Raw genomic sequence first — 42,239 nt, 5'->3', positions numbered from 1 at the left:
CCAGCATCAAGCCCGAGCTCGACGATCGCACTACACACGCCGCCTCAGCCTCGAACTTCAGCCATGATCCCCAAACGGCGGCTGCCGTACTAGCTGTCGCGCGTCGGCGATCGCCGCTTCGGTGAACTGCCGCGTAGCACTGGTGCGTTGAGCGACCAGCACCAGGACCTGCTTGATGCTCTCCAATGCCTGCAGCAGCGGCCCCGGCTGCCCGCCCTGCAGGACCATGGCGACGAGCTGCTGCGCCTCGCGGACCTGGGCGATGGCACCTGTGGTTGCGTCACGGGCGCTGTCAGCCGCGCTCACCACGGGTGCCAGCGCGGCAATCGTCTCCTGCGGGGTGGCCTCGCGGGGCACCGCAGCGGTTGCCTTCGCCGCCTCACCAACCGACCCGGTGAGGCTACCCCGGCCGTCCTGGATCCCGTTGATCGCCTTCCGCACCCGGACCATGCCCGCAGCTACTGCGGCGAAGCCGGCGCCCGCGGCCCGCACTGTGACCTCTTGGGCCTGACTGTCAGCGGCGGCTGCGAGTCCCCGCGCGCGCTCCACGCCGGCCATCAGTGCGCGGAACTCACCGGCGATCTTCTCGATGTGCGACACGAAGCACACTCTCCCAGTCGGAGACAGCGAAGGTCTTCGACCGCTGAAGCTACCGGGGCGCCCTCGGGGTTACCAGATGCTGCTGGGATGCGGCTGCCGGGGCCCGGGGTGGTTGTTGAACCGACCGACTCAGTGTGGTGGCTTTTCGTCGCGCCGCTGGGTCGGTGTTCTGGTCAGGGCTGAAAGTCGTCGTGGACGGTGACCCGGGACAGCTCGTAGCTGTCGGCGGTGCGCCAGTAGTGCATGCGGCGGGCGGAGGCGGTGCCGCGTTGCAGGGCGACGCGCCAGCAGGTCGCCCCGTCCGGGCGGGTGAGGTAGGGGCTGCCGTTGCTGCCGGTGCGCAGTTGGTGCAGGTCCCGGCCGGCGAGGTGCGGTGCCTGGCCGGTGAGGACCTCGACGACGACGGACACCACCTTGGCGCGGCTGACGCCGTGCAGGGTGTTCAGGGAGGTGAGAAAGCCGGGCGCGAGGCGGTAGTCGGCCAGCGGCTTGTCGGCCTTCTCGGCGGCGGGAATACGTCGTGCCCACTCGGTGTAGACCTCGTGGCGGAACTGGTCCTCGTCTTGGAGGAACGCCGGACCGTCACTGCCAGGGTGGTCGCCGACCTGGTCGCTGCGACTCTGGTGGCCGCGCAGCTGCTTGACCGCGTGTTGGCGGGCCAGGTCGGCGGTGCGGTAGCGGGTTTGCAGATTCTCGATGCGCTGGTGTGCCCGGGCGAGTTCGTCCTGCAGGCTTGCGGCGTGCACCCGCAGTGCCTCCAAGTCCCGCTCGGCGTTCTCCCGCGCCGCCCGCTCGGCGTGCAACGCCGCGCGGTCGGTTGCGGCACGTGTCAGCGCGGCGGGACCCGGCACGGCGGCCGCGGGTGTGCCCGCCGGACCAGCCGGCGGGGGCACCGGTGAGTGACCGCGCGCCAGGTCCAGGGGTATGGCCTGCCGCGGCACCCCGGCCACCGGGGGAAGCGGGGCCGCAGCGCGCGTCTGGGCGCGGGCGACGGGCATCTCGTTCGCAGGTGGCGGCAGCCAGGGCGGCCCGTCCGGCAGCAGGCTGGGCGCGGGCACGGGCGCCTCGCCGTCGACGGTGTCGACCCGCAGCCTCAGCTCGGCGGCGTCGAGGGCGGTGATACGGGCCGCCACGGTCTCGCCGGTGGTGAACAGCTCGCCCATCGAGTCCTGCGGATTGGCGGTGACCGCGTCCCGGTGCACCTCGACGGTGACGCCCGGCAGTAGCCGCAGCGTCACCGTGTCGGCGGTGACCGCGACGACGTCGGCCCAGACCACGTCCCCGACCCGGTAGGCGTCGACCACGGCGGCGCGCGCCACAACGGGGGAGGCAAAGCGCAGCCCCGCGCGCAAGTCGAGACGCCGCGACGCCGGGTCGTAGAGCCCGGTGACGTGCTGCCCCTTGGTGAGGACGCGGTGCAATGGCACACCGGCAACGGTCAGCTCCTCCCACACCGAGGCCATCATCGCGTCGTCCAGCCGGACCAGTGCCCGGGAACCGACGATCCCCTCCACCGTGCCGCTGCGCTGCTGGGCCTGCTGGCTGGTGGCCAGCGGCCCCAGGCCGGCCGCCGCCGCGGCGGTGAGGGCGTCGCCGACGAGTTGGCCGGTGACCCGTTCCCGGTCATCACGGGAGTAGGCGAACCGCAACCGGGCACGACCGGGGTCTGTGATCCAGTCGCCGCTGACCGGATACACCCGCCCGGCACCCCCGTACACCTGGGTCGAGGGCGGCATCGCGTGGGAGAACGCCCAGGACAGGCCGCTGGTGGGCAGCACCACGACCTCCGCCAGACCGCTGACCGCCTCGGCGACGGCGTCGGGATCGCCGAACGGCTCCGTCTGCCCGGATGGGATCGTGACCACCACCACCGGCCAGCCCCGCCGCGCATTTACCAGCCAACCCGCCAGTTGCGCTGCTTCGGCTTCCGACCTGATCCGACGCACTCGCGACGGTGGTGTCCTGACGGCGGTGGTCATGGCCGCGCTCCGCGCGCGGTCACCGCGGCTCGAGAAGCAGCCTTCGCACCCGCAGGTCCGCGACGTGCGCCTCCGGCGGCGATTGGGGGTCGTGATCCGCGCGGAATGGCTGCCCGCCGGCGCTGAGACGCAGTGGCGTCTGCACCAAGGGCGCCCAGATCCGACGGCCGCGGACCTGCACCTCGTCGACTAGGGCGGCGCCAACCGCGCCGGCGACGCCGGCTTTCGCGGTGGCCCCCGCCTCGGTGGGCTGCCCGACGCGGGAGAGCACGTAGCGTGGGCGCGCGACGCGCACCACTGCGGCAGGCGCCGCCGGCCCGGAATAGTCGCTCACGCCATACAGTCTGTGACCCCTACGCCACCGACACCAGTCATTGCGGCTTACGGCATCCCCGGCCACCTCTCGCGACCGCAGTGCAGCCGTGCGGGCGCGGAAGTTTGTGGAGCGATCTTTTCCGATCTGGACACGCCAGAGCCTCCGTGATCGAGTGAGCACTTCGAGCAGAATGGAGACGCCGGTGGAGCGACTCAAGGGTTGGGCTGCCTACAACGCCAGTAGCGAGCCAGGCCGACAATGGCAGCTCGGAAACCCCGGATCCATGGCGCGGCACGACCAAGTACAGGACGCCGAGAGCAAGCACTCTTCGGATGAATACAACGTCCTGTTCCTTCCCGGCGGGGCTCCAGCCGACCAAATCGGCAACCTGGTCGCATGGTGCCCAAGGCTTGATTCGGTTGTCGTTCTCAAACGCGGAACGACACTCCGGACTGCCCAGGCAGCCATGCTGACACCGGAGCCACGCCTTGGGACGTTGCAGGCGATCTTTAGTTCCCTCGAATCCACCGACTCGCCCCCGCTGCCCTAGTGCCGCGTCAGGCAAGGTTTGCCTCGTTCCTGTCAGACTGCTCAGGTGATCGTCAGACTTGCGGGAGAGCAAGACTTCCATGGCTTCCTTGATCTGGCGGCCCAGGTCGAGTGCTGCTTCGGTCCGATGGTCGAGGATCTCGCCTTTCATGACGCTGTGCGCAAGCACGTTCGTCGGTCCACGGCGCTCGTCGCTGTTTCCTCGGAGCCGGATCTCCTGGGTGGGCTGTTATTCGCGGCGAAGGCCCCGTCCTACCACGTCCACTGGCTTGTCGTGTCGGAGCGGTCACGGGGGAAGGGCGTCGGTCGTGCGCTGATGGCGGACGCAATGCGCAGGTTCGTGCGGGGCCCAGGCACCGTTGAGGTGGTCACCTTCGGGGCCGATCACCCTGGTGCTTCCGTCAGCGGTGCACGCATCTTCTACGAACGCCTTGGTTTCGCCCCTGCCGAGGCTGTTGATCCGGGTCCGGAAGGTGGTTCCCGGCAGGTCTTCCGCCTGGCCGCCACCTGATTCATGCGACGCTGGCCCGGTGACGACGTTGTGCAGGCGCTCGTCGGCGGTGTGATTGTTCCGCCAGATGATGTAACGGCGGATCATGCTGCCCTGGGCCTTGTGGCTGGGGTGGCCGGTGCCGTCGAGGGTGAAGTAGCGCAGGGCGGCGAGCGTCTGGCGCAACGACTGGCTTGCTGCGCCTGTCACCGGTCCTCACGGGCATGCACATGTTGGCGCGCGGCGCAGTCCTGCCATATCCGCCCGAGGTGGCTGATCATCCGGGCTGTCGCCGGATGCCCGGGGTGGGCACGGCGGTGAGCGGTGATGGTGTCGGCGAGCAAGTCGCGGGCGCGGGTGCAGTGACCAAGGTCGTGCAGGACGACAGCGAGGCTGGCCTGGGTGGCGAGGGTGGGGTGGGCGTCGGGGCCGGCGGTGGTCGCGAGTTGCTCGGCGAGGTGGCGGTACAGGTGGTATGCCCTCTGGTGGTGACTTGCGAGCCGGTGGGCGGTGGCGAGGATGTGCAGGCCGGCCAGGGTCGCAGCGGCGGTGGGGCCATGCAGGTGGGTGCGGGCTTGGTGGGCGTAGGTGGCCCAGCGGATCGCCGCCGTGGGGTGTCCGAGGCGGATGAGCACCTCGGCGTGCAGGTGGGCGGCGTCGGCGTGTACCGGGTCGTCGGGAGCGGTGGTGGGGTCGACGGCGGAGAGGACCGCGTGCAGCAGCTCTCGGGCGTGCGCCGGATTCGTGGCGGTGAGGGCGCGGGCGAGGTCGAGGTGCTCGGTGAGCGGCGCCGTGCTGGCGACGACGGGGCGCCAGGCGATGCGCAAGTCGGCGGGGTGGCGGCCGGCGGTGACGCGGCTGATGATCCTGCCGGCGCAGGCAGCGGCCGTCTCCGTGTTGTGGGGATGTGCGACGGCGGCGGGCACGATGTGCGGTGCGTTGCGCAGCACGGCGCGACCAATCATGTCGACGATCCGCGCGGCGGGCAGGGCTGGGCGGTGGCAGTCGGGTGGGCAGTCGTAAGCCACCTTCGCGTCAAGCGTGAGTACGGCGGTCATGGGCCGGCGGCAGATTCCGCACCACAACAGGCCTGGCGGTAGTGACAGTGCGTGGGGGTCGTCGCTGTCGGCTCGCTCGTCGGTCACGGTGGCGATCGTGCTGGTGGTCGCGGGGCGGGCGTTGGTGACCCACTGCTGCACGAGCCGGCGGTGCAGGTTGAGTTCCTGGGCGACGGCGGTGACGGCGCGGTGGCTGCCGGCCGCGCGCTGTTGCTGAACGCGGGTGACGGCGGAGTCGATCAGTTCTTGCGGGTACTTGCGGGGGAACGGCATGTCGGCGGGGTCCTCGGGCAAGGTGTAGGTCAGCTGCTCGGGTGGAGGTTCGGCGTCGCACTGTGCGCTGTTGGCCGGTGGGTGCAGACTGCCTCGTGGTCGTGACGGGGCGGCCGGGTCGCCGCATGCTGCACCTGCTGGCGCAGCGGGTCGGGGTGGGAACGGGCCAGGTGCAGGGCTTGCCGGTAGTGGTCGGTGGCGAGGTGGGGTTCGGCGCAGTCGCGGTACATTCCCGCCAGCCGGGTGAGCATCCGAATCGTCAAGTCGTCGGCGTCGCCGACGTGGCCGCGGCGGGTGCGCCAGGCGTCGGTAAGTTCGCCGTGGGCGGTGGCGCAGAACCCGGCGCGGTGCAGCGCGGCGGCGAGGTCGGCTCTGGCGGCGAGGGTGCGGACGTCGTGTGCACCGCCGACGGAGGTGAGGGCGGCGGTCAGGTCGCGGTAGCAGGCGGCAGCGGGGCGGGGACGGCCGCAGGCGAGTAGCGCTGCGGCGAGGACGCCGAGCGCGCGTACCGTCGTCGGGTGCTCGGGGCCGTGGTGGTGGCGGCTGCGGGTGTGCGCCCAGCCGGCCCAGTCGGATGCTGCGGCGGCGTGGCCTGTGCCGGTGAGGGCGTGGGCGTAGAGGACCGCGGCGTCCACGGCTGCCGCGGGGACCGCGCCGGGGCGGACCTGCGCCAGCGCGGGTCGCAGCAGCGCCGCGACCGCCCCGAGGTCTCCAGCGGCGGCGAGATCCTCGGCCCGCACGATCATTTCCTGCAGTGGCACGATTGCTGTCACCGGGCGGATGCCTGCCTCACGCGCCGCCGCTGCCCCGGGTCGGGGCGTGGACCGCGGTGGCGGCACGACAGGCGGTTGTAGGCGGCTTGGGGGCAGTCCCTGGGCACGAGGCCGCGGTCGGGTCCCTGTTCGCCGCGTCCCTGCGCCGCGGTGATGGCCTGATTGTCCCCGCCGCTGCCCACGGCACCGGCGCGAGCTGCTGGCGCGGCGTTGCGGGCGGGCGGAAGCGTGCAGCGCATGGCGTCCCTTCTCCTTGGTGGGGCTGGGAGATGGCCGGCGGCGGCGAACGGGGGATGCGCCGCCGCCGGCCACGCCGGCTTCCCGCCCTCCCCTTGCAGGCGGTCGACCGGCTCGGCAGCCTGGTGGTGCTCGGCTGCCGTCGCCCGCCGCTGACGGCTGACGAGGCCGTGCGGTGGGCGGGTTCGCGGGCCGGGCGTGCCGCCGCCCGGTCCGGTGAGGTCAGCGGGGTTTGCGGGCGATGGTGCAGGCGAACTCGTAGCCGCGTACCACCACGGTCGGGTCGGCCATCAGCTCGGCGAACCGGTCCAGGTCGCTGGCGACGAAGTCGGCCTTGAGGAGCTGTTCGCGCAGTTGCCGGGCGTTGTCGGCGTACAGGCGGCAGCCGGGGCTGCCGCCTGTCCAGGTCTGCGCGAGCCAGCGGGTGTGGACCTGCTCGAGGCCGGCGTTGAGCAGCAGGGTGGGGGTTTTCTCGCCCCAGTGCAGGTCGACGCCGCGGTCGGCGAGGACGTCGAGGATGCCGTGCACGATCCGCACGATCAGCTCGGCGTCGCCGCCGGTCGGGGCGTGCGGGACGGTGGTGCGGGCGTAGACGATCTCGCCGAGGACGATTCGGCCGCCGGGGCGCAGCGCGGTGATCATCTGCTCGAGCAGGAGATGGCGGTTGGGCAGGTGCTCCAGCACGCAGCGGGCGGTAACCACGTCGACGCTGCCGGCCTCGACGGGTAGGGGTTCGGTGCGCAGGTCGCGCTGGTAGACGTCGAGGACGCCGGTGGGTGCCAGCAGGGTGGTGTCGAGGTCGACGGCGATGACCTTGCCGGCGGGGCCGACGAGGTCGCACAGGTGCCGGGCGATGGAACCGGCTCCGGCGCCGACGTCGAGGGCGTGCTGCCCGCGCGTGATGCCGCCGCGGTTGAGGTCGTCGATGGTGATCGGGTCCAGCATCTCCTGCAGCGGGTGCAGCTGGGTGGGGGTGTTGCGGAACTGGTAGCGCTGCGCCGCGGTGGTGGTCATGTGGCGGTTCCTTACTGTGCGGTTGGGGGTTCGGGGGTGCAGGGCTTCTCGGGGTGGACGACGTGGCGGCCCTGCCGGCGGGGCATCATCAGGTTCGCCGGCTGCGTCGTCTCGAGGGCGTCGGCGGTGGTGGGTGGTTCCCACCAGCGGCGCTCGGTGTGGGTACGGGTCAGCAACAGCAGGTAGGCCGACGGCTGCCAGCCCGAGGGGGTGCGGGTGGCGCGCTCGTAGGCTAGGACCTGTCCGGTGGACTGGTGCAGGATCAGCAGGTGCCGCTGGATGGCGTCGCCGTTGGTGGTGGTGGCGACGCCGATGCCGGTGCGGCCGGCCCGGTCGACGGTGCGGGGGTAGGCGACCAGCCCGGGTGTGTACGCCAGTTCTGTCACGGCGAGTGCCCGCCCTGATGGTGCGGGGCTGTGCCAGGTGGCCAGTGCGGCTAGACCGGTGACGAGTCCGCCGTCGCCGTCGAGGTCGCTGGTGTGCAGACCGGCGTTGTGGCGGAAGAAGTCGCCGCTGGTGAACGCCTTCGACAGGTTGCGGTCGCTGAGCCATCCGGGCGGCCAGAAGTCGTGCGTGACGCCCGGCCACGGGTCCGGGTATTCGCTGGTCAGGGCTGCGCCGGAGTCGTCGTCGTCATACCAGCGCACGATGTCCCGCGTCGTCTGCCCACCCTTGTCGAGGTGCCAGGCGCGCAGGCGCACCACGTCGAACCGGCCGCTGACCGGGTCGCAGGCGTCGGCTGTGATGCGCTGGGCCAGAGCGTTCAGGACAGGTCGGGCCGCGCGTGGGTACGCCACGACGGTCGCCGACGGCGCGGCGACCGTGGCGGCCAGCTCGGCAGATGGTGCGGGTTCCGGGACCGCGCAGCTGTTGTCGGCGGCGACCAGGGCTGGCATGTGCAGCTTCGGCGGCGCCGAGATGCCGGCGAGAGTCAGCGTGGCGGCTACTGCGGCGACGCCCGCGGCGGCGGCGCCGCAGCGCCGCGGGGCTGTCGTGGGTGCGAGCAGTCGCAGCGGGTTGCTGGTGTCGACGCCGCCGGAGTAGCCGTCGACGCGTGGCGCGGCGCGGTGCCGCATCAGGCGGTGGATGGGTTGGCGGGTGTGCATGTTGTCTCTATTCGGCGCGCGGGCTGGTGAGGGTGAGGTGGTCGCGGATCAGGCGTTCGGCCTGTCCGCTTCCCGCGTCGAGGAGCTGGCCGAGCCGTCCGGCGGTCAGCACGTGCACGCTGTCGGCGAGCGCGGCGGCGGCGCGGACGTGCGGGAGGGTGACCAGCACGGTGACACCGCGTTGGGGTAGCTGCCGCAGCACGTCGGCTACCTGACCAGCCACGGTGGGGGCGAGTCCTTCGGTGGGCTCGTCGGCGAGCAGCAGCCGGGGGGCGGTGCGCAGTCCGCGGGCGATGGTGAGCATCTGTTGTTCCCCGCCGGAGAGCTGATGGCCCCGGTGGTGCAGCCGCCCGGCGAGCGCGGGGAACAGATTCAGCACCTCGTCAATGCCGAAGGCGGGTCCGCGGTGGTGGCGGGCGGGTCGGGTGACGGTGAGGTGCTCGGCGACGGTCAGCGACGGCCATAGCCGCCTCCCCTGCGGGGCGAGGGCGACACCGGTGCGGGCGGCGTGGGTGGGCCGCCAGCCGGTGACGTCGCGGCCGTCGCAGAGCACCGTCCCGGCGGTGGGGCGTAGGTGCCCGGCGAGGGTGTGCAGCAGGGTGGTCTTTCCCGCGCCGTTGGGTCCGACGACCGCGTGCACGGCGACGGCGGTGAGGTCCAGGTCGATGCCGTGCAGGACCGGGGTGTCGCGGTGGTAGCCGGCGGTAAGGTCACCGGTGCGCAGCATCGTCGCCTCCCGCTCCGAGGTAGAGGGCGGCGACGGCGGGGTCGGCGCGCACGGTGTCGGCGGGGCCGTCGGTGTGGCGGCTGCCGTGGTGCAGCACGGTGATCCAGGTGGCCAGTGCGGCGACGACGTCCATGTGGTGCTCGACGAGCACCACGGCCATCCAGCTCGGCAGCCCACCCAGGATGTCGAGCAGGCGCGCGGTGTCGGTGTCGGTGAGGCCGGCGGCGGGTTCGTCGAGGAGCAGCACGCGGGGTTGTCCGGCGAGGGCGACGGCGAGGTCGAGCATGCGGCGGTGCCCGTGGGACAGGACCGCGGCTGGATGGTCGGCGTGGTCGATCAGGCCGACGAGGTCGAGAACTTGCAGGGGTGTGCGGTCGGGGTGGTGGCGGTGGTGCCAGCCGCCCATGCGCACGCAGTCCAGGACGGTGAGGTCGGGATAGACGGCGGGGTGTTGGAAGGTACGGCCGATGCCAGCCCGGGCCCGCCAGGCGCCGCTGCGCCGGGTGATGACCTGCCCGTTGTAGGTGATCGTTCCGGTCTGCGCGCGGGTGGTGCCGGCGAGGAGGTCGAGCAGGGTGGACTTCCCGGCGCCGTTGGGGCCGATGACCGCGTGCCGGTCGCCGGGGGCGACGGTGAAGGTGTCCAGGTCCAGGACGATCAGCCTCTGGTAGGCGTGGCGCAGGCCGGTGGCGACCAGGCCGTTGCCGCGGGCGCGGTCGACCTCGGTGGCACTGCGCTGGGAGGGGGCCGGCTCGACGTCGATGCGGTGGACGGTTCTCACGGGGTGCTCCTGACGGCGGGTCGGGCCGCGCCGCTGCCCGCGGGCAGGTCCTGGTGGCGCCGACGGCGCAGACGGGTGGGCAGGATCCGCTGACGGTGCAGACGGTGGGGCAGGGCGGTCAGGCCGCCGGGCAGCAGGTACACCGCGGCGACGAACAGGGCGCCCAGGAGCAGGGGCGCGTGGCCGGGCAGGTCGGCGGCGGCGACATCGCGGACGGTGAGGACCGCGACCGCCCCGGCGGCGGCGCCGGGCAGTGAGGTCGCGCCGCCGATGACCACCGCGAGCAGGGCGAGGGCTGCGGTCGTGAACCCGACGTCGGCGGGGGTGATCCAGCGGTGGGTGTGGATCAGCAGCGCCCCGCCGATCCCGGCGAGCGCTCCGGCGCCGGTGTGCACGGCCCACAGGTAGGCGTACACGCGATGGCCGCTGGCGGCGGCGCGTGCCTCGTTGCCGCGCACGGCCGCCAGCAGCATCCGTCGGTCCCCGCCGAGCAGGATCACTGCCGCGGCAGTGGCGGCGATTGCCACCGCCGCGGCGTAGAGCAGCACCGCCCGGTCGACCAGCAGCGGCGGCAGGCCGGGTAGCAGCCGAGGTGCGGGGATGCCGGCGAGCCCGTCGGTGCCGCCGCTCACGCTGCGCCACTGCGCGGCGGTGGTGGCGGTCAGCTCCGCGGCGGCGAGGCTGAGCATCAGCACCACGGTGCCCCGATGGCGGACCAGCACCACCCCAAGCAGCCCGGCCAGGGCCGCACCGGCGGCGGCGGCGGCGATCAGGTGCAGCAGCGCGAGGTCGACGCCGGCCAGGGTGAGGCGGGCGGTGGTGTAGGCGCCAGCGGCGTAGGGGGCTACTTGGGCGAGGGTGGGCAGGCCGGCGTGCCCGGTCACCACGGCGACACTCGCTGCCAGCACGGCGAGGGGCAGCATCCTGGCTGCGGTGGCGTGCAGGTATGGATCTGCCGACGCCGCGACGGCGCAGAGGACCGCGACGGCGACGCTGGCCGGCGCCCACGACCGCCACCGCGCCGCCTGCGCGCTGACCCACAGCGCCGTGGACCCCGGCGTGGCGGTGCTCACGGGCGTGCCTGCGCGGGCAGGCCGGTGCGACGCGCGAGGAGCACCAAGGCCATGGCCCCTATCAGCAGGTAGGGGGCCACCGTCGGGAAGCTGGTCACGCCGAGGGTCTGCACGACGCCGACGGCGAGGGCAGCGGCGACCGCGCCGGGCACCGAGCCGAGCCGGCCGCAGACCACGACGATCAGCGACAGCAGCAGCACGGTGTCGGCGGTGCCCGGCCCAACGCCGAGGATCGGCGTGGACAGCGCTCCAGCGAGCCCGGCCAGCGCCCCGGCGGTGACGAGGACCGCCGCGTCGACCAGCCGGGGGTTGACACCGATGCCGGCGACCATGGCCCGGTCGTCGACGGTGGCGCGGATGAGCCGGCCGGCGCGGGTGCGGTGCAACAGCACGTACCCCGCGGCGCAGACGACGACGGCGATGCCCAGGACCGCTACCCGGTCGACCGGGTAGCGGTGCCCGCCGACGGTGATGGTGGCCTGCAGGACGGCGGGCAGCCGGGGTCGCAGGGTGTCGGGGCCGTAGACGGTGGTGAGCAGGTCACCGCCGGCCAGGGCGAGGCCGAAGGTGAGCAGCGCCTGGTCGAGATGCCCCCGTCCGCGCAGGGCGGCGGTCGCCGCGGCGAGCACCCCGCCGCCGGCCGCACCGGCAACGGTCGCGGCGAGGACCGCGAGGACGAGGCTCGTCCAGGTGCCGGAGCTGGTGGCGGCGGCGACGTAGCCGCCGGCCGCGATCAGGGTGCCGTGCGCCAGGTTGAGCACGCCGCCCGCGCCGAAGGCGACGGTCAGTCCGGCGGCGGCGATGGCCAGGAGCAGCCCGTAGGCGATCCCGTCGACGGCGGGTATCAGGTAGGCGTCCACGCACGGCACCCCTCTCGATGTGGCTGTTGCGCTCAGCTGGCGGGCAGGGTGGTGAGGTCCTGCACGAGCACGTTGGACAGCACCGGCCCGTCGGCCTTGACCTCGCGCAGGTACCAGCGCTGCACCGGCCGGTGCTCGGTGGGCTCGAACTGCCAGTCCCCGCGCGGGCTCACGATTCGCCCCATCTCGCCGATAGCTTTGTTGAGCTCCTCACCGGTCACCTCGCCGTCGACCGCGGCCAGTGCCCGGTCGAGAACCGCGGCGGCGTCGTAGGAGGCCATCGCGAACGTCGTCGGCTGCCCGGTGTGTCCGGCGGCCGACCATGCGGCGACGAACTGCTGGTTCGCGGGGTTCGGCAGGGTCGGCGAGTAGTTCAGGACGTTGCGGATCCCGGTGGCTGCCGTGCCCTGCGCGGTCAACACCGACCCCTCGGTGAGGAAACCGGCCGCGTAGAGGGGGACGTCCTTGAGGTCGGACTGGGCGTACTGCTTGACGAACGCGACCGCGGCGGCGCCGGCGTAGAAGGTGTAGACAGCCTTGGGCTCCTCCTGCGCGGCCTTGTTCAGGTACGGCAGGAAGTTCTCCGTCGTGGGGAACGGGGTGAACACGGTCTTGCCGTCGGGGTTGGCGAGTTTCCCGCCGAGCTTGGTGAACGTGTCGGTGAAGCCGCGCAGTTCGTCGTAGCCGCCCTGGTAGTCCGGGCCGATCGCGTACACCTCGCCGTCGCCGACCTGCGCCTTGATGTGCGAGGCGATGGCGATGCCCGGCTCGTCGGAGTTGTAGGAGGTGTGCCACGTGTAGGTCAGGTCGCGGGCCTTCCCGCCGACCGGGGCGAACGCCGGCCGGGCGTTCGCCCCGACCAGGGGGATTTTCTTGGCGGTGGTGAGGGTCTGCACCTTGTCGACCGTCGCTCCGCCGACCAGGCCGGTCAGCGCGACGACTCGGTCGCGTTCGAGGAGTTTCTGCGCGGCGGGGACGGCGGTGGCTGGGCCGTCGCCCTCGTCGCCGACGATGAGGTCGACCTTCCGGCCGCCGAGCGTGCCGTCGTGGGTGTCGAGGTACAGCTTGAAGCCGCGTTGCATGTCCTCGCCGACGGTGGTGTAGGTGCCCGACAGCGATACCAACAACCCGACCTTCACCGTGCCCGCGTCGCCGGGGCTGTCGGTGCAGGCCGCGGCGGCGAGCAGGACTGCTGCTGCCGCGAGCGCGGCGATCCGGTGTCGCTTCGATCTGGTCGTCATGATGTGCTCCTTGCCAGAGGGGTTCGGGGGATGGCGGGTTCGCGGGCGCCGGTCAGGGGCTTGTGGCTGCGGCCCGCGTGGGATGGGACCGAGCGGTGCGGGCGAGGACGTGCTCGACGAGGGCGATGAGCAGGTCGCGCACGCTGTCGCGGTCGCGGGCGTCGATGGCCATCACGGGCACGTCCGCAGTGACGGCGAGGGCTTCGCGGACCGCGTCGACCGGGTAGGTGGGGCCGCCGGGGAACTGGTTGACGGCGATGACGTACGGCAGGTCGGCGTTGTCGACGTAGTCGAGGTGGCGGAAAGAGTCCTGCAGTCGTCGGGTGTCGACCAGGACCACCGCGCCGACCGCGCCGCGGACGATCGCGTCCCACATGAACCAGAACCGGTGCTGCCCCGGGGTGCCGTAGACGTAGACGGTGACCCCGTTGATCTCCAGCCGGCCGAAGTCCATCGCCACCGTGGTGGTGGTCTTCGCCGGCGTGTGCGTCGTGTCGTCGGCGGTGTTCCCGGCGGTCATCACCGCCTCGGTCGTCAGCGGCGCGATGTCGGACACCGCGCCGACGAGGGTCGTTTTCCCGACGCCGAACGGACCGGTCAATACGATCTTCAACCGCGGCGGCCCGGCGGGTGCCCGCACCGCCACCGCGGTGGGCGCGGTCACCGGGGGCCGTACCCGGCGGCGGCGAGGTTCCCGGCGAAGGCCGGGGTGAGCTGGTCGCGGACCTGGTCGGCGAAGCGGTGCAACTCGCGGGTGACGAAGGCGATGTCCGCGCCGGGTTTGGTCAGCGCCAGCAGCGACGCGCCGCTGCTGACGGTGACCAGCATGAGGAACCCGTTCTCCAGGGTGGTGAGGTTTCCCTCGACCGCGCCGCCGGCGAGGTCACGGGCCGCGCCGTTGATGAGGCTGTTCATGCCGGCGGCGATCGCGGCGAGCCGTTCGGCGGCGTCCCGGTTGAGGGTGCCGGTGTGGGCCAGCAGCAGCCCGTCGGCGGACACCGCCACGGCCTGGCTGATCCCGGGTATCCGGGCGAGGTTGGTGCTCAGCAGCTGGCTCAGGTGATTGCTCATGCGTGACCTTCCGAAGGGGTGTGGCGGCCGAGGCCGCGTTGGTAGGCGGCTGCCGCCTCGGCCAGCCGCTCGGAGGGACGTCGAGGTGGCTCAGGAGCGGGCAGCGGCGGCGGGGTGAACGTCGCCATCGGCTGACGCACGGGCAGCCCGTTGAGCGTTATCGCGGCACCCTCATCGGCAGGGGGATGCGGCGGTGTGGGGGCTTGCAGGTGGACTGTGGCGCCGTCCTCGAACCACGGCGACGGCGGGCGCCGCCGCGCTGCCTCGTCGAACACGGGGGTGGCCTCTCGCTCCACTGCCAGCGGCCGGCGTGTGATCGTCGGCAGCGGCTGGGTTGGGCTGTCGCCGGCGCGCAGGGACTCGGGCCTGCGCGGTGCGGGAACGACCGCGGGTCGGCTCGTCGGGGCGGGGGTGGGCAGGGTGAGGGTGGAGGCGGGGGTGCCGCCGGGCGGGCGACGCCCGGCGATCGGGCCAGCGGGCAGAGCGACCGGTGGTGGGATCGTGACCAGCAGCCGCTCAGCGGGGATCTCGACCTCGGCGACGGTGCCGTGTGGCTGCGCCGGGAGTAGCCGCACCGCCAGGCCGTGGGATGCGGCGAGGACCGCGACGGTGGCCAGGCCCTGCCGGCGGATGTGGTCCACCTCGATCTGCGGGGCGGGCGCGGCTAGTTCCCGGTTGAGCCGCTCCAGCAGGTCCGGTGTGATGCCGGTGCCGGTATCGGTCACCTGGATGATCACCCGGTTGCCCAGCAGGTGCCCGGTGATCAGCGTTTCGCTCGGGCTGTAGCGGGTCGCGTTGTCCAGCAGCGACGCCAGCAGGTGCACCAGGTCGTCGATCATCGCCGGCGGCACCAGGATCCGGTCGTCGATGAGGCCCAAATTGACCCGCCGGTACTCCTGAACCCGGCCCAGCGCCGCCTGAGCGACCGTCACCAACGGCGTCGGTTCGGGGTGCACGGTGCCCACCGAGCGGCCCGAGAGCACCAACAAGTTCTGGACGAACTGCAGCAACTGCGCCGCGAGGTTGTCCAACACGAAGTACGTGTCCAGCGTCGCCTCGTCGGCCTCGTCTCGCTCGGCCGTGTCGAGGGCTTCCAGCAGGCGGTGGGTCATGCCCTGGCAGCGCCGGCCCACCGCCTCGACCGCGGCGGACGCCACCCGCCGCTGCCGGGCCAGATCACCGGCGATGCGGTAGGTGGTCAGCGCGAGGGTGTCGAACGCGGCAGTGACCTCGTCAACCTCGTCCCGGCTGCTGCGCGCAGGCGCCAACGCGGCCGGAGCCGGCGGCATCGACGACGGATTCGCAGGATCAGCGTCCGAGACCCGCCGCACCAGCTCCGGCAGATCGTGCTCGGCCATGCCGGTCACCGCGTCGCGCACCCGCCGCAACCGTCGCGCCAACGCCCTGCCCTGCCGCCACGCCAGCACCGACGCAGCTATGACCAGGGCGACCGCGACAGCCGACAGCACGCCCGTGGTCATCCACTGCTGCCTGCGCTGCCGTCCCACCTCGGCGTCGATATCGGCATCGACGCGAATCTGCACCGAGTGCAGCCGATCGCGCCGCTCACCGCTGGCCGCCGCCCACCGCGACGCGTTCACCCGCAACCGCTGACCGACCTGAGTACGGGCCACCTCGTCGTCGAGACGCTGCGCCTCGAGGACCTGCGGTCCGGACAACGCCTGGTCCAACCACGACTGCCACCGCGCCGACGACCGCTGCGACACCGCCAGCAGCGCCTCGTCATACCCGGCACGGTTCGCGGCCAACTCCCGCTGCACCGCCTGCGACACCACGGCGCCGTTGCCGGCAGCCACAGCAGCCTGCTGGATACCCGCGTACTGCCCCGCCTGCGACAACGCCGCCGCCACCCGCAGCTGATCAGCCACCACACCATCCGCGCCGCCGACCTGACCCACGGTCCCCCGCAGCGCCAGCCCCTGCGCGATCACCGCCCGATACCGCACCAGCACCGCCGTCAACGACGTCGCCCTCGCCTTGACCTGCTCCCGAACCGCCGGCAGCAACCGCAGCTGCTCATCGAACGGCTCCACCAGCCGCCCTACCACCGCGTCCGAGGCATCGAGCTCGCCACGGCGCTGGCGGTAGGCGTCCACCGCCCGATCGGAGGCCGCCACCTGCTCGAGATAACCGTTGAGGCCACCCGCCGGATCGGCGACCAGCCCAGCAGCGATTTGCCGCTCCCGGTCGAGTTCGTGAAGGACCGCACCCGCCGCTGCGGACACGGCTACCAGCGACTGCAGGTGATCGGCACTGCGCGCCTGACGGCTGGTCGATGCCACACCCCACGAGGCGAACACCAAAGTCGCCACCAGCGGGATCAGCAACAGAAGCGCAAGCCTCCGGGCAACAGGCACAACATTCCTTTCTGGTAAGAGAGGCCGAACGGGCAAAACAAGGGACACCGCTCGGTGTGAACTCTCACGGTGAGCCGATCTCTCTCCGCCCGGACCGAGCGGCGATCGCACCGATCAGGCTATTCGGCTTCCGCGGATTAGCCGTCGATCCCAGCCGTTCTTGACCTGGTTCGATCAGCTCGATCCGCGTGCCAGCGGTTGACCTTGCTTGGCAGCACAAGCGCTCACGGTCTACCAACGGCAGCAGTTCCTCCAACACGCCTCCGGTGTTCAGCACCGCGTCGCAACGCGTGGCAAATCCCGTAGGTGGCCATCGGAAAGATTTTTCCACTTTGGCTACCAGGTCGGCGCTGACGTACACAAGTCTTCCCAAACGCGCTTGTGAAAGCTTGCGCGTCTGACGCCATTCCCTCAAAAGTGCGCCAAACAGATGCCTTGGTGATGCATCGGGGGTGAGAGCGCGAGGGCGCTGAGGCATCGTCACCGCCCGAATACGTCGCGACACAGGAAGTGCCAAGGCTTGGCCAGCGGACGCGTCACTTGCTCCCCTCCCGATCCTTAAAGCGACCCCTTCATGCGCCGGTCGCAGGCCTCAGGATCCCCTGAGATGACGCACCGTGTAAGTACGGGCACCCATCTGCTTCGATAGGCGGGGTTGGTGCCTAGTCGCGCTAGTCGCCGTCACGAGTCGGGATTCCATTGGAAGCAGGCTGGGGCTAGCCTGCGGAGACGGACCCACCTCTCGAGCCAACGAGGACCGACGTGAACGCTGACCAGGCATCTGCGGATGCCGTAGCCCCCGCAGTGTGGGAACACCGCGAGATGCGCTTGGCGCTGGCGGCACGCGACTTGAAGACGATCTACGAGCGGCTCCAGCGGGTCGGGGTTTCCCAACGAAGGATTGCTCGCCTGACTGGCCAGACGGCGTCTGAGGTGTACGAGGTACTCAAGGGCCGGCGGGTCATGGCGCACGACGTCTTGGTCCGCATCGCCGACGGTCTCGGCATTCCTCGCGGCTACATGGGGGTGGCCTACGACGAGTCGACTGAGACCGCGCTCGATCTGGCCGCAGCGACATGCTCAGCCCAAGGTGATGAACGGGAGGAGGTGAGGCGCCTCCTCTCTCATGCCGCCAACGTGACAATGGGAACTGCCGCCGATGAGGTCGCCCGCTGGTGGCAGCCAATCGATCGGCAGGTCGCGCCGGCGCCGGCTCGCGTTGGATTGTGGGATGTAGAGCAGATCGAGGCGCTCACAGCCACCATGCGCACGTTGGACTATCGCCACGGCGGTGGAGCCTGTAGAGACGCCGTGGCAGCCCAGGTCCGATGGGCCCAGCAGCTTCTTGCGGCTACCTGCGATGGCCAAACCCTCACACGATTGCATCTAGCCTTAGCAGACCTTCATAACCTCGCTGGGTGGACCTCGTTTGACGTCGGAATGTACTCGGCAGCACGGAAACATTTCGCCCGCGCTCTTGAACAGGCCAAGCACGCCGAAGATTTCTCGTTGGCAGCCAACGTCCTATACCGAATGGGGCGCCTTCATCTGCATCGCGGTATGCACCGTGAAGCCTTGCGCTTCTTCCAGCTCGGCCAGATCGCCGCCCAAGACTCAGGATCCGAACTAACGGTCGCCATGCTTTGTGTTAACGAAGCGTGGGCATACGCATTGCTCGACGATCCGCAGCAGATGCGCCGGTCGATCGGTCGCGCCCAGGACGAATTTGCTCGGGCAGATCGGCAACATGCGCCAACCTGGGTTCAGTTCTTTGGCGAGGCGGATCTAAACGCATCCATAGGTGTCACCTTGTCTGCCCTCTTGTCGTCTAGGGACGCAGATCTTAATGCCAGCGTCGGCTACCTGCAACAGGCGGTGGCGATGCGAGGGCCAGGAATGGCCCGAAGCAAGGTCTTCGAGCTGACCGCTCTTGCCGTTGCGTATCTACGGGTCGGGGAGCGTGACAGCGGCCTGAATGCCGGCCGTCAGGCTGTAGCCGAGGCAGCAACGGTCAGGTCGGTCCGTACAATAGACAGGATGGAGCCCCTTCGACGCCTCGCGCGAAGTCACGATGGGGACTTAAGCGATCTTGCGGGTGAAATCGCTGCCCTCGGGGCCGCATCGTGACCCAACCGCTGAGGCCGGGCGGCGCTTCCTCCGCCCTCGGCCGTGACATGGTCAGCACTATCGTCCGCGCGATCTGTGACCAGGTTGGCCTCGAGCCTGCCGGGGCGAGACTGATCAAGTTCACCAATAATGCGGTTCTTGACCTGCCCCACGAATCGGTTGTCGTCCGGATCTCCGGTTCACAAACGGTTCGCGATCGGGTGTCGAAGGTCATCACTGTTGCTGAGTGGCTGGCCGAACATCGCATGCCCGCCGTGCGACTGTTTCCAAGGATCAGCCAGCCTGTCGAAGCGTATGGGCATCTGGCGACCCTCTGGCTGCGCGTTCCGACTACGGGACGCGCACCGACCGGAGCGGACCTAGGTCGGATCTTGCGCCGCTACCACAGCCTTCCGCCGCCGTCGAAGACGCCGCTCCCACGCTGGCGACCGTTAGCTCCGATCCGGCAGCGCATCGCGGAGACCGACGGCCTGCCACAGCACGACGTGACGTTCCTCGAGACGAAGTGCGAGCAACTAGAAGAGGCGGTCGCCAGCCTTGAATATGCCCTCCCAGCAGGGCCAATCCATGGCGACAGCTTCCTTGGCAACCTCATCCCGGGTCCCGCAGGAGCAGTTATCTGCGACTTCGACTCCGCAGCCTACGGACCGCGCGAATGGGACTTAACGCCTGTAGCGGTCGGAGAGCTGCGCTTCGGCTACTCCGGCCATCCCCATAAGGCCCTAGTCTCGACATACGGCTTCGACATCACCGACTGGCCAGGCTTTCCCGTCTTTCGCGAGCTCCGTGAACTCCAGCTAGTGACAAGCGTCCTTCCAGTGCTACGAGGGAATCCCTCTCTCAGCGATCAGTGGCGGCATCGGATGAGGACCTTCCGCAACGGCGACCTCAACGCTGCTTGGACCCCATACCGGTGAGGAAGCGCTAAGCCTGGCCCGCGTCCTTTCCAGGCGAACCCGCTGCTAGCGCCACCGATCACCCACGCGCCGCGCTGCTCCGAACGGCTGCTGCTCGTCGTGCCGGCCGAGCCTCGCCGTCCACCGCCCAACCACCACCCAGCCATGAGGTCGCGAGCGGCTCGACAGTGGCAGAGGGGCGCGACGGCAGGTCCCGCAGACAACGACCATGGCGATGAAGGGTGCGATGTGGCGGAGGCTGAGAGCCGACCTCGCTGACGGCGAACAAGGCAAGTTGTATGCATCAGGCCGCAGCATCGAGGTAGCAACCTGCGACCGCATCCATCACGATGACTACATCGGCGACTAGGCGAGCCGGGCGACCACGCCCACCAGCGCCGATCGACCCCACACCGCGTGCCTTTTCACCTCGATCCGTCCACTCACACACAGCAACTCCCTTGACAACCGACCGACTCCCATAGAACGTGATTCATGCGCGCATGAATAAGTGATCTTGTTCGGTGACGCTGTAGGAGGGCAGTTCGATGCCACACTCTCAGGCTGCGACCGCGCCTGACGCTCAAGAGCGAGATCGCCGGACCTCCGGACCGGTCAAGCTCGGCCTCATTGGCTGCGGGCAGTGGGGTGCCAACGTCGCGGCGGCAGCTGAACGAAGTGTCGAAGCCCGGCTGTCGGCTGTAGCGGACATCAATCCCGAGGCTGCGACGAGGCTTGCCGCCCGCCTGACGTCCACACCCAAGGTCCTATCGCCAGCGAACCTGCTGACTGACCGGCAGTTCGACGCAGTGCTGATCGCGACAGACGCCGCAAGTCACTTCGAGCTTGCTATGGCGGCGATCTGCCAGGGCAAGCACGTATTCGTCGAGAAGCCGCTGGCCATGTCGACCACGGACTCAGTCGCGTTGGCCAAAGCCGCGGCGGCAGCCGGCCTCACTCTCATGGTGGGCCACACGTTCCTGTACTCCGAGCACGTCATCGACGTTGAGCGTGCTCTCCGGGAGGGGCAGGTCGGCGAATTGCGTTACGTCAGCCTACAGCGCCTGGCGTACGGAAAGTTCCGCGAGGACGCCAACGTCATCTGGAACCTCGGACCGCATGACGTGTCGATCCTGATCGGCTGGGCTGGACGTCCGCCGACGGCAGTGCGCTGCGTGGAGTACATGTTCACCCGGCCCACCATCTCCGACCTGGCGTTCCTCACACTCGACTTCGGCGACTTCCTCGGCCATGTGCACCTCAGCTGCATCGACCCCGAAAAGGTCAGGCGGGCTACGGTCGCGGGCACGGCGGGAGGCATCGTCTACGACGACGTTGGCGGCGAGGTCCAACTGCACGTCAACGGCAGCAAGGTTCTGCCGCGAACGCTGTCGGCAGCCGATCCTCGCCCTCCGCTCGACACCGAGCTGAGCCACTTCGCGGACTGCGTCCGCACTGGCGCGCGCCCACGGACTGACGGCATCCACGGCGCGAACGTGGTGGCTGTGCTGGAAGCGGCCACTGCTTCGGCCGCACTCGGCGGTGACTGGATCGACCTCACGATGACCTTGGGGCAGGTGTCGTCGGCCACCGGTCCCGGCCCTCGGCCCGATCGACCCACCTACGGTCCGTTGCTCGTCCCCCCGCAGAGAACGGCCTCCGCATGACCGACTTGCTGATCTCCGACCGGCTGAACATCCGCCGAATCGACACCGATCTGGTCCAGGCGCTCCGTGAGGGTTTCGGCGGCGTCCCTGCGGTGGTCGGCGCGATGCTGATGGGCTCCCGTTCGCGGGGTATCGCCCACGCCAAGAGCAACATCGACGTCCAGATGATCATTGACCACCTTGACGCCGACGCCGCCGAGGGCATCGCGAAGGTCCGCGACGAACTGGCAGCACAGCTCGGCATTCCGATCAGCGTCAACGTGCACACCTTGGCCGACGCACAGCCTTCGCTGGGACGGTACGAGCTGTTCCAGCACAAGAACCGCGCCGAGTTGTTCATCTACCAGGCCAAGTACACCAGCGTGAACCTGTTTGGGCGGAACATCTTCGCCGAGTTTACCGACCCGCCTCCGTCCCGTACTCGTCGCGAGGCGATCCGGACCATAGCCTCCTTCTCCTACTTCCTACGTAAGTTCCTGTTCGACGCCTCGATGGCGCCCCACGGCGCGGCCGAGTTCGTGCGGACGCCGCTCATCAGCCTGGAGTACATCGCGGCGTTCTACGGCTACCTCAGCATGGGCTACCGCGATGGTCTGGATCATCTGATCGCGACCGAGCGGCTGACAGCAGAGGAGATCGCGTTCCTGGAGGAGTGCGCCACCCGCAAGGCCACTTCGCAGTACGAGGAGGTGGGCGCTGCGTTCGCGTTACGCGGGGCGACCTTCCTGGACGCCGTCCATGGCCGCATGCTGGACGACTTCCGCCGCCGGGGGGTCAGCGATGTGCGATGGAACGGCCAGGACTGCGCGGTCCGCTGGGACATTGCGCTACCGCAGGCGGCAGCGATGAGCATCTTGTGGGCTGGGCACAAGGCCCTGCTCGTGCAGCGGCACCCCGACGACTACCTCTACCCCGGCCAATGGACGATCCCGGGCGGCTACCTCCAGGCCGGCGAGGATCCTCGCGACGGAGCGGCCCGTGAGGTGTGGGAGGAGACCGGTAGCTACCTCACCGTCAGCCGCCTGTTCGATGGCCAGCCCCTCGTGAGCGGCCGACTGTCCGCGTTCTCGTTCGAGGTCGAGTTGCCCGACAGCGTCGCACCGCGCCTGACCGAGCACTCGAACTACCGGTTCGTCGATGCGAGCGAGGTGCTGTCGATGGACCTCACCCCCGAGGCCCGCCTGATCTTCGAGCGCCGCCTCCGCCAGACACAATCCCACTAAAACCGGCCAGTGCAAGAGTGAGGATGCCGCGGTATGGATGCCATTGAGTACGACCATCTCGCCGTCGAAACGACGGTCCGGGCGCTCTGGGAGGAGCATGACATCTACAAGTTCGACCGCTCGGCGGTCGGCCCGGTGTTCAGCATCGACACGCCTCCTCCGTACGTGTCGGCGTCCCACCTGCACGTCGGCCACGCCATGAGCTACTCGCAGCCCGACTTCGTGGTCCGGTACCGGAGGATGCAAGGCGACCGGATCTTCTACCCAATGGGTTTCGACGACAACGGCCTCCCCACGGAGCGCTACGTGGAGAAGACCTACGGGGTCAAAGCCGTCGACATGCCGCGGTCGGAATTCGTGGCCCTGTGCCTGGCCGAGACCCGCAAGACAGCGGCCCGGTACGAGGACCTGTGGCGCCGCGTGGGCCTGTCGGTCGACTGGGATCTGCTCTACTCGACCATCGACAAGCGGTGCCAGCTCACCGCGCAGACCAGCTTCATCAAGCTCCACGAGGCGGGCCATCTGCGCCGGGTGGAAGATCCGATCATCTGGTGTACCGAGTGCCGGACCGCCCTGGCGCAAGCCGACGTCGAAGACCTCGAACGCACCGGGAAGATGTACGACATCGCCTTCGCGGCGGCGGACAGCCGGGCGCTGGTCATCGCGACAACCCGCCCAGAGCTGCTGCCCGCCTGCGTGGCGCTGTACTTCCACCCGGATGACGAGCGATACCAGGACCTGCTCGGCACTCAGGCGACCGTGCCGCTGTTCAGCTATCAGGTCCCGATCAAGGCCGACGAGTCCGTGGATCCCGCCTTCGGCACGGGGCTGATGATGGTCTGTACCTTCGGCGACGGCGAAGACGTCCTGAAGTGGAGACGCGACGGGCTCGACCTGCGGCTCGTCGTCACCCCCGACGGCCGGCTGTCAGAGCTCGCCGGGCAGTTCGCGGGTCTGCAACTGACCCAGGGACGAGCGGCGATCGTGGCCCAACTCTCAGAGATCGGCGCGTTGACTAAAACCCGCCCGCTCAAGCAGAACGTCGGAGTGCACGAGCGGTGTCTCACGCCGGTGGAGTACCAGATCCGGGCGCAGTGGTTCATCCGCGTGCGCGAGCACCAGGACACGTTCCTGGCCCGCGCCAAGGAGCTGACCTGGATACCTGCCCACATGCAGCGCCGCCTCGAAGACTGGATCGAGGGCCTGAAGTGGGACTGGAACATCAGCCGCCAGCGCCACTACGGTGTGCCTTTTCCCGTGTGGTTCTGCGACGACTGCGGCCACGCGGTCACCGCCGACCTGAGCGCGCTGCCCGTCGACCCCCTCGCCGACGCGCCGCCGATGGATGCCTGCCCAGCCTGCTCCGGTCGCCTCAGCCCGGATCCCGACGTCATGGACACGTGGATGACCTCCTCCCTCTCGCCGCAGATCAACGACGGCTGGGCGGTCAACGCGCTGAACAGCGACCCGCAGCTGGCCCCCATGAGTTTGCGTGTGCAGGCGTTCGAGATCATCAGAACCTGGCTGTTCTACACGATCGTGCAGTCGCAGTACCACTTCGACCGGCTGCCCTGGCAGAGCGTGATGATCTCCGGCTGGGGGCTGAACGAGCAGGGCAAGAAGATCGCCAAGCGAGACCTCGACCAGTCCACCACGCAGGACGGCTTCAACCGCTACGTCCCCGATCACGTCATCGAGCGGTACGGCGCCGACGCGCTGCGCATCTGGGCCACCAAGGCCCGGATCGGCACCGACCTGCGCTACAACGAAAAGGACGTCAAGACCGGCCGCAAGTTCGCCGTGAAGATGTGGAACGTCGCCCGGCTGATGACCATGTACGGGTTCGACCCACAAGCCGCACCCGATCCCGCCGCGCTGTGCACCGACGTGGACCGGTGGATGCTGTCGCACCTGGCGTCCACCATCGACGAGACCACCGCGGCGATGGACCAGTACGACTTCATGCAGGCATACCAGGCCGCGACACGCTTCTTCTGGTCGGTCTTCTGCGACCGGTACATCGAGATGGTCAAAGAGCGCTTCCTCAACCCCGGCAACCACACCGACGCCGAGCGGGGCAGCGCCCGCGCGGCGCTCGGCATCGGGTTCCGCGCAGTCCTCGGCATGTTCGCGCCCTTCGCCCCGTTCATCACGGACTATCTCTACCAGCAGATGTTCCGGCCCCACGAGAACACCGTCAGCCTTCACCTCACGTCCTGGCCGGCACCGCAGCCACAGTGGCGAACCGACCGCAAGCTCATCGATGAAATGTCCACGATCCTCGACCAGATCCGCGTACTGCGCAGCCGCCTCAAGCTCGGCAGCAACACCCGTATCGCGAAAGTCGTGCTCCAGGGCGTCACCGACGACGGCCACCGAACCGCCCGAGCACTGGCCGAACCGCTTCGCGTGGCTGCCCGCGCCGACGAAGCGGTTTTCAGTGACGCGGACACCGACAGCGGAGTCGACGGCATCAAGGTCGCCATCATCGCCTAACAAATCGCCCGGCTGGCCATTACCTGAATCATGGCGGCCAGCCGGGCAGCGTAGCCCTCGGATCCGTACACATCAGCTACGGAGGCATCGCCATGCCCACACGAGTACGCAGCTTCGCACCAGGGCCGTCCATCCTCCCCGACGACGTGCTGACCGAGTACCAGGCAAGCCTCGAGCACTACGCCGACAGCGGGCTCGGCATCCTCGAACTAGGCCACCGCAGCGGACAGTTCGAGCAGCTCTACAACACCACGGTCGAGCGCCTGCGCGCGCTCGTCGGCGTCCCGGCGGGGTATGAACTGCTGCTACTGCACGGCGGCGCGCGCTTCCAGTTCACGATGCTGCCCGCCAACCAACTCGGCCCAAATGCCGTCGCGGACTACCTGGTCACAGGACACTTCGGGGCGGCGGCAGCCGCCGAGGCGGCGGTCTACGGCTACGTCAACATCGCCGCCTCCACGCACGCAGACGGCTACCTGCGCCTGCCTTCGCCAGCCGAAGCGTCCTTCACGCCGACCGCCCGGTACGTGCACTACACGTCGAACAACACCGAAATGGGCACGCAGTTCAAGCAGCCGCCCGACATTCCGGCGGGCACGTGGCTCGCCTGTGACGCGTCAAGCGACCTCCTCACCCGCCCGTTCGACGTCGCCCGGCACGGCCTGATCTACGCGACCTCTCACAAGAACCTCGGCACCGCCGGCGTCGCGCTCGTCGTGATCCGAGCCGACCTCCTCGAACCGGTACGCCAACTCCCGCCCTTCCTCAGCTACCTCACGCACGCGCAGGCGGGGTCGCGATTCAACACCCCACCGATCAGCACGATCTTTGTTCTGAACCTCATGGCCGGGTGGACCATCCAGCAAGGCGGAGTCGAGGCGATGAACATCTTCAGCATCGCCAAGTCCCAGCTGCTCTACCGCACGATCGACGACAGCGACTTCTATGCTGGCCTCGCCGACCGCGACAGCCGGTCGAAGGTCAATGTCACGTTCGCGCTGCCGACCACGGAGCTGGAGGACGAGTTTCAGACAGACGCCGCGCAGCAGGGACTCGTCGGACTGTGGGGATACCGCAAGGTCGGACACCTGCGCGTTTCGCTGTTCAACGCAATCTCCCTGGATGCGGTCGGCCAACTCGTCGAATTCATGGCGCACTTCGCCCGCGTCAAGCGGCGGCGGCTGCCCCGCCACGTGCCGGGCGGCGAAGCGCGGGTGCTGCGATGATCGCGTGGGAGGACCGCGAGCCGAGCAAAGTCCTGTTGGCGCCGCCGTCACCGCCCGGTGCGCTGCACCTCGGCGGCATCTACACCTGGGTGCTACTCGACGCGGCTCGCCGGACTGCCCAGCACTTCGGCGGCGATGCACACCTGCCGCAGTCGTGGAACATGTCTAGCCGCCGCCTAGAGCCGACGTTCGGCGACGATCCGCAGGGGTTTGCCCGCTACTGCGGACTTGCTGTCAGCAACGCCGTCGCCACGTTGGAAGCCTTCGGCATCGTGGTGTCGCCCCATGCCGCACTTCGGGATGACGACGCCTCCGTGCGAGCACATGTCCAGGCCGTCATCACTGAACTGGCCAACAGCGGCGTAATCCGCCACCTAGCCGCTAAGGAGAAGTGGTGCCTCAGCTGCCGGATCGCCCTCCCGCCGAGCGCCGATGCCGAGCACTGCTTCACCTGTGGCGACCCGCTGCGTCTGCGAACCACACGGGACTGGTTCTTACACATCGACCTTGACGAGGTGTTCCGCCGCGCAGCCGCCGTCGAATGGGTGCCCGGCTATGGCATCCGCCGTCTACGTAGCCTCACCGACGTCCATCCGCTGATCCGAGTCGGTCACCCTCGGCGGAATCTCGGTGTCCCCTCCCCGCTGCATGACGGCGAGATCCTTGATCCGCGGCTGGTCGGTGCTCTCGGGCCAAGCCTGCTGCGCCGCCTCGGCCTCAACGGCCCGATCGTGGCCGCAGCCGGATTCGACATCCAGCGCAAGTGGCTGTTGACGCTCCTGGCCGCCAACCGACCCGACGCGTTGCCCGCCATGATCGTCCAGCACGGCACGCTCCTAGACACGGCAGGGCGCAAGCTCTCGCGCTACACCGGTGCCTCGCTCGCCGACACGCCGGCTGACGTCGAGCCGTGCCTCGTCCGCGCCGCGCTGCTGTCCTCACCGCTCGGCAAGGATCTCCGTGCTGCCGCACTGGCCACCGTAGGTACCTCACGGCTGCGCGAGAAGGTGTTGAACATTCTGCGGTACATCGGTCTACAGCAACCCCGCACCGGCGGCGTCGACTTGGACGCCGCAAGCGACGAACCACTCAGCGAGGTCGAATCGCAGCTGAAGGCGTTCGACATCCCCCGTGCATACGCGGGCTTCCAGCGCGCGATCCTCTCCATATCCAGCACGCTCATCCCGATGATCCGACGGCATGGCATGGCCCCCTACGCCGCGACCTGCCGCCGCATCGTCTCGATGCACGGCATCTTCTACGGCGATGACCCACGGCTAGTCGGAATATCTGCCGGTCTCAAGCTGCTCGACGCGGACGGCGAACAGCTCAGGTGAGAGCGCCCGACCGCGCCCCGTCGTGATCGTTCGCCTGATTCGTCTGCCGCCTACCCGGCCAGGTGAAACACGCGGCCACGACCAGCACCACCGCGGAGACGACGAAGGTCGCGTCCAACCCGACCGACTTCGCCACCGCGCCGCCGACGAGCGCGCCGAGTCCCGACCCGCCCAGGCCCAGAATCCGGAACGCCGCGACTACACGGCCGATCAAGCCGTCCGGTGACAGCGCCTGCCGAGCTGAGCCGACAGCGACCGACGCCAGGCTTGCCGCGGCGCCGTAAACGACGAACAGCGCGGCTATCACCCAGACGTTGCCCGCCAGCACCGCCACCAGCCACACCCCCGCCTGCACAGTCATCGCGGCAGCCTGCACCTTGCGGTACACCAACCCCGCGATCAGGCGGCGAGCATTGGCCGCAGCGACGATCCCACCCACCGCCATCGCCGCCAGCAGAGCCCCGTAGGCCGCGTTCGGAAGCTGCAGTGTGCGTTGGGCATAGAGCACGAACGTCCCCATGACCATGAAGTAGCCGAAATTGAACACACCCATCGCGACCGCGAGGACGCGAAGTTCCGGTGTTCGGAACAGGTGTCGCATGCCCTCACGAATCGAGGCCCACAAGGGCTGACGGGCCTGCTGCTCACACCGCACATCGGGCAGCATCCGCACCAGTGCCGCCGAGGCCAGGAACGAGACCGCGTCGACGGCGAACGGCAGGGACCGGCCGACTGAGAACGTCAACGAGCCGAGAGGCGGACCAACCAACGACCGTCCAGTGGTGTCCAGCGCCCAGTACCGACCGTTGAACTTGCTCAGGTCATCCCCATCCCTGCCGATGATCATTGGGATCACGGCCTGCGACGCAGCATCGAAGAAGCACTGGGCGACACCCACCGCGAAGACGACCGTGATCAGCAGCGGAATGCTCGCCCAGCCGAGCGCTAACGCTGAGGCCAGCAGCCCGATCAGCGCCGCGCGGACGAGGTCGGCGATCACGAGCACTCGGCGGCGTGGCCACCTGTCCGCCAGCGCTCCAGCGGGCAGCCCGAGGGCGAGCCACGGCAGGTAGAAGGCCGCGCTCACAGCGGAGATCGCCAGCGGATCTGCGGTGAGGGTCGAAGCCAGCAACGGCGCGGCGGCGATGAAGGCTCCGTCGCCTGCGACGGAGACAGCCACAGCGGCCAGCAGAGGACGGATCTGACGCCGCCGGTCGGCAACAGCCGCCGACCGGTTCGATGGCGCTGACTGTGGGTTTTCAGGCTGTGGCGAAACCGAACTCACCGTTACTCACGCCGCGCAAGAACGCCGCCCACTCGTGTCGTGCGAAGACCAGGACAGGGCTGTCGTCCGACAGTTTTGAATCCCGCACCCCCACCTCCTCCTCGACGAACGCGGCCTCCACGCAGCCTGTGTCACCGCTCACGCTGCTCTTTCGCCACGTCGCGGCTGCGAACCCCACTGAAGTCATCAGCTGCCTCTCACTCCGGGAACGATGGCGTCCAAGCGCTCGACCTCAACCTCGAGAGCATTAAGGTATTTAACGGCATGATTGCCGTGCAATGCAACGGCCTTCAGCCCCGTGAACGCCTTCTCAAACCGAGTGACGGAAGTTTCCTCGCTGAAGTAGCAGTCACCTCCGGGCGACTCGATCCAAACCGTGCGGGGGCTGAGGCCGGAACGGAAGTCGAAGATGGTGAACCCCTGGGCTGCTACGACAGTGTGCTGCACGCCGATCGGGACGACACCGAGCTCGATGTTGGGATGGTCCACCAAGCCCGTCAGATGCTGGATCTGAGCTCTGGACACCTCGACCGGAAACGCGCGGAACAGCAGAGCTCGAGCGTCCACCACGACCACGAAGCGAGGCGCGTCAGGTCCCTCCAACGTCTGCTGTCGCGCCATGCGCACGTCGGCGATGTAGTCCGGGCTGCCCGCCCCGACCGCGACCGCCATCGCGTAAGCGTAGGCTCGGGTCTGCAACAGACCCGGCACGACGACCGGCTGATACTGCCTGATCTCCCGCGTTGTCGACTCCAACGCCGCGACTGCTCCCTGTCGCCGTCCCCAGCCGCCGGCACTCGTGATCCAGGACCCCTCGCCGTTCTCCTCCGCAGTCGCCGCCAGCAGCTCAGCACGGATATCAGGATCCACCCCGTAGAGGCCGAGCAACCGGTCTACGTCGCGAACGGTGAAAGCCGTCGCTCCGGTCTCGATCCGGGAGACCTTCGACTGCGACCATTGAAGCGAATCTGCGACCCGCTCCCCGGACCATCCCAAGTTCTCACGTACTCGACGCAGCTCAGCGCCCACTCGGTAGCGTTGAGGCGATCCGCGAGTACCCATACGTCAGCGACTCCATGCGCACGTGCATAAACTCCTCGGACAGTACAGCACCCCTAGCGCTGAGAACCAGCACCGGCGGCCCACCAAGATCGCGCAAGCTCGGGCGACGTGAGCGGCGGACGCCCGTAGCGTGCGCCCCTCCACCGGCCCGTTCATGCTCGTCGGGAAGACTGGGTAAGAGCGAACGGATGCGGTGCTGTGTGCCGGCAACTGATCACTTACGGACCCTGGCCGAAGCCCGTCTGACAAGGTGCTGGCCAAGCATGGCCGTGAGCTGCAAACGTTCGTTCAGAGGCACCTCGGAGGACTTGGCACTGTTGAAGTCATCGCCCACGTACCGCGGGATGATGTGCCAGTGGAGATGGAAAATGTCTTGAGCGGGAGGTCCCAGGTTGAGCCGCACCGTCGTCCCGCTGGCACTGAATGCAGCCTTCACCGCCTGCGTCGTCACCTGAAGCGCGGCCAGCATAGGGGCCGCCTTCTCGGGCGGCACGTCGGCGATGCCGCCGAAGTGACCTGCCGGAACGAGAAGCATATGACCTCTGTTGTTCGGCCGCTGGTGCAGTGCCGGAAAAACAACGAACTCCTTGTTGACGGCAAGGCAGACCCCGGGATCGGTAACGCCAGCCGTCACCGAGCAGAACACGCACGACAGATTCAAGATCGCGATCGCCTTCCGGAGCGAGGTTTCGCACCATCCTCCCCGATGGGCTGACGTGCGCGGCGGATGGATGCACGTGTCTTATGCCCGAGGTTCTACTCACCCAGGAAGACGAACCGGCGCCTGCCTAGGCTTGCTGCACGCCGCCTGGTTCGCATTCCCCTCGCCATGATCTACATCGCCCGCGTCCTACCCAAGACCAGCGGCGCGCTCGTGGCCGCCGACCTCCTGGCGTAACCGCCAGTCGACCGAGTTGCCATACGGAGACGATCATGAGCGTGTTTCGCGGAACCGCCGGCTTCTACCGACAGTATCGGCCCGGCATCCCGCAGGACGTAGCCGACCTTTTGGACGCGGCGGTTCCCGCACGGTCGCCTCGCCGCCTGCTCGACGTGGGCACCGGCACGGGGTTGGTGGTGGAGGCGCTGCACGGCCGATTCGACGACATCATCGCGATCGACAACGACGCGGACATGCTCCACGCGGCTGAGGCCGCGCTGCGCCCACAGTTACCCGCTGGCACAGACCTCCTCTTGCAACAGGTGACAGCGGAGGAGTTCACACCGCCACCGGGATGGCAAGCCGACTTGGTGACGATCTGTCGAGCCTTCCACTGGCTCGACCAAGCAGCTGTCCTAGCCCGCCTCGATACCCAGGTCAGCCCCGACGGAGCCGTCGCGATCTTTGGCGACAACAGCTTTTGGACAGCCACAAGTCCGTGGAAGGCCGCCGTCCGCTCGGTCATCCAGAACTTCCTTGGTGAGCAACGTCGAGCCGGAGCCAGCACGTTTCAGCAACACAATCGGCCCTACAGCGACATTTTGCGAGAGTCGCCGTTTCGGCAGGTTGAGGAGCTCACCGTTGCAGTCATCCGTACCTGGACAGCCGACAGCATTCTGGGTTACCTGTACTCCACCTCGTTCGCCGCTCCCCACCTGTTCGGCGACCGCATCGACGAGTTTGACCAGACCGTCCGCGCGTCTCTCACGCAGTTCAGTGCCACCGACACATTCGAAGAGGACAACGAGTTCCTCATCCGGATCGGCCGGAGGAGTCGCGCATGAAACGCCAGTACGGGTCTTTGCTGGCTCCCGAGCCAGCCCCACAGCTGACTGAGGACTCCATCCTGTGCCTGCCACTCGGTCGAACACCACCGCCGGCCCCGGCGCCCGACTCGCGGGCATTCGGGATGCCGGGTCTTGCGCTGCGCGTTAAGCGGCTTCTACGGTTGGCGGATGCTGCTGCTGGCGTGTCTGGCCGTCGTGGTGATCGGCGGCGGTCTCATCGCGTGGGCGTCCCGAGTGACAGCCGGGCTACGCCGCACGCGGCTAGAGGGCATCGCGTTCTTGGCAGGACTGGCTTTCGCGTTCGGTGGCGTTATCGCGGTAGAGGTGTGGGCCTAAGCAGCAGCTGCGCCACGTCACGCGTACCGGCCGTTGAGACGCTCAGCGGGCAGTCCAAGGGCTCGGCATCCTGGCGAATCTGGTCGGCGTGGTGGAGGCCCTCGGCCTTCAGCACCTGTGCAGGCCCTCGTCGGGTCAACCCGTGCCACCGGTCCGGGGCCGTCTTCGACCCGCCTCTGCGCGGGCCCTGTTCGACATCGAACGGGCGCGGATCGCCGCACTGGTGGCCGACTACCGGCCCTTTGGTTCCGTCCGTGAGGTCGCGGTAGGGAGTTGTCATACCGGCGCGGCGGGATGAGCTGGTGAAACCTCGCCCGACCAAACTGGGCGATCGTGATGTTGGCTCGTATCCTCGGAGGCTCGATCGTCGGACCTCGGAGGGTCGCCGCGTATGCCACCCGTTCCCGTCATCACTCGCACCGCCGGCCGCGCGCCCGATCCCGAAGCCGTCTGCGAGGTTGCCCGATGTATGCGAGCTGCGGTGGTGACCTGGCAGGTGGCTCGGTCCGGGGTCATCTTCGGAGACCGGTGGATCGCCGGCGAGGACGTCGACCTGTGCCGGGAGCACGACAAGCGGGCCCTCCGGCTGACCGGCGCCGAGGACTACGTCGACGCCTGACCGTTGCGGCGCAACGTCAGGCACCGAAGCCTAAATAGTGGCCTCCGCAGCGCTTCGCGAGCGATGACAGTTGGGCGACCCGGGCATGGTGGCTGGGATCGGGTGGCAGATCGGAGAATTCGGCCGCTATCCGCCGACGGTCTGGGTGGGTCCCGTCTTCGAACGGTTGGATGCTGACTTCACCACCCAGAGCGGCCAGTGCTGCTACGCAGGCATCGACCGCCTCGACCGAAACGTCGAGATGGTAGATGGTCCGGCGAGGCATCGGCTCGGGATAGTCGCCGTAGTCCTCTGCCATCGCCCAGTGCATGCGCTGGGCAAGGTCCGCCAGTAGGGCGTTGAGTTCACCGGCCGAAGCACCTTGAGGCAGCGGTCCGCGGTCCGTTAGCCGACCGACCAGGCGACGCACCAGGTCCGGCGGAAGCTCGCCGGCCAGCAGATAGCCATGCACGACGACGAGCACACCGAAGATCGCCTCAAGGTCACGTCTTGGTAGTGCCCGGGTTCGCGGCTCCACCCGCATCATGCTACTGGCCTCGGAGCTCCTCATGAAGGTCGCCGCCGTTGGAGCAGGACATCCGATAGTCCGTAGATGTCAAGCCCGCGATCTCGCCGCGCCTCTGACGGTTCTCGGCTTAATGATGCACGGGTGCGACAGCCCCTCGATTTCAATGAATCGTCGCAGGCGTTCGTGCCACCGCAGCCACAGAGGGCCGGGGTGCCGTACTCGGCGAGCCGTCCTGCGCCCGTGCGGCGCGTCTCAGCGCTCATCACATGCGGCTGGTCTCTCCAGCCCTGATCCTGATGCTCGTACATGTAGCAGTAGTCGCATCTAATGTTGCACCGCGACGCGACCTTGACCAGGAATGACGTGAACCGGATCGGCTGACCGTTACCCACCAGCAACTCGCGCTCTGTCAAGTTGTCCGTGGTGGCTTGATCAGCCTACTTTTCAGGATCGGTTGTGCCGGTGGCGCATTCGCCCATAGCTTGTGATCTCCTGATCCTCCTAGTTGGCCATTCTCTGGTGGAGGCGGGCGAGGGCCGGGTGCTCGGGCCGGTGCTCACGCAATTCCTCGGCCAAATCTCCCTGCGGGGCAACGGATGTGGCGGTCTCAGGAGCCATCGCGTCCCTCGCAATCCTATTCTCGACAGTGCGGGAACGGTGGACGGCACCATGGTGCCCGACCGGGGCGTTCGACCGGAAGGGCCAGGTCAACACGATCATGGAGGGTTATCGCATCTTGAAGATCACCGAAGGTGTGCCTTGGGCGTTAACCGCATCCGGCACGGGCGTCGAGGTCACCGCCACTCGGGGCGAGACGGCTTCATCGGCCAGCGCCGGGATCGCCCTGGTCGTCCTCGGCAGACAGGGTGTCCAGTACGCCGGTGATCTCGAGAGTGCGGCGGACGCGGCCGGTGGGGTTGACCAGAACGAGTCGGCGGCCGGCTGCCCTGGCCGTGTTCCGGGCGGTGATCAGGGCGCTGATGACGGTCGAGTCGATGAACTCCACCGCCTGGACGTCGACCTCGACCAGGTCAGCGATGTTGATCGTCTCCTCGAGGAGGCTCAGCAGTCCGGCGGCAGCGTTGACGTCGATCTCCCCGGACAGCGTGACGACACGGCGATCGTGCTCGACGCGCACCGTGTGCTGCCATGTGGGGGTGGGCATCATCGCTCGCCGTCCTCCGCTCGCTCCCTGAGGTAAGCCTCGCTCGCCTCGTCACCTGCCACCGGGGGCATCGTCCTGCCTGCCGGCGGCGGGAGGCGAGCGGTCACCGAGGCGGTCATGCCGTCGGGCCGACGGTGCAGCGTCAACCCCCCGGTCAACTCGTCGGCCAGCCACAGCCCTCGACCCCCGGCCACATCTGCCGCCGGTAGTCGCACCGGCATGCTGCCAGCGGCGGCGCCGTGGTCACTGACCTCGCAGACCAACACGTCGTCCCGGCGGCGTAGCTCGACGTGTCCTTGGCCGCCGCCGTGGCGTACGGCGTTGGAGACCAACTCGTGCACGGCGAGAACGAAGTCGTAGCCGGCGTCCTGCGGCATCCCCACCGCGGACACCAGCGCCTCCAGCGCGTGCCGCACCTCGGTGACCGTGGCGGCGGTGAAACCCTGCGACATCAGCGCCACCTCGAAAGTGCCAGACCCCCGCGCGCCGCCATCCCACCCAGGGAGCGGCCGGTCGTCGCTCATGCTGGGCAGGGTACCCAGCCACCACAGATCCGCGACCCTTGCTCAACAGTAAATACGCGCCCCACCGACAGGCACCCCTCACCTCGACACCCCGCTCAACAACGGCGGGCGGCGCCATGTAACGGCGGCACCGGGCGCAGCGCCAGATGGTGGGAGGCCGGGGTGCGCGGCCTGCCCGGCCCGGGCGGAACTCCCCGCGCCCCCTCGGATCCCGGAGTCCGCCCGGGCCCCTACGACCCAACCCGAAACCCGGAGAAGGCCATGGCCACGCCCCCCGCCCAATCCACTCCGCCCGAATGGCCGCCGCCCGCCGGCAGCCACCCATCGACCCCACCGCCAGTCTGGCACCTGCCGTACCCCCAGGCCCAGGCCGCGCCGCCGGGGTCCGGCCAGTGGTGGCCCTATGCCATGTTCGGCGGAATCACGCTCCTCATCGGCTGCCTCGCCCTGATCGTCGTCGCCGCAAGCAGGTGAAACAAGGCCCGGCCCGCGTGATGCTGGCTCGCCCCACGCCTGGCAGGTTGGGACCTCACGCAGCGATGTGCGGCGTACCTACGCATCGTTGAGGAGTTCGATGCCCGTTTCAGAACACCAGGGACCGCCCCCGCCGTGCCGCACCGTCGCCTCTGTCGCACGAGGCTGCCGCGGCGGGCCGACGGCCTGGACGGCATCCCAGCCGCAGCTACAGCAAGCACCGCCGCTCGGGCCACCGGTCAGAAGCAGCGCCCCCGCCCCCCGCTGCGGCCCACCCGGCCCGCCCGGGCCCACCGACACGAACCCGCCCGCCCCGAACCATCTCGGCACGGACCAGCACACACACCCGCCGAAACAGAGGAGCACCAACGGAGCACCGCCGTCCCACAAGACGGGAAAAACGAGCCCGAAAACGGGAAACGAAAAGGCCGCGGCCTGCGTTTCCGCTGGTCACGGCCTTGATCGTTGGTGCGCCCGAAGGGACTCGAACCCCTAACCTTCTGATCCGTAGTCAGATGCTCTATCCGTTGAGCTACGGGCGCCTGGTGCTCGGCCAGTCTACACAACCGGCTTTCGCGCGGAGACTCCGGGATTCGAACCCGGGAGGGGCTTTAAGACCCCAACCGCATTAGCAGTGCGGCGCCATAGACCAGACTAGGCGAAGTCTCCCTGGTGACCCACGAGGTCACCGCGCCCGAGGATACAGGTCCGTACCCGCCCGGGGCAAAGCGACTATCGGACCGGCCGCCCCGACCGCGTTTTCGTCGTGTGCCAGATCACGCCCACGGCTACGCTCCATCGATATGCAGGAGCAGCCGCCGAGCGATCCGCCCCGTCGCGAGCCCGCCCCCAAGGCCCGGCGGAGCCGCTCCCCACGACCGACGTTCAACCCACCGACACCGGAGCCCGCCGCAGAGAACGCGACGAGCGACACACCGCCGCCCCGGCGTCCGCGCCGGGCGGCGCCCACTGTCGTCTTCCAGCCGCCGACGCCGGCCACCGACGCACCGTCGGCGCCGCGCCCGCGCCCGGCCGCCGACCCTTCGCCGGCCGATCCGGGTACGCCCGACGAGCACGCCGCTCCGAAGGCTTCGGTCGACGGCCCGGGTACGCCGCCGAAAGAGCAGATCGCCTCGGGGACGTTTACGACTCCCTCGGGCACGACTGCCGCAGAGCCGTCGCCGAGCGCCGGGGAGGGCACGCTCCCGGCCGATGAGAGGCCGTCACAGCAGAGCAGCAGCAAGCCACCGAGCCTCCGGCCGGGCCGGTCTCCCCACCGGCCGGGGAGGAAACACCGAAACGGGCGCGCCGCGCTCCCGCCGCCAAGAAGGCCGCCCCGGTCGCGAAGAAAGCGGCCCCAGTTGTGAAGAAGGCTGCGCCGGCGGTCAAGAAGGCCACTCGGAAGGCGTCGCCTCCGAAGCAGGAGACGGCGATCAGCACGACGGAGCCCACACCCACCGAACGGCAGCCCGACGGCACCGAGCCGGTCACGGCGGAGCGTCCCGTCACCGCACCTTCGCCCGGACGGACCCGCCGGACCACGAAGGCCACCCCGTCGGCGGCGATGGCGATCCCGGCAACGGCGAGTCCAGCCGCCGCCGACACCACGACACCCCGCGCCGAGCAGTCCGACGAGCCGACGCACGGCACGGTCGTCGAGCGGGCACCCGCACAACCCGACGTCACGCGTACCCCGATGGAGGGCTGGCGGGCGGTGGTGCCGCAGCTGCGCGACCACCCCGGGTTCGCGCCGGAGCTGCTGGCCCTGGCGGCGGTCGACGCGCTCGGGCCGCGGGCCGCGGCCTGGGTGGAGCAGGTCCGGCGGGCCTACCCGGAGGCGGACGCCGACGGGGTGGCTCGGCTGGCGACGCGGCGGTTCGTGCGGATGGCCGGTACGGGTGGGGCGCTCGCGGCGGGCGCCGGGCTGTTCGCGCCGGTCGCGGAGCTGGCGACGGTGCTGTGGACGCAGGCGAACCTGGTGCTGCATCTGGCAGCGGCGTACGGGCGGGATCCGGCGCATCCGGATCGGGCCGCCGAGCTGCTGGTGCTCACGTTGGTGCACCCGGACGACGGCACCGCGCGGGCGGCGCTGGCGGCGGCTCGGGCGGCTGATGCTCCGGCGGAGGGTCCGTGGGGGCGCGTGGTGGAGGCGGCCTGGCGGCTGGCGACGCCGGTGGCCGCGCAGGCGGGTGGCTGGCTCGGGCTGCGGTTGGCCGCCCGGTTGCTGCCGGGCGCGGCGGCGCTGGCGGCCGCGACCGGCGGTACGGCGACGGCCGAGCGGGTGGCCGCGCGGGCGGTCGCCCGGTATCGGGCGTGATCGACACCAGTTCGGCGAGCCGGCGCGGTCAGGCGGGCCCGATGCCGCCACTTCCCCGACCTGGCGGCGGACGGAACGCGTGCGGTCAGAGCCAGTCGAACCAGGACTTCGGCAGCATCGCGTAGCCGACGAACGCGAAGATGTCGAGCAGCGTGTGCGCGACGATCAGCGGGGCGACCCGGCGGGTACGCAGGTAGAACAGCCCGAAGATCACGCCCATGACGGCGTTGCCGACGAACGCGCCGAAGCCCTGGTAGAGGTGGTACGAGCCGCGCAGCAGCGCGCTCGTGGCGAGCACCGCGCCGATCCGCCAGTTGAGCTGCCGCAGCCGGGTGATCAGGTAGCCGACCACGATCACCTCCTCCAGCACGGCGTTCTGCACGGCGGCGAGGATCAGCACCGGCACCGTCCACCAGAGGTCCGGCAGCGCGGCCGGGACCAGCGTGGCGTTGAGCCCGAGCTGCGCCGCCGCCCAGAACAGCGCCAGCCCGGGCAGGCCGATGAGCGCGGTCAGGCCCGCGCCCCGGGCCAGGTCGGAGGCGGGCCGGCGGAAGTCGACGCCGAGCGTCCGTGCCGGGTCGCCGGGGTCGCGCGCCAGCAGGTGTACGGCGAGCAGTACCGGCAGCAGCGCGAAGACGATCCCGAGCAGCTGGTACGTGAGGTCGAGGTACGGCCGGGCCGACGCGGAGGTGTTCAGCGCTGCGGTCTGCTTGGACAGCCCACCGGTCGCGGTCAGCTTCGCGATGAGCGAGACGAGCGCGTACACGGCCGACTGGCCGAGGGACAGACCGAGCACGAGCAGCGTCTCGGTGCCCAGCATCCGGCGGGAGACCGGACGGGCCAGCTCGTCAACCGTCACCGGACCATGAAAGCACTTCGGCGACCGGGCCGGACGGTCGCACAGCCTGTGCGACCGGCGTACACGCTCCGTGGACATTCTATGCGGGCCGATCCGCCCGTACGGAGAAGGAGCGTGCCCCTGTGGAGAACTTCGCGCGGCTGCTGAAGGAGAGCTGGACCCTGGTCGAGGAGCACCGGGAGCGGCTCAGCGGTCACTTCTACGCCCGGCTGTTCCTCCTCGACCCGGAGCTGCGCAAGCTCTTCCCGGTGCAGATGAACGGCCAGGGGGACCGCATCCTGGAGGCCATCGTCACGGCCACCCAGACGGTGGGCGACCCGGAGAGCTTCGACGAGTACCTGCGCGCGCTGGGCCGCGACCACCGCAAGTACCACGTGTCGGCCGAGCACTACGCGACGATGGGCGTCGCGCTGCTCGACGCGCTGCGCAGCACCGCCGGGGACGGCTGGAACCTGGAGTACGACCAGGCGTGGCGGGAGGCGTACGCCGGCATCAGCGAGCGGATGCTGGCCGGCGCGGAGGCGGACGAGAACCCGCCGTACTGGCACGCCGAGGTGCTGACCCACGAGCGGCACGGCCCGGACACGGCGGTGCTGACCGTCCGCGCGCTCCAGGATCCGCTGCCGTGGCGGGCCGGCCAGTACGTGAGCGTGGAGGTGCCGCGCTACCACCCGCGGGTGTGGCGGACGTACTCGGTGGCGAACGCGCCGAACGAGGAGAACGTGCTGGAGTTCCACGTCCGGACGCCACCGGGCGCGGCCGGTTGGGTGTCCGGCGCGCTGGTGCGCCGTACCAAGCCGGGTGACCTGCTGCGGGTGGCCGCGCCGATGGGTTCGATGACGCTGGACCCGGAGTCCACCCGGGACGTCCTCTGCGTGGCCGGCGGGGTCGGCCTGGCGCCGATCAAGGCGCTCGTGGAGGAGCTGACCCGGGTCAACCGGACCCGCTGGGTGCACGTCTTCTACGGCGCGCGCCGCCCGGACGAGCTGTACGGGCTGCCCGGCCTGGAGGACCTCGTCGCGTCCCACCCGTGGTTGTCGGTGACGCCGGCGTGCAGCGAGGACCCGGACTTCGGCGGCGAACTCGGTGACGTCTCCGAGGTGGTCACCCGGTACGGCCCGTGGACCACGCACGACTGCTACGTCTCCGGCTCGGCCGCCATGGTCCGGGCCACCCTGCGGGCGCTCGCCGCCGACGACGTCCCGCCCGACCACATCCGGTACGACACGTTCGGCAACCTCTGAACCTTGCTCCCCCCGAGCCGGGTCGCGTGCCCCCGCCCCCTGGGGCACGCGACCCGGCCCCCCGTTTCTCAGTAACGCCAGGGGGTGCCGGTCTCGCGGTACTCCTCCACAGGCACGAGCGGCACGCCGGGTGCCATCCGGTCGACGTAGAGCCGCCCCTCCAGGTGGTCGATCTCGTGTGCGACCAGCCGCGCCATCGCGTACTCGTAGGACGTGATCACCCGGCTGCCGTCCCACAGGGCGTGCTCAACGTCGATGCGCAGCGGCCGGGGCACCAGGCCGCGGTGGTCGAAGAAGGACAGGCAGCCCTCGTACTGCTCGTCGGTCTCGGTGGCGGCGTCCACCACCCGGGGGTTGAGCAGCACCACCGGGTCGGCCGCCCGGTCGGCCGGGCGCACGAGCGCCGCTGACCAGCCGATGCCGAGCTGGGGCGCGGCGAGGCCGACGCCCTTGCTGAACGGGTGCAGCTCGTCCAGGCGGACCAGCATCGCGGCGAGCCGGTCGATCACCTGCCGGGCGTGCTGTTCGTCGGCCGGCAGGTCGAACTGGCGGGCCCGCTGCCGCAGCAGGTCGTCGCCGCGCTGCACGATGCCCACTGCGCGCATCCGGTCGCTGGCCCGTACCCGGGCGCCGCCGGTGGGCGCGCTGTCCGGTTCGGCGTCCGGCTCGGGGCTGCGGAACCGCCACTGCATCCGGTAGCGGGCGTTCAGCGGCGGGTCGTCGGTCCCCCAGTCGAAGACCACCCGGCCGCCGTCCGCCGAACGCTGGATCGGGGTACGCAGCGGCCCCTCCTCCGCCGACAGCGAGGTCTCCGCGCCCCACACCTTCGGGTCGAGGTCCGCGGGCAGGTCGAGCCGCACCGCCAGGTGCCGGGTGGGCAGGCGTACGGCCCGCTGGAACCAGGGGCCCCACTTGTCCCGGCCGACGCGGTACGCGTACTCGATGGTGACCCGGTCGCCGGGGTAGAGCGGGAAGCGTCCCTCGTCGTTCTCGAACAGCAGCCAGATCTCCTTGAACGCGTCCCGGTCGTGTTTGGCCCGCCAGTGCATCGGCTCGCGTCCGTTGCCGTCGTCCCGGTACGCGGTGAGCTGCAGCTCGGCGAAGGTCAGCGGGTGTTCCCGGTGGTGCCGGTTGGAGCGGCCCGGGTCGTTGGGGTAGCGGTCGACGGCGACCCGGACCAGGTAGCGGGTGACCGGTTCGGTGCCCGCGTTGTACAGCTCCCGCCGGATCGCGCAGTGGTAGCCGTCCCCGGTGTGGGTGAGCGTGGCCATCTCCCGTTCCACCACGAGGCCGGTCCCCGGGGGCAGCCACTGGCCGGGCACGGGTGGGTCGCGGTGCGCGGTGCCGGTCCGGCCGTGCCGCAGCTCGTCGTACTCCCGGAAGCGCTGCCAGATCGCGCCGCTGGCCTCCAGGACGGCCTCGGCCCGGCGGGCGAAGTCCTCGGTGGGCCGGTGCCGGCGCCCTTCGACGTGACTGACGTAGGACGGGTCGAAGCCCATCATCGTGGCCAGTTGCTTCTTGGACAGCCCTCGGCCGGTCCGGTGCCGGGCGAGTTCGGCCGCGAACGAGTCCGCGGCACGCTCGATCGGTGAGGTCGTCATCAGCTTCCTCGTACGCGGGAAGACCATTTTCACGTTGAGTGGCCGAACGTGTACGGAAACTGCCTCGTATTCGACACTCACCTTGACTTTTCAGCGGCGTACGTCGATCCTTACGCCGTCTGCCGCCGGTTCTCCGGCGGCGTTTTTCGTCTCCGAGGCCGGGTAGTACGCCACGGCCGTGGAGTGACGGGGACCTCCCCGCGATACCGCGGCACCACTTCCCCTCCCGCCGGGAGGGTGGTTAGGCTAGCCTTAGCTTGGGTCGACGGCACGCGCCGACCGCAGGGCGACAGGACAGGGGACGGCCAGGTGACTGCGGTGATGCCGGGGCGCGACGCCGCCACCCCGCTCGCCCCTGTGACAGCGACCCTGCGCGCCATGTTCGGCACCGACGACCTGCCCGGGCTCGCACCCGGCCTGCTGGTCCACGACGAGCTGGACCGCTGGTCCCCGGCCACCCGGCTGATCGACGGCACGCTGCTGTCCGAGTTCCTGACCGCCGCCGGCCGCCGCTGGGGTGGCACCCCGCACGCGTGCGCCGCGCTGGCCTGGAAGTCCTACAGCTACTGGACCGCGCTACCCGCGGTGCTCGGCTGGGCGTCCGCCCGCCGGGTGCCGCTGCTCGACCCGGCCGACGTGCTCGTGCACTTCGAGGACCACCACCAGCTCCTCACCTTGGGACTGCGTGCCTCCACCCCGGTGGCGGTGCTGCCGAGCGACCCGCTGGCCCTCGCCGGCGCTCCGGGCGTACGGGTGGTGACGGACGAGGCGGCGCTGCTCGGCGCGCTGCGCGCGTCCCTGCTCGACGCCCACTTCGCCCCGCTGATCGGCGCCATCCAGGGCGAGGTCCGGATCGGCACCCGTACGCTGCTCGGCTCGGTGGCCTCCGGCATCGCCCACGGCATCCTGCGCGCGTCGGACGCGCTGCCCGGCTCGGCCACGGCGGCCGTCGGCACGCTGCTCGACGCGCTCGACCTGAGCGACCTTGTCGAACTGGTGCCCGGCCCGGCCGGCGAGCC

At 69.6% G+C, this 42,239-nt stretch carries 39 protein-coding genes and 2 tRNA genes (1 of these 41 cut by a window edge); 14 read left to right on the top strand and 27 right to left on the bottom strand.

All coding sequences use genetic code 11. The features are described 5' to 3' along the window. Positions 1-57: 57 nt before the first annotated feature. The 3 genes from FB455_RS18785 to FB455_RS18780 form a co-directional block, all read right to left on the bottom strand. Entirely contained in the window at positions 58-600 is a 543-nt protein-coding gene (locus tag FB455_RS18785) for a DUF6244 family protein (protein WP_145754330.1), read from the bottom strand. A 173-nt stretch (positions 601-773) separates the two neighbouring features. After that, positions 774-2,465 carry a hypothetical protein gene (locus tag FB455_RS34340; protein ID WP_486481550.1) on the bottom strand — a complete coding sequence of 564 codons (1,692 nt, stop codon included), beginning with the start codon at positions 2,463-2,465 and terminating at the stop codon, positions 774-776. A gap of 133 nt (positions 2,466-2,598) precedes the next feature. Continuing rightward, on the bottom strand, positions 2,599-2,913 hold the full coding sequence (locus FB455_RS18780; RefSeq protein ID WP_145754327.1) for a hypothetical protein: 315 nt from the start codon (positions 2,911-2,913) through the stop codon (positions 2,599-2,601). A gap of 658 nt (positions 2,914-3,571) precedes the next feature. Between FB455_RS18780 and FB455_RS18775 the strand changes: the two genes are divergently transcribed. Next, entirely contained in the window at positions 3,572-3,955 is a 384-nt protein-coding gene (locus tag FB455_RS18775; protein WP_223884660.1) for a GNAT family N-acetyltransferase, read from the top strand. A 185-nt stretch (positions 3,956-4,140) separates the two neighbouring features. Here the strand turns inward: FB455_RS18775 and FB455_RS18765 are convergent, their stop codons facing one another. From FB455_RS18765 to FB455_RS18710, 13 genes are all read right to left on the bottom strand, one after another. Continuing rightward, positions 4,141-5,265, bottom strand: a complete 1,125-nt coding sequence (locus FB455_RS18765) for a recombinase zinc ribbon domain-containing protein (RefSeq protein WP_145754325.1) — start codon at positions 5,263-5,265, stop codon at positions 4,141-4,143. Between the two features lie 29 nt (positions 5,266-5,294). Further along, complete coding sequence (locus FB455_RS18760) at positions 5,295-6,026, bottom strand: hypothetical protein (protein ID WP_145754321.1); 732 nt, start codon at positions 6,024-6,026, stop codon at positions 5,295-5,297. A gap of 471 nt (positions 6,027-6,497) precedes the next feature. Then, on the bottom strand, positions 6,498-7,289 hold the full coding sequence (locus FB455_RS34335) for a methyltransferase domain-containing protein (RefSeq protein ID WP_186466420.1): 792 nt from the start codon (positions 7,287-7,289) through the stop codon (positions 6,498-6,500). Positions 7,290-7,300: 11 nt separating this feature from the next. Continuing rightward, on the bottom strand, positions 7,301-8,395 hold the full coding sequence (locus tag FB455_RS34330; RefSeq protein ID WP_186466419.1) for a hypothetical protein: 1,095 nt from the start codon (positions 8,393-8,395) through the stop codon (positions 7,301-7,303). A 7-nt stretch (positions 8,396-8,402) separates the two neighbouring features. Then, complete coding sequence (locus tag FB455_RS18750) at positions 8,403-9,122, bottom strand: ATP-binding cassette domain-containing protein (RefSeq protein WP_145754316.1); 720 nt, start codon at positions 9,120-9,122, stop codon at positions 8,403-8,405. Then, positions 9,106-9,903, bottom strand: coding sequence for an ATP-binding cassette domain-containing protein (locus tag FB455_RS18745; protein ID WP_222434137.1), 798 nt, complete (start codon positions 9,901-9,903; stop codon positions 9,106-9,108). The genes FB455_RS18750 and FB455_RS18745 overlap by 17 nt, the downstream gene beginning before the upstream one ends. Further along, on the bottom strand, positions 9,900-10,976 hold the full coding sequence (locus FB455_RS18740; protein WP_145754313.1) for an ABC transporter permease subunit: 1,077 nt from the start codon (positions 10,974-10,976) through the stop codon (positions 9,900-9,902). Before FB455_RS18740 ends, FB455_RS18745 begins: the two co-directional genes overlap by 4 nt. Continuing rightward, a complete protein-coding gene (locus FB455_RS18735) occupies positions 10,973-11,836 on the bottom strand; it encodes a branched-chain amino acid ABC transporter permease (RefSeq protein WP_486481549.1) in 864 nt (287 codons plus the stop codon). The genes FB455_RS18740 and FB455_RS18735 overlap by 4 nt, the downstream gene beginning before the upstream one ends. 32 nt (positions 11,837-11,868) lie before the next feature. Next, positions 11,869-13,077, bottom strand: coding sequence for an ABC transporter substrate-binding protein (locus tag FB455_RS18730; protein ID WP_145754307.1), 1,209 nt, complete (start codon positions 13,075-13,077; stop codon positions 11,869-11,871). 52 nt (positions 13,078-13,129) lie between these two features. Beyond that, positions 13,130-13,723 (bottom strand): GTP-binding protein, encoded by a 594-nt coding sequence (locus FB455_RS18725; protein ID WP_486481551.1) that lies wholly within the window; start codon positions 13,721-13,723, stop codon positions 13,130-13,132. 14 nt (positions 13,724-13,737) lie between these two features. Further along, positions 13,738-14,148: a roadblock/LC7 domain-containing protein gene (locus FB455_RS18720; protein ID WP_145754304.1), complete on the bottom strand. Its 411-nt coding sequence runs from the start codon at positions 14,146-14,148 to the stop codon at positions 13,738-13,740. Then, positions 14,145-16,496, bottom strand: coding sequence for a nitrate- and nitrite sensing domain-containing protein (locus FB455_RS18715; RefSeq protein ID WP_186466418.1), 2,352 nt, complete (start codon positions 16,494-16,496; stop codon positions 14,145-14,147). Before FB455_RS18715 ends, FB455_RS18720 begins: the two co-directional genes overlap by 4 nt. Before the next feature lie 94 nt (positions 16,497-16,590). Continuing rightward, positions 16,591-17,004 carry a helix-turn-helix domain-containing protein gene (locus FB455_RS18710; protein WP_145754341.1) on the bottom strand — a complete coding sequence of 138 codons (414 nt, stop codon included), beginning with the start codon at positions 17,002-17,004 and terminating at the stop codon, positions 16,591-16,593. 284 nt (positions 17,005-17,288) lie between these two features. On the opposite strand from FB455_RS18710, the gene FB455_RS18705 reads away from it, so the two are divergent. The 7 genes from FB455_RS18705 to FB455_RS18675 all read left to right on the top strand — a co-directional run bounded on the left by FB455_RS18705 (position 17,289) and on the right by FB455_RS18675 (position 27,498). Next, positions 17,289-18,653 (top strand): helix-turn-helix domain-containing protein, encoded by a 1,365-nt coding sequence (locus FB455_RS18705; protein WP_145754299.1) that lies wholly within the window; start codon positions 17,289-17,291, stop codon positions 18,651-18,653. Continuing rightward, positions 18,650-19,570, top strand: a complete 921-nt coding sequence (locus tag FB455_RS18700; RefSeq protein ID WP_222434136.1) for an aminoglycoside phosphotransferase family protein — start codon at positions 18,650-18,652, stop codon at positions 19,568-19,570. Before FB455_RS18705 ends, FB455_RS18700 begins: the two co-directional genes overlap by 4 nt. 527 nt (positions 19,571-20,097) lie before the next feature. Continuing rightward, complete coding sequence (locus tag FB455_RS18695) at positions 20,098-21,216, top strand: Gfo/Idh/MocA family protein (protein ID WP_145754295.1); 1,119 nt, start codon at positions 20,098-20,100, stop codon at positions 21,214-21,216. Continuing rightward, a complete protein-coding gene (locus tag FB455_RS18690; protein WP_145754293.1) occupies positions 21,213-22,439 on the top strand; it encodes an NUDIX hydrolase in 1,227 nt (408 codons plus the stop codon). Before FB455_RS18695 ends, FB455_RS18690 begins: the two co-directional genes overlap by 4 nt. A 33-nt stretch (positions 22,440-22,472) precedes the next feature. Beyond that, entirely contained in the window at positions 22,473-24,935 is a 2,463-nt protein-coding gene (locus FB455_RS18685) for a valine--tRNA ligase (RefSeq protein ID WP_145754289.1), read from the top strand. A gap of 92 nt (positions 24,936-25,027) precedes the next feature. Further along, a complete protein-coding gene (serC, locus tag FB455_RS18680) occupies positions 25,028-26,161 on the top strand; it encodes a 3-phosphoserine/phosphohydroxythreonine transaminase (protein ID WP_145754286.1) in 1,134 nt (377 codons plus the stop codon). After that, positions 26,158-27,498, top strand: coding sequence for an isoleucine--tRNA ligase (locus FB455_RS18675; protein WP_145754283.1), 1,341 nt, complete (start codon positions 26,158-26,160; stop codon positions 27,496-27,498). Before serC ends, FB455_RS18675 begins: the two co-directional genes overlap by 4 nt. Here FB455_RS18675 and FB455_RS18670 read toward each other — a convergent pair. The 4 genes from FB455_RS18670 to FB455_RS18655 form a co-directional block, all read right to left on the bottom strand. Further along, positions 27,491-28,678 (bottom strand): MFS transporter, encoded by a 1,188-nt coding sequence (locus tag FB455_RS18670; protein WP_186466417.1) that lies wholly within the window; start codon positions 28,676-28,678, stop codon positions 27,491-27,493. The two genes, FB455_RS18675 and FB455_RS18670, sit on opposite strands and share 8 nt — an antisense overlap. 79 nt (positions 28,679-28,757) lie before the next feature. After that, positions 28,758-28,970, bottom strand: a complete 213-nt coding sequence (locus tag FB455_RS18665) for a DUF397 domain-containing protein (protein ID WP_145754278.1) — start codon at positions 28,968-28,970, stop codon at positions 28,758-28,760. After that, a complete protein-coding gene (locus tag FB455_RS18660; RefSeq protein WP_186466416.1) occupies positions 28,970-29,812 on the bottom strand; it encodes a Scr1 family TA system antitoxin-like transcriptional regulator in 843 nt (280 codons plus the stop codon). The genes FB455_RS18665 and FB455_RS18660 overlap by 1 nt, the downstream gene beginning before the upstream one ends. 247 nt (positions 29,813-30,059) lie before the next feature. Next, positions 30,060-30,491 (bottom strand): HIT family protein, encoded by a 432-nt coding sequence (locus FB455_RS18655; protein WP_186466415.1) that lies wholly within the window; start codon positions 30,489-30,491, stop codon positions 30,060-30,062. Positions 30,492-30,778: 287 nt separating this feature from the next. On the opposite strand from FB455_RS18655, the gene FB455_RS18650 reads away from it, so the two are divergent. The 3 genes from FB455_RS18650 (at position 30,779) to FB455_RS34320 (ending at position 32,528) form a co-directional block, all read left to right on the top strand. Then, positions 30,779-31,570 carry a methyltransferase domain-containing protein gene (locus FB455_RS18650; protein WP_145754271.1) on the top strand — a complete coding sequence of 264 codons (792 nt, stop codon included), beginning with the start codon at positions 30,779-30,781 and terminating at the stop codon, positions 31,568-31,570. A 171-nt stretch (positions 31,571-31,741) separates the two neighbouring features. Continuing rightward, complete coding sequence (locus tag FB455_RS34325) at positions 31,742-31,909, top strand: hypothetical protein (RefSeq protein ID WP_186466414.1); 168 nt, start codon at positions 31,742-31,744, stop codon at positions 31,907-31,909. Positions 31,910-32,378: 469 nt separating this feature from the next. Continuing rightward, entirely contained in the window at positions 32,379-32,528 is a 150-nt protein-coding gene (locus FB455_RS34320) for a hypothetical protein (protein WP_186466413.1), read from the top strand. A gap of 16 nt (positions 32,529-32,544) precedes the next feature. Here the strand turns inward: FB455_RS34320 and FB455_RS18645 are convergent, their stop codons facing one another. The 5 genes from FB455_RS18645 to FB455_RS18625 form a co-directional block, all read right to left on the bottom strand. Continuing rightward, positions 32,545-33,045: a hypothetical protein gene (locus tag FB455_RS18645; protein WP_145754269.1), complete on the bottom strand. Its 501-nt coding sequence runs from the start codon at positions 33,043-33,045 to the stop codon at positions 32,545-32,547. A gap of 811 nt (positions 33,046-33,856) precedes the next feature. Continuing rightward, positions 33,857-34,204 carry an STAS domain-containing protein gene (locus FB455_RS18640; protein ID WP_145754266.1) on the bottom strand — a complete coding sequence of 116 codons (348 nt, stop codon included), beginning with the start codon at positions 34,202-34,204 and terminating at the stop codon, positions 33,857-33,859. Continuing rightward, positions 34,201-34,653, bottom strand: a complete 453-nt coding sequence (locus tag FB455_RS18635; RefSeq protein ID WP_486481548.1) for an ATP-binding protein — start codon at positions 34,651-34,653, stop codon at positions 34,201-34,203. The genes FB455_RS18640 and FB455_RS18635 overlap by 4 nt, the downstream gene beginning before the upstream one ends. A gap of 1,012 nt (positions 34,654-35,665) precedes the next feature. Further along, a tRNA-Arg gene (locus FB455_RS18630) sits at positions 35,666-35,741 on the bottom strand. Between the two features lie 36 nt (positions 35,742-35,777). Continuing rightward, positions 35,778-35,868: transfer RNA gene (locus tag FB455_RS18625), tRNA-Ser, on the bottom strand. A gap of 694 nt (positions 35,869-36,562) precedes the next feature. Between FB455_RS18625 and FB455_RS18615 the strand changes: the two genes are divergently transcribed. Then, positions 36,563-37,516, top strand: a complete 954-nt coding sequence (locus tag FB455_RS18615; protein ID WP_145754259.1) for a hypothetical protein — start codon at positions 36,563-36,565, stop codon at positions 37,514-37,516. 85 nt (positions 37,517-37,601) lie between these two features. On the opposite strand, the gene FB455_RS18610 is transcribed toward FB455_RS18615, so the two are convergent. Then, positions 37,602-38,375 carry a CPBP family intramembrane glutamic endopeptidase gene (locus FB455_RS18610; protein WP_013477452.1) on the bottom strand — a complete coding sequence of 258 codons (774 nt, stop codon included), beginning with the start codon at positions 38,373-38,375 and terminating at the stop codon, positions 37,602-37,604. A 122-nt stretch (positions 38,376-38,497) separates the two neighbouring features. On the opposite strand from FB455_RS18610, the gene FB455_RS18605 reads away from it, so the two are divergent. Further along, positions 38,498-39,619, top strand: a complete 1,122-nt coding sequence (locus FB455_RS18605) for a globin domain-containing protein (protein WP_013289241.1) — start codon at positions 38,498-38,500, stop codon at positions 39,617-39,619. A gap of 68 nt (positions 39,620-39,687) precedes the next feature. On the opposite strand, the gene FB455_RS18600 is transcribed toward FB455_RS18605, so the two are convergent. Beyond that, positions 39,688-41,220 carry a peptide deformylase gene (locus tag FB455_RS18600; protein WP_013289242.1) on the bottom strand — a complete coding sequence of 511 codons (1,533 nt, stop codon included), beginning with the start codon at positions 41,218-41,220 and terminating at the stop codon, positions 39,688-39,690. A 321-nt stretch (positions 41,221-41,541) separates the two neighbouring features. Here FB455_RS18600 and FB455_RS18595 point away from each other — a divergent pair, with 321 nt between their 5' ends. Next, positions 41,542-42,239 carry the 5' portion of a hypothetical protein gene (locus tag FB455_RS18595; RefSeq protein ID WP_013477454.1) on the top strand. 85 nt of this gene lie beyond the right edge of the window, so 698 of the gene's 783 nt are visible here — the first part of the coding sequence; it begins with the start codon at positions 41,542-41,544; the stop codon falls past the right edge of the window.

The organism is Micromonospora sp. CNZ296 (assembly GCF_007827635.1).
This window is presented reverse-complemented; position numbering and strand designations above follow the sequence as displayed.

What these genes read in the sequence shown, in the direction of transcription:
- FB455_RS18775 (WP_223884660.1), top strand. Translation starts at nt 3,572, where the DNA reads ATGGTCGAGGATCTCGCCTTTCATGACGCTGTGCGCAAGCACGTTCGT.
- FB455_RS18765 (WP_145754325.1), bottom strand. Translation starts at nt 5,265, where the DNA reads ATGCCGTTCCCCCGCAAGTACCCGCAAGAACTGATCGACTCCGCCGTC.
- FB455_RS34335 (WP_186466420.1), bottom strand. Translation starts at nt 7,289, where the DNA reads ATGACCACCACCGCGGCGCAGCGCTACCAGTTCCGCAACACCCCCACC.
- FB455_RS34330 (WP_186466419.1), bottom strand. Translation starts at nt 8,395, where the DNA reads ATGCACACCCGCCAACCCATCCACCGCCTGATGCGGCACCGCGCCGCG.
- FB455_RS18750 (WP_145754316.1), bottom strand. Translation starts at nt 9,122, where the DNA reads ATGCTGCGCACCGGTGACCTTACCGCCGGCTACCACCGCGACACCCCG.
- FB455_RS18730 (WP_145754307.1), bottom strand. Translation starts at nt 13,077, where the DNA reads ATGACGACCAGATCGAAGCGACACCGGATCGCCGCGCTCGCGGCAGCA.
- FB455_RS18720 (WP_145754304.1), bottom strand. Translation starts at nt 14,148, where the DNA reads ATGAGCAATCACCTGAGCCAGCTGCTGAGCACCAACCTCGCCCGGATA.
- FB455_RS18710 (WP_145754341.1), bottom strand. Translation starts at nt 17,004, where the DNA reads ATGCCTCAGCGCCCTCGCGCTCTCACCCCCGATGCATCACCAAGGCAT.
- FB455_RS18695 (WP_145754295.1), top strand. Translation starts at nt 20,098, where the DNA reads ATGCCACACTCTCAGGCTGCGACCGCGCCTGACGCTCAAGAGCGAGAT.
- FB455_RS18690 (WP_145754293.1), top strand. Translation starts at nt 21,213, where the DNA reads ATGACCGACTTGCTGATCTCCGACCGGCTGAACATCCGCCGAATCGAC.
- FB455_RS18685 (WP_145754289.1), top strand. Translation starts at nt 22,473, where the DNA reads ATGGATGCCATTGAGTACGACCATCTCGCCGTCGAAACGACGGTCCGG.
- serC (WP_145754286.1), top strand. Translation starts at nt 25,028, where the DNA reads ATGCCCACACGAGTACGCAGCTTCGCACCAGGGCCGTCCATCCTCCCC.
- FB455_RS18675 (WP_145754283.1), top strand. Translation starts at nt 26,158, where the DNA reads ATGATCGCGTGGGAGGACCGCGAGCCGAGCAAAGTCCTGTTGGCGCCG.
- FB455_RS18665 (WP_145754278.1), bottom strand. Translation starts at nt 28,970, where the DNA reads ATGACTTCAGTGGGGTTCGCAGCCGCGACGTGGCGAAAGAGCAGCGTG.
- FB455_RS18650 (WP_145754271.1), top strand. Translation starts at nt 30,779, where the DNA reads ATGAGCGTGTTTCGCGGAACCGCCGGCTTCTACCGACAGTATCGGCCC.
- FB455_RS34325 (WP_186466414.1), top strand. Translation starts at nt 31,742, where the DNA reads ATGCTGCTGCTGGCGTGTCTGGCCGTCGTGGTGATCGGCGGCGGTCTC.
- FB455_RS34320 (WP_186466413.1), top strand. Translation starts at nt 32,379, where the DNA reads ATGCGAGCTGCGGTGGTGACCTGGCAGGTGGCTCGGTCCGGGGTCATC.
- FB455_RS18640 (WP_145754266.1), bottom strand. Translation starts at nt 34,204, where the DNA reads ATGATGCCCACCCCCACATGGCAGCACACGGTGCGCGTCGAGCACGAT.
- FB455_RS18635 (WP_486481548.1), bottom strand. Translation starts at nt 34,653, where the DNA reads ATGTCGCAGGGTTTCACCGCCGCCACGGTCACCGAGGTGCGGCACGCG.
- FB455_RS18600 (WP_013289242.1), bottom strand. Translation starts at nt 41,220, where the DNA reads ATGACGACCTCACCGATCGAGCGTGCCGCGGACTCGTTCGCGGCCGAA.